The organism is Pseudomonas sp. Irchel s3b2, from assembly GCF_900187445.1.
Classification (GTDB): Bacteria; Pseudomonadota; Gammaproteobacteria; order Pseudomonadales; family Pseudomonadaceae; genus Aquipseudomonas.
Genome location: NZ_FYEB01000001.1, coordinates 1,378,083 through 1,426,895, shown reverse-complemented (window position 1 = coordinate 1,426,895; position 48,813 = coordinate 1,378,083). Strand labels below are relative to the sequence as shown.

At 57.0% G+C, this 48,813-nt stretch carries 62 protein-coding genes and 1 tRNA gene (1 of these 63 cut by a window edge); 13 read left to right on the top strand and 50 right to left on the bottom strand.

Translation table 11 applies throughout. The annotated features are described in order from the left end of the window. The first annotated feature begins 756 nt into the window (after positions 1-756). Genes CKW20_RS06805 through CKW20_RS06795 form a run of 3 tightly spaced genes read left to right on the top strand, consistent with a single transcriptional unit; the run spans position 757 to position 1,902 of the window. Positions 757-1,023, top strand: a complete 267-nt coding sequence (locus CKW20_RS06805; protein ID WP_095052224.1) for a type II toxin-antitoxin system HicA family toxin — start codon at positions 757-759, stop codon at positions 1,021-1,023. Then, positions 1,013-1,456 (top strand): type II toxin-antitoxin system HicB family antitoxin, encoded by a 444-nt coding sequence (locus CKW20_RS06800; protein WP_095052223.1) that lies wholly within the window; start codon positions 1,013-1,015, stop codon positions 1,454-1,456. The genes CKW20_RS06805 and CKW20_RS06800 overlap by 11 nt, the downstream gene beginning before the upstream one ends. Beyond that, complete coding sequence (locus CKW20_RS06795; protein WP_095052222.1) at positions 1,453-1,902, top strand: hypothetical protein; 450 nt, start codon at positions 1,453-1,455, stop codon at positions 1,900-1,902. The genes CKW20_RS06800 and CKW20_RS06795 overlap by 4 nt, the downstream gene beginning before the upstream one ends. A 10-nt stretch (positions 1,903-1,912) precedes the next feature. Here CKW20_RS06795 and CKW20_RS06790 read toward each other — a convergent pair whose 3' ends face one another. The 30 genes from CKW20_RS06790 to CKW20_RS06650 all read right to left on the bottom strand — a co-directional run bounded on the left by CKW20_RS06790 (position 1,913) and on the right by CKW20_RS06650 (position 25,394). Beyond that, positions 1,913-2,089, bottom strand: coding sequence for a DUF2514 family protein (locus CKW20_RS06790; RefSeq protein WP_371857404.1), 177 nt, complete (start codon positions 2,087-2,089; stop codon positions 1,913-1,915). A gap of 13 nt (positions 2,090-2,102) precedes the next feature. Beyond that, the gene (locus tag CKW20_RS06785; RefSeq protein WP_095052221.1) at positions 2,103-3,149 is read right to left on the bottom strand and encodes a contractile injection system protein, VgrG/Pvc8 family; all 1,047 of its coding nucleotides are present in this window, start codon (positions 3,147-3,149) and stop codon (positions 2,103-2,105) included. An 8-nt stretch (positions 3,150-3,157) separates the two neighbouring features. After that, positions 3,158-3,364 carry a tail protein X gene (locus tag CKW20_RS06780; protein ID WP_095052220.1) on the bottom strand — a complete coding sequence of 69 codons (207 nt, stop codon included), beginning with the start codon at positions 3,362-3,364 and terminating at the stop codon, positions 3,158-3,160. Next, positions 3,361-3,789, bottom strand: a complete 429-nt coding sequence (locus CKW20_RS06775; RefSeq protein ID WP_095052219.1) for a phage tail protein — start codon at positions 3,787-3,789, stop codon at positions 3,361-3,363. Before CKW20_RS06775 ends, CKW20_RS06780 begins: the two co-directional genes overlap by 4 nt. A gap of 49 nt (positions 3,790-3,838) precedes the next feature. Further along, entirely contained in the window at positions 3,839-6,646 is a 2,808-nt protein-coding gene (locus tag CKW20_RS06770; RefSeq protein WP_095052218.1) for a phage tail tape measure protein, read from the bottom strand. 33 nt (positions 6,647-6,679) lie between these two features. Then, complete coding sequence (locus tag CKW20_RS06765; RefSeq protein ID WP_081729416.1) at positions 6,680-6,820, bottom strand: GpE family phage tail protein; 141 nt, start codon at positions 6,818-6,820, stop codon at positions 6,680-6,682. A gap of 20 nt (positions 6,821-6,840) precedes the next feature. Then, complete coding sequence (locus tag CKW20_RS06760) at positions 6,841-7,092, bottom strand: phage tail assembly protein (RefSeq protein ID WP_095052217.1); 252 nt, start codon at positions 7,090-7,092, stop codon at positions 6,841-6,843. A 39-nt stretch (positions 7,093-7,131) separates the two neighbouring features. Further along, positions 7,132-7,644, bottom strand: a complete 513-nt coding sequence (locus tag CKW20_RS06755) for a phage major tail tube protein (RefSeq protein WP_030132168.1) — start codon at positions 7,642-7,644, stop codon at positions 7,132-7,134. A gap of 11 nt (positions 7,645-7,655) precedes the next feature. Continuing rightward, positions 7,656-8,798, bottom strand: coding sequence for a phage tail sheath C-terminal domain-containing protein (locus CKW20_RS06750; RefSeq protein WP_095052216.1), 1,143 nt, complete (start codon positions 8,796-8,798; stop codon positions 7,656-7,658). A 100-nt stretch (positions 8,799-8,898) separates the two neighbouring features. Further along, positions 8,899-9,366, bottom strand: a complete 468-nt coding sequence (locus CKW20_RS06745) for a hypothetical protein (RefSeq protein WP_095052215.1) — start codon at positions 9,364-9,366, stop codon at positions 8,899-8,901. A gap of 14 nt (positions 9,367-9,380) precedes the next feature. Then, on the bottom strand, positions 9,381-10,202 hold the full coding sequence (locus CKW20_RS06740) for a hypothetical protein (protein ID WP_141228921.1): 822 nt from the start codon (positions 10,200-10,202) through the stop codon (positions 9,381-9,383). Positions 10,203-10,222: 20 nt separating this feature from the next. Next, entirely contained in the window at positions 10,223-12,436 is a 2,214-nt protein-coding gene (locus CKW20_RS06735) for a phage tail protein (protein WP_095052213.1), read from the bottom strand. Further along, positions 12,436-13,314, bottom strand: a complete 879-nt coding sequence (locus CKW20_RS06730) for a phage tail protein I (protein ID WP_095052212.1) — start codon at positions 13,312-13,314, stop codon at positions 12,436-12,438. The genes CKW20_RS06735 and CKW20_RS06730 overlap by 1 nt, the downstream gene beginning before the upstream one ends. A 3-nt stretch (positions 13,315-13,317) precedes the next feature. After that, entirely contained in the window at positions 13,318-14,148 is an 831-nt protein-coding gene (locus tag CKW20_RS06725) for a baseplate J/gp47 family protein (RefSeq protein ID WP_095052211.1), read from the bottom strand. Next, positions 14,145-14,501, bottom strand: a complete 357-nt coding sequence (locus CKW20_RS06720; protein ID WP_141228920.1) for a hypothetical protein — start codon at positions 14,499-14,501, stop codon at positions 14,145-14,147. The genes CKW20_RS06725 and CKW20_RS06720 overlap by 4 nt, the downstream gene beginning before the upstream one ends. A 7-nt stretch (positions 14,502-14,508) precedes the next feature. Next, positions 14,509-15,081, bottom strand: a complete 573-nt coding sequence (locus CKW20_RS06715; RefSeq protein ID WP_095052209.1) for a phage baseplate assembly protein V — start codon at positions 15,079-15,081, stop codon at positions 14,509-14,511. An 11-nt stretch (positions 15,082-15,092) separates the two neighbouring features. Next, positions 15,093-15,611 (bottom strand): hypothetical protein, encoded by a 519-nt coding sequence (locus CKW20_RS06710; protein ID WP_095052208.1) that lies wholly within the window; start codon positions 15,609-15,611, stop codon positions 15,093-15,095. Beyond that, entirely contained in the window at positions 15,595-16,245 is a 651-nt protein-coding gene (locus tag CKW20_RS06705; RefSeq protein WP_095052207.1) for a hypothetical protein, read from the bottom strand. Before CKW20_RS06705 ends, CKW20_RS06710 begins: the two co-directional genes overlap by 17 nt. Next, positions 16,226-16,570 carry a hypothetical protein gene (locus CKW20_RS06700; protein WP_095052206.1) on the bottom strand — a complete coding sequence of 115 codons (345 nt, stop codon included), beginning with the start codon at positions 16,568-16,570 and terminating at the stop codon, positions 16,226-16,228. Before CKW20_RS06700 ends, CKW20_RS06705 begins: the two co-directional genes overlap by 20 nt. Before the next feature lie 130 nt (positions 16,571-16,700). Continuing rightward, a complete protein-coding gene (locus tag CKW20_RS06695) occupies positions 16,701-17,621 on the bottom strand; it encodes a phage capsid protein (protein WP_095052205.1) in 921 nt (306 codons plus the stop codon). Positions 17,622-17,644: 23 nt separating this feature from the next. Further along, a complete protein-coding gene (locus tag CKW20_RS06690) occupies positions 17,645-18,007 on the bottom strand; it encodes a DUF2190 domain-containing protein (protein ID WP_095052204.1) in 363 nt (120 codons plus the stop codon). Further along, complete coding sequence (locus CKW20_RS06685) at positions 18,007-19,416, bottom strand: S49 family peptidase (protein ID WP_095052203.1); 1,410 nt, start codon at positions 19,414-19,416, stop codon at positions 18,007-18,009. Before CKW20_RS06685 ends, CKW20_RS06690 begins: the two co-directional genes overlap by 1 nt. Beyond that, a complete protein-coding gene (locus CKW20_RS06680) occupies positions 19,413-21,023 on the bottom strand; it encodes a phage portal protein (protein WP_095052202.1) in 1,611 nt (536 codons plus the stop codon). Before CKW20_RS06680 ends, CKW20_RS06685 begins: the two co-directional genes overlap by 4 nt. Continuing rightward, on the bottom strand, positions 21,020-21,235 hold the full coding sequence (locus CKW20_RS06675; RefSeq protein WP_095052201.1) for a hypothetical protein: 216 nt from the start codon (positions 21,233-21,235) through the stop codon (positions 21,020-21,022). Before CKW20_RS06675 ends, CKW20_RS06680 begins: the two co-directional genes overlap by 4 nt. Then, on the bottom strand, positions 21,232-23,289 hold the full coding sequence (locus CKW20_RS06670; protein WP_095052200.1) for a terminase gpA endonuclease subunit: 2,058 nt from the start codon (positions 23,287-23,289) through the stop codon (positions 21,232-21,234). Before CKW20_RS06670 ends, CKW20_RS06675 begins: the two co-directional genes overlap by 4 nt. Next, complete coding sequence (locus CKW20_RS06665) at positions 23,261-23,806, bottom strand: terminase small subunit (RefSeq protein ID WP_095052199.1); 546 nt, start codon at positions 23,804-23,806, stop codon at positions 23,261-23,263. The genes CKW20_RS06670 and CKW20_RS06665 overlap by 29 nt, the downstream gene beginning before the upstream one ends. 201 nt (positions 23,807-24,007) lie before the next feature. Further along, entirely contained in the window at positions 24,008-24,130 is a 123-nt protein-coding gene (locus CKW20_RS29800) for a hypothetical protein (protein WP_256584996.1), read from the bottom strand. A gap of 22 nt (positions 24,131-24,152) precedes the next feature. After that, entirely contained in the window at positions 24,153-24,602 is a 450-nt protein-coding gene (locus tag CKW20_RS06660; protein ID WP_095052198.1) for a hypothetical protein, read from the bottom strand. A gap of 76 nt (positions 24,603-24,678) precedes the next feature. Then, complete coding sequence (locus tag CKW20_RS06655; protein WP_095052197.1) at positions 24,679-25,188, bottom strand: lysozyme; 510 nt, start codon at positions 25,186-25,188, stop codon at positions 24,679-24,681. Further along, positions 25,176-25,394 carry a hypothetical protein gene (locus CKW20_RS06650; protein ID WP_095052196.1) on the bottom strand — a complete coding sequence of 73 codons (219 nt, stop codon included), beginning with the start codon at positions 25,392-25,394 and terminating at the stop codon, positions 25,176-25,178. The genes CKW20_RS06655 and CKW20_RS06650 overlap by 13 nt, the downstream gene beginning before the upstream one ends. A gap of 384 nt (positions 25,395-25,778) precedes the next feature. Here CKW20_RS06650 and CKW20_RS06645 point away from each other — a divergent pair, with 384 nt between their 5' ends. Then, entirely contained in the window at positions 25,779-27,605 is a 1,827-nt protein-coding gene (locus CKW20_RS06645) for a hypothetical protein (protein WP_141228919.1), read from the top strand. Positions 27,606-27,674: 69 nt separating this feature from the next. Here the strand turns inward: CKW20_RS06645 and CKW20_RS06640 are convergent, their stop codons facing one another. The 8 genes from CKW20_RS06640 to CKW20_RS06605 form a co-directional block, all read right to left on the bottom strand. After that, a complete protein-coding gene (locus CKW20_RS06640; protein WP_176466861.1) occupies positions 27,675-28,064 on the bottom strand; it encodes an antiterminator Q family protein in 390 nt (129 codons plus the stop codon). Positions 28,065-28,068: 4 nt separating this feature from the next. Next, positions 28,069-28,383, bottom strand: a complete 315-nt coding sequence (locus CKW20_RS06635) for a hypothetical protein (protein WP_095052193.1) — start codon at positions 28,381-28,383, stop codon at positions 28,069-28,071. Next, the gene (locus CKW20_RS06630; RefSeq protein ID WP_095052192.1) at positions 28,355-29,683 is read right to left on the bottom strand and encodes a site-specific integrase; all 1,329 of its coding nucleotides are present in this window, start codon (positions 29,681-29,683) and stop codon (positions 28,355-28,357) included. Before CKW20_RS06630 ends, CKW20_RS06635 begins: the two co-directional genes overlap by 29 nt. Then, a complete protein-coding gene (locus tag CKW20_RS06625; protein ID WP_095052191.1) occupies positions 29,680-29,889 on the bottom strand; it encodes a hypothetical protein in 210 nt (69 codons plus the stop codon). Before CKW20_RS06625 ends, CKW20_RS06630 begins: the two co-directional genes overlap by 4 nt. Further along, entirely contained in the window at positions 29,882-30,643 is a 762-nt protein-coding gene (locus CKW20_RS06620) for a replication protein P (protein ID WP_095052190.1), read from the bottom strand. The genes CKW20_RS06625 and CKW20_RS06620 overlap by 8 nt, the downstream gene beginning before the upstream one ends. Further along, complete coding sequence (locus CKW20_RS06615) at positions 30,643-31,419, bottom strand: DnaT-like ssDNA-binding domain-containing protein (protein ID WP_095052189.1); 777 nt, start codon at positions 31,417-31,419, stop codon at positions 30,643-30,645. Before CKW20_RS06615 ends, CKW20_RS06620 begins: the two co-directional genes overlap by 1 nt. Positions 31,420-31,835: 416 nt before the next feature. Beyond that, positions 31,836-32,258 (bottom strand): phage regulatory CII family protein, encoded by a 423-nt coding sequence (locus CKW20_RS06610; RefSeq protein ID WP_095052188.1) that lies wholly within the window; start codon positions 32,256-32,258, stop codon positions 31,836-31,838. A gap of 76 nt (positions 32,259-32,334) precedes the next feature. Further along, positions 32,335-32,529, bottom strand: a complete 195-nt coding sequence (locus CKW20_RS06605; RefSeq protein WP_095052187.1) for a Cro/CI family transcriptional regulator — start codon at positions 32,527-32,529, stop codon at positions 32,335-32,337. Positions 32,530-32,639: 110 nt separating this feature from the next. Here CKW20_RS06605 and CKW20_RS06600 point away from each other — a divergent pair, with 110 nt between their 5' ends. Together CKW20_RS06600 and CKW20_RS06595 are read left to right on the top strand one after the other, a co-directional pair. After that, positions 32,640-33,512 carry a S24 family peptidase gene (locus tag CKW20_RS06600; RefSeq protein WP_095052186.1) on the top strand — a complete coding sequence of 291 codons (873 nt, stop codon included), beginning with the start codon at positions 32,640-32,642 and terminating at the stop codon, positions 33,510-33,512. 64 nt (positions 33,513-33,576) lie between these two features. Next, the gene (locus tag CKW20_RS06595; protein WP_256584995.1) at positions 33,577-34,632 is read left to right on the top strand and encodes a hypothetical protein; all 1,056 of its coding nucleotides are present in this window, start codon (positions 33,577-33,579) and stop codon (positions 34,630-34,632) included. Between the two features lie 50 nt (positions 34,633-34,682). Here CKW20_RS06595 and CKW20_RS06590 read toward each other — a convergent pair whose 3' ends face one another. After that, the gene (locus CKW20_RS06590) at positions 34,683-34,991 is read right to left on the bottom strand and encodes a DUF1654 domain-containing protein (RefSeq protein WP_095052184.1); all 309 of its coding nucleotides are present in this window, start codon (positions 34,989-34,991) and stop codon (positions 34,683-34,685) included. A 412-nt stretch (positions 34,992-35,403) separates the two neighbouring features. On the opposite strand from CKW20_RS06590, the gene CKW20_RS06585 reads away from it, so the two are divergent. Together CKW20_RS06585 and CKW20_RS06580 are read left to right on the top strand one after the other, a co-directional pair. Next, positions 35,404-35,766 (top strand): hypothetical protein, encoded by a 363-nt coding sequence (locus CKW20_RS06585; RefSeq protein WP_095052183.1) that lies wholly within the window; start codon positions 35,404-35,406, stop codon positions 35,764-35,766. Positions 35,767-35,847: 81 nt separating this feature from the next. Next, a complete protein-coding gene (locus CKW20_RS06580) occupies positions 35,848-36,225 on the top strand; it encodes a hypothetical protein (RefSeq protein ID WP_256584994.1) in 378 nt (125 codons plus the stop codon). Here the strand turns inward: CKW20_RS06580 and CKW20_RS28950 are convergent. Next, positions 36,162-36,434 (bottom strand): hypothetical protein, encoded by a 273-nt coding sequence (locus CKW20_RS28950; RefSeq protein WP_141228918.1) that lies wholly within the window; start codon positions 36,432-36,434, stop codon positions 36,162-36,164. The two genes, CKW20_RS06580 and CKW20_RS28950, sit on opposite strands and share 64 nt — an antisense overlap. Positions 36,435-36,552: 118 nt before the next feature. On the opposite strand from CKW20_RS28950, the gene CKW20_RS06575 reads away from it, so the two are divergent. Next, positions 36,553-38,562 carry a hypothetical protein gene (locus tag CKW20_RS06575; protein WP_095052182.1) on the top strand — a complete coding sequence of 670 codons (2,010 nt, stop codon included), beginning with the start codon at positions 36,553-36,555 and terminating at the stop codon, positions 38,560-38,562. A gap of 121 nt (positions 38,563-38,683) precedes the next feature. Here the strand turns inward: CKW20_RS06575 and CKW20_RS06570 are convergent, their stop codons facing one another. Continuing rightward, on the bottom strand, positions 38,684-38,869 hold the full coding sequence (locus CKW20_RS06570; RefSeq protein ID WP_095052181.1) for a hypothetical protein: 186 nt from the start codon (positions 38,867-38,869) through the stop codon (positions 38,684-38,686). On the opposite strand from CKW20_RS06570, the gene CKW20_RS06565 reads away from it, so the two are divergent. Next, a complete protein-coding gene (locus CKW20_RS06565) occupies positions 38,868-39,791 on the top strand; it encodes a DNA cytosine methyltransferase (RefSeq protein WP_371857397.1) in 924 nt (307 codons plus the stop codon). The genes CKW20_RS06570 and CKW20_RS06565 overlap by 2 nt on opposite strands. 29 nt (positions 39,792-39,820) lie before the next feature. Here CKW20_RS06565 and CKW20_RS06560 read toward each other — a convergent pair whose 3' ends face one another. Further along, complete coding sequence (locus CKW20_RS06560) at positions 39,821-40,666, bottom strand: DUF2971 domain-containing protein (RefSeq protein ID WP_176466860.1); 846 nt, start codon at positions 40,664-40,666, stop codon at positions 39,821-39,823. Positions 40,667-41,023: 357 nt separating this feature from the next. After that, on the bottom strand, positions 41,024-41,983 hold the full coding sequence (locus CKW20_RS06550; RefSeq protein WP_141228917.1) for a hypothetical protein: 960 nt from the start codon (positions 41,981-41,983) through the stop codon (positions 41,024-41,026). Between the two features lie 160 nt (positions 41,984-42,143). Between CKW20_RS06550 and CKW20_RS06545 the strand changes: the two genes are divergently transcribed. From CKW20_RS06545 to CKW20_RS06535, 3 genes are all read left to right on the top strand, one after another. Beyond that, positions 42,144-42,392 (top strand): hypothetical protein, encoded by a 249-nt coding sequence (locus tag CKW20_RS06545; protein ID WP_095052176.1) that lies wholly within the window; start codon positions 42,144-42,146, stop codon positions 42,390-42,392. Positions 42,393-42,601: 209 nt separating this feature from the next. Next, positions 42,602-42,814, top strand: a complete 213-nt coding sequence (locus CKW20_RS06540; RefSeq protein ID WP_095052175.1) for a hypothetical protein — start codon at positions 42,602-42,604, stop codon at positions 42,812-42,814. Next, positions 42,814-43,926 carry a phage integrase Arm DNA-binding domain-containing protein gene (locus tag CKW20_RS06535; RefSeq protein ID WP_095052174.1) on the top strand — a complete coding sequence of 371 codons (1,113 nt, stop codon included), beginning with the start codon at positions 42,814-42,816 and terminating at the stop codon, positions 43,924-43,926. Before CKW20_RS06540 ends, CKW20_RS06535 begins: the two co-directional genes overlap by 1 nt. A gap of 89 nt (positions 43,927-44,015) precedes the next feature. Here CKW20_RS06535 and CKW20_RS06530 read toward each other — a convergent pair. From CKW20_RS06530 to rpmI, 7 genes are all read right to left on the bottom strand, one after another. Then, positions 44,016-44,092, bottom strand: a tRNA-Pro gene (locus CKW20_RS06530). 89 nt (positions 44,093-44,181) lie between these two features. Continuing rightward, entirely contained in the window at positions 44,182-44,538 is a 357-nt protein-coding gene (locus tag CKW20_RS06525) for a MerR family transcriptional regulator (RefSeq protein WP_003179985.1), read from the bottom strand. Further along, positions 44,519-44,821 (bottom strand): integration host factor subunit alpha, encoded by a 303-nt coding sequence (gene ihfA, locus CKW20_RS06520; protein ID WP_002553164.1) that lies wholly within the window; start codon positions 44,819-44,821, stop codon positions 44,519-44,521. Before ihfA ends, CKW20_RS06525 begins: the two co-directional genes overlap by 20 nt. Before the next feature lie 3 nt (positions 44,822-44,824). Further along, positions 44,825-47,203 (bottom strand): phenylalanine--tRNA ligase subunit beta, encoded by a 2,379-nt coding sequence (gene pheT, locus CKW20_RS06515; protein ID WP_095052173.1) that lies wholly within the window; start codon positions 47,201-47,203, stop codon positions 44,825-44,827. 26 nt (positions 47,204-47,229) lie between these two features. Further along, positions 47,230-48,246 carry a phenylalanine--tRNA ligase subunit alpha gene (gene pheS, locus CKW20_RS06510; RefSeq protein ID WP_007905876.1) on the bottom strand — a complete coding sequence of 339 codons (1,017 nt, stop codon included), beginning with the start codon at positions 48,244-48,246 and terminating at the stop codon, positions 47,230-47,232. A 109-nt stretch (positions 48,247-48,355) separates the two neighbouring features. After that, complete coding sequence (gene rplT / locus CKW20_RS06505) at positions 48,356-48,712, bottom strand: 50S ribosomal protein L20 (RefSeq protein ID WP_007905879.1); 357 nt, start codon at positions 48,710-48,712, stop codon at positions 48,356-48,358. 28 nt (positions 48,713-48,740) lie between these two features. Next, positions 48,741-48,813, bottom strand: the end of a protein-coding gene (gene rpmI, locus CKW20_RS06500) for a 50S ribosomal protein L35 (RefSeq protein ID WP_002553160.1). It continues 122 nt past the right edge of the window; 73 of the gene's 195 nt are visible here — the last part of the coding sequence; its start codon lies beyond the right edge, outside the window; it ends in the stop codon at positions 48,741-48,743.

Sequence of the window (48,813 nt, the reverse complement as noted above, 5' to 3'; positions counted from 1 at the left end):
CACCCTTGCCTCTGGCTAACACTTCCCCTTGCCGGGTGTGTAGAGGACTTGCACCTCCAAGTCACCCGCTTGGCCACCACAGCCAAGCGGGTTGCGCTTGCGCGCAACGCGCCATGCCTGGCGCACCGTGAAAAAGCCCAACCTGTGGAGGTTGGGCTAAGTCATTGAATAATATGGTCGGGACGGAGTGATTCGAACACTCTACCCCTAGCACCCCATGCTGGGGCCTAAACAAACCTAACCTATTGTTTTATATAGAATAAACACCCTACTGCGCGGGGCAAAACATCCGCTTTTTTGTGCTTATGCAAACGGTAAACCGTGGGCCTGCAGCAGAGGTTTTGCGCAAGGTAGGCAAGTCGAAAGGCGGGCACGTCTTGATGGTCAATGCTGGTTTGGCCTGGACTGCTCCAGGCCTACCAAAAGGGAATTGATAATGGCTGATGACCTAACCAAGCGTGGTCCGAAAGGCAGAGCCTCGCGTGAACACATCTGAGGCTTGATCCAACCCCGAATGGAGCTGAGCGAGAAGTGCGACAAAAGCAGTCAGATCGCTGCAAAGGTAATAAAAATGCCGCGATCTACCTCTATGACCAATTGATCTATAAGGAAATCTGATAGAGAATCCTTGATAAATGGCGTTCTGCCACCAAAAACTGTGTGGATAGACAGGTATTCAGGGATGAGCAAGACTCAATTTGCCACCACAATGCAACTAGATTATAGTTGCAGATATCATAAGGATGGCTGGTGACCATGAGCCAGATCGAAAAGCTGATCGGTAAGCTCACCAAGACCCCGGCCCCAAAGGACTTTTCGTGGTCCCAGCTTCAAAGGGTAATGAAGCATTTTGGGTACAAGGAGCTTGAAGGAGATGGTTCAAGGAAAAAATTTGTGCATCTTGAAACGAAACACAAGGTTTTGTTGCACAAGAGACATCCCGACAGCACTTTAATTGGCCCTCAAATTGAGGACATTATTGAATCACTGAAATCACAGGGTTATTTGAAAAATGACAACTAAGACGCTTGAGTACAAAGGATTTCAAGGGTCGGTGGATTTTGACACACAGTCTGAAGAGATGTATGGAAAAATCCTGCACATTAACGACCTCGTCACTTATGAAGCCGACTCTTTTAAAGAGCTTCGCAAGGCATTCGAAGAGTCTGTTGAAGATTATTTGGACACATGCGCGCAACTTGGGGTAGAGCCAGAAAAGCCTTTCTCAGGCTCCTTCAATGTTAGAGTTGGCGTATACATCCATAAAGAATTGTCAAGATTCGCAGCTAGACACAGTAGTTCAATCAATGACGTTGTGAAGGATGCTATTAACTGCCATATCAATGGCAGACATAATGAAGTCCATCACCACCATTACGCCAATAGCGAATATGAATCTAACGACTTCTTCATGACCAAGGCGGCCGCACGGCCGAAGCTTACGGTGGTGAAATGAGCCTTCAAAACGTAGCTCTGAAATTCGTGACAATATCGAATGTTTCTGGGGAGTCTTATGAAAACGGAATCGATGAGGAATCTCCTGCTTTTAAAGCTCGATTCGGACTTTCACTAGACACTGCAGATTTTGGTGAAGACAATGATTACTCCTTCACCGTAACGCAGAAGTTTGAAACATTGTTTACTGAGAATTCAGAACCCTTCTTCAAAATGGAAATTGTCGGTCATTTCTTCGCAACCCAACCCGAGGGTGTAAAAGATTGGATCGACACTGAAGAAGCTGCATACATTTTAGGCTCAACTCTCTATCCATACTTGAGAAACCTATCCAAGCCTCTTCTTGAAGGACTCGGAGCAGCACAAATAGATTTCCCATGGAGCTCTCCGCCCATTACCAAAATCGCGGCAAAAAAGACCAAGAGAAAGTTAGTTAAAAAATTATGATACAGCCCGGCTAAGTGCCGGGCTTTTTATTACTAATGAATTTTATCCAGTAGCGAGTGTAACTACGTTCGCACGCTAGACCAGCTATTCGGGATCGGTCATAAGCCGCTGCCAGCTCTTGCGCTCTTTTGTCAGCCCGCCTGAACAGGTCGGAGAGCACCATGGCTGCGCGGGTAGATCCCTTGATCGCCCCGACAGTCTCACGTCGGCGTCACACATTCGGCCGACGACGATGCTACCCCGCCCGAGCCAATGACATGCGTAACCGACTCGACCTGCCACAGCCGATTTGCGCTGGTGCGATGGTTGCGCACGTCAAGTCGACCCTCGGCAACAATCTCAGGCGTCAGCGGCCGGGTGATGGACATGGTGGACTTGCCGCGTTGCAGCTTCTTCAGTTGCGCCGCCGCCGCTTCTTGGGCGCTCTTCTGATCCGTATGGGTCTTGCGGATGATGTAGCGCGGGCCCGCCTGACTATCGGCGTCCTCGGTGGCCTCACCGGCATTGTCCGGGGCATCGCCGTACACCGACACCACCCCGGCGACTACGCCCGCGACTGCCGGCACCTTGCGCTGCTCGGCTTCGTTGAACCAATACGCGACCACCGACTGATAGTCGTTGCGCTCTTGAATCGTGACCCGGCCGCTGCTGTTCTCCGGATCACTAATAACGACGGTCGGCAACGCGGCGCCGGTGACGGTCTGAGCCACACCCTTGGGCACCACTACCAGACGGCCGCCAACCGGCTTCGCCACGGCGCCCAGCTCACGAGACAGGCGCGTCAGCAGATTCATATCGGATTCGGCACGCTGGTCGATATGGTCGAAAACATGCTTCGCCAGGTCCGGCGCCACGGCCGCGATATAACCATGCTCGGCGGCCATCTTGCCGACCAGGGCGCCCAAGGTAATCCCGTCGAACGTGGCGTCACGTGGGGCCTTGATGCCGCCCAACATCTTGGCCGCTTTGCCGTGGATCACCAAGGCCTGATCGTCTAACGGCTCTTCCAGTTCGTCGACTTGATAGGCGCCTTTGAACACTAGGGCTCCCGGCTCGCCAATCCACACCTTCAGTTCCGCGCCCGTCGACGGTAGACGAATCAGGTTGTCGCGGTTATCCAGCTCAATCGCCACGGTGTCGCTGTCCTCGCCGGCGGAATCCTGCAAGGTCAGCTTGATAAAGCGCTTGCGCAGCATGGCGGTAATGTCGGCATCGTTGGCCGTGATTCGGTAGTCAGCTTTTTTCATAGTTGTCCTCAATCCCACAACGACACTTGCCCAGGCGCTTGCGCCGGGGCAAGGTCTGGCAATTCGATCAACAGCCCTTCAGGCAGCACCGCTCCCCGCCGGCAAAGCCCAGGGTTGGCCTCTAAAACCGCTTCGGCGGTCCCCGGGCCAGCGCCGTAATGCACATGGCAAATGGCGTCGAGCATGTCACCCGGGCGGGTGCGGTAAGTCCTCATGCTTCATCCTCCCCGTACTCGGAAATTGACAGCGACCCCTTGCGCACCAGGGGCGTCCCGTCCTTGAGGAAAAACTCATCCGCCACGGTCAGGCCATCGATCACCCACAGCCCCAGGTCGGCCCCCGACTGCTTTAACTGGCCCTCCACCTTGGCCGTACCACCCGACACCAGGCGCAACGGTTCGCCCGCGTCGCCCATCATGCGCAGGCGGTCGAACAGCAACACGTCCGCGCGCGACTGCGGGTAAACGGTGATGTCGAAGGTTTTGCTAGTGCTGTCGGGGCCGTGGAACTGCTTGCCTGGCTTGGCCCCATAACGATCCTTCTTCGCCCAGCGCCAGGCCATCGAGGTCGACAACCCTTGATATTCGGTCGTGGCCACACTGAAGCGAAAGTCGCCCAGCGCCATCATTACTTCAGACATACCCCTCCCCCGCGAAAGCCGCCCGGGGGCGGTTTCGCTATTTCACTAATTAGCCTTGGCCATCACCCAGGCGGCCGCGCTGCGACCGGCTGGCCTGGCGGTCGCGAGCATCCAGCTCGGCGCGCACTTTCTTCGCGACTTGCTCTTCCGACATGCCCGGGGCCGCTTGCACGACGATGCCGCCGTATTGATTGACCTGTTGCGTTGAAGGCGGCCGACCGGCCGGCGATGCCACGCCCCCCACTGGTGTCGCCAAGGGCGCCCCCGTTGCGGCTACCGCTCCCGCGCCCGGGGCAGACGGCGGTAGCGCGGCGTTCACCGCGTCGGTGGCACCGGTGATTTTCTGCGTGATGGCGACCGCGCCGTCGCCCAGAAAGCCCCCGACCTTGTCCATGATGGACGTGACCGGTGCCAGAACCTTGTCCGTCAGCCATTGGGTCGACTCCGCAAACACACTTTTGATGCGATCCCAAAGCGTACCGAAGAACGTAAACAGTGGTTCCCACGCCTCGGTTACAAGCGCCAGAGGGGAATCGGCCATCAGCGCCTTGATGAATTCACAGGCTGTCGAGAACAGCACTCTGACGCGCTCCCACAGCCCACTAAAGAACGCCACCAGCGGCTCCCATACCAGGAAGATCGACCAGACAAAGGCGAAATTCATCAACGCTTTGATGAACTCCCAAGCCGCCGAGAACACCATTTTGACGCTGGTCCATAGGCCGCTGAAAAAGGCGGTCAGCGGCGCCCATGTCTGCATCAGCAAGACCAGCGGCGAATAGGCCAACAGCGCCTTGATGACTTCACAGGCCGCCGAGAACACGACCTTGATGCGCTCCCAGAGCCCGCCAAAAAAGCCTTTAAGCGGCTCCCAATAGCGCACCACCAGGGCTACCACACCCACCAATGCCAATATGCCGGCAATCACCAGGCCGATGGGGTTGGCCGACATGGCCACGTTTAACGCCCATTGCGCTGCTGTCATCACCGCCGCGCCTACAGCGTAGGCACGACTGGCGGTGCCCAGCAGCAACACCCCTGTCGCGGCCGCGATCGATCGAATCCGCGTTACGAGTAACGCCGCTTGCGTGCGCAGGTTGGCCGCCGTGAAAAACAATAGCGAACGCCGGGCCAACATCAGCCCATCAGAGAGGAACGCGAAGCCGAAGCGAGCGGCGATCGACGCCACCTTCAGGCCCACCAGCCCGACCAGGGCGAAGCCAATCACCCGGGAAAGAAACGGAAAGCGCTCGGCCAGGCTGCCGATCAGGCTGGCCAGCTGGCCCACGGCGCCGGCGGCAAACATCATCGCCGGGGCGAATACCGCGCCCAGGGTGACACTGGCGTTTTGAATGCGCTGGCTCATCAATTTGAACGATTCGTTCGGGCCGCTGTTCATGATTTGGGCCATGCGTTCAGTAGTCGACATACCTGTTTTCAGCGCTTCGCCCATGCCGCTGATGTTCTTTTTCAGCGAGTCAATTTCGGGGTACAGCAGCTGAATCAGGGCGATAGCTTCGTCGGTGCCAAACGCCTTTTTCATCTCCTGGGTTTCCATCGCGTCCAGGGTGGCACCGTACTTCTTGCGCAGCACTTCCAGAATCGCCGGCATCGACAATAGCTTGTCGTTGGCATCCATGAACGAGACGCCCAGTTTTTCACTGGCCCCAGCAGCCGCGCCGATAAACGAACGGTACTTCGTTGCCGCTTCAGAACCGGACATCGTGAGCTGAAGCTGGCCGAGAATCGCCAACTGCTCCGCAAATGGAATGTTCGCCGACGTGGCGGTCGCGCCTAAGTTGGTCAGCGCCGCCGACATCTGCTGCCCGTCCGACTTGAACACGTTGACCGTTTCGACCAGGCCCGCCGCGAAGTACTTGCCAAACTCAATGTCGCGTTCTTCCGCGCTCATCTTGTCCCAGCCCGCTACCACCGCTTTACCGAACTCGTCGAACTGGCGGCGATACACACCGTAGCCGGTCGACATCAGCGAGGTCATTTCAGCGGTGGTCGACTTGGTCGACTTCGCCACCAACGCGGCAATTTTGGTGAAGTCGCCGATAGCCTCGGCGCCCAGGGTGTCAATCGCCGACTTGATTTCGACCGCGCCTTCGATGAACTCCTTTTGCGTGGTGCCCGACCACAGGTTCGAAAACTCTTTGGCCTTGGCAGTAATCGAATTAATGCCCGCCTCATCCAGCCCCAGGGCTAAACCGTCATTGCGCGCGGTGACGACTTCGCCATACGCATCGACCAGCTGTTTCGCGCCGGCGATGGCCACACCGACCCCGATGGCGTCACCCGTCGCCGACATTTTCATGTCGCTGTTGCGCTGCTTGATTTCACCCAGGCGCTTTTGCTTTTCGGCGACCAAGGCCAAGGCTTTCTGTTCCTTGGCCAATTGCTCGTTGTAACGGCGCGTCTGCACCTCGATACGCCGCGTGGCTTCGGAAAGCCTCCCCGTGTTCACCCCCGTTGCCGCAAGCTGCTGGCCGGTGCGCTGAAGCTCCAGGCGTTCGGACTGCTGTTGTGCCTGCAAGCGTTTGACCTGTTCGGCCGCCCGGGTAAATTCATCCGTCATCTTGCGGGTCGGGTTGGCCGTGGCATTCAGCTGCTGCCCCAGGGCCTGCGCTTTGGATTGAGCCAGGGCCAAGGCCTGCGCAGTCTGGCCGGTGCGCGCCTCGAGCGCTTTGAAGTGCTCGATGTCCTTAGAGGTATTGCCCAGGCGCGACAGCTCGGACTGGGTCGCCTTGATTTTTTCGCCCATCCGCGACGTGGTATCGGTCACCTTCAGAATGGGCCCGGTGATTTTGTCCACCAAGCCCATGATCAGGTTTAGCCGCATAGAATTCGACATAGCCCACCCCAAAAAAAGGCCGGGCGGCCCCTCTCAGGACTGCCCGGCCCGGCCCTGCTCGTACCGAGCAAGCGCGATCTTGTGCCAACGCATCAGCTCTTCAAGCCGCATGCGCTCCGTCGTCAGCGCATCCCAGCCGGTGAAGACCAGGAAAATGTCGGCTTCCGCCTCCATTACTTCGTGCGGTACGGCGGTCAATCCGTGAAAAAAGCGACCACCTCCGTCTGCACATTCAACAGGTCTTTGGGGGCCAGCAGGTCGAACTCGTTGGCGGTGATATTGGCGATACGCGGCACCAGTACACGGTGCGCGTTCACGCCCATGCGGATTACGTCGAACATGTCCAGGCCGCGCAATTCGCCGGCGCCTGGCTCGCGAAAGGTGACCTCAGTGATTTCGGTTTCGCCGCGCTTGATTGGGCGGGTCAGGGTTACAGGCTTGCTCATGGGGATTCCTCAAAACTGGGGCAAAAAAAACGCCGGCCCTTACTGGGCCAGCGCGGCGCGAATTTCTTTGTTGCGGTCCACGCCGTTGACGCGGAATTCGTTGTTGAGCTTGTCGATGTAAATCAGCTCTTTGCCGTCCACCTCAAAGTGGAACAGCTCGACCGCGATGGCGAATTTCATGGTGGCCTCTTTTTCCGGGGCCCATTCGTTGAACTCGGCGGACTTCCAGAAGCCTTGCATCCGCACAATCACCGTCTTGATGATGCCGCCCACGTCGACCGCACCGCGCAGCGTGAACACCTCTTCACGGCTGTCACGCGCGCCCAGAAGGCCGGTAATGCGCTCGGAGTAGTCAGAGATAGTTACATCGCACTCCAGCTTTTCGAGGCGCCCCAGGTCGCGCTCGATGTCACCCGCGACGCCGGCCAGGGTCTGGTCCATCGTCTTGGTCACAACCTTGGGCAAGGTGGCGGTATTACAACGGCCGGCAAATGATTCATCCTTGAAGAACGAATTCACGTCGACCAAAACACTAGGCAGCTTGGCGCCCATGGATCACCCCCTTATTCGAAAATGGCTTCGTTGTAGCCGTTACTGATGTGCTGACGGAACGTCATGCGTTCGGCCACGTCGTAGAAGCCCAGGTCGTAATCCCAATACACCTGGCCGGTGCCGATGGCGGCTTGGTTCAACTCCTTGTCGACCCAGCATTCGCCGCCGCTGATTACGTCGCGCGACTTCAAACGGCGGATCAGTTTGTTGACCCGGTTTTTCACGCCATCGACATAACCCTGGGTGACGTTGCGGTCGAGCAATTCCTGGTGCGCGTACAGGATCGAATCGCCAACGATGTAGCGAATCCGCTGGTGCGGCATCATCACGGAATTGGCCAAGCGGTTGCCGTACAGATACCAGCCGCCTTGCTGATTGACGATCACCGCCACGTTCTTGCTGTTGTACAAGTTGGCCTTGCTGGTGGTGCTGCCGATGGCATGATCGATCACTTCGGAGGTGCCGAGGATGCCAAAGATTTTCCGGCTCGACGCACTGTTCCAATAGCCCTCTTCATTGTCGACGCGCACGATGTGCCCGGCGATGGTCGGCGACGCCTTGCGGGTCACAACCTGGCCGGTAACCTCGTCCAGCACCTTGACACCGCAGTTCACGAACAGCGTTTCTTGGTACAACGCCGCTTCGCCGATAACTGCGGAATAGCCCTTCTCGCTGCCGTCGATGATCGGGATTGCATTGAGCTTCTTCGCGACCACTTCCATTGCCGCACCCACGCCCGTCAAGTGACTGAACTCCGGGGCGATGATCAGCCGCGGGCGCACGCCGACCAGGGATTCGGCCGCCAGCAACGCCTTGAGGCCGGTGTATTTGCCGGTTTCGTTGTCGATGCTGCCTACCACTCCGGCGATTTGGGTTTCAGGGGTTTCCGTCGCGTCGACGCGCACCACCACGACCACCGCGCCGGACTGGCGGTAGATGTCGTTGAGCGCATCACGCAGGGTGCCCGTCATGCCGGCCTTGGCGATCAGCTTGTCGCTGTTGCACAGCACCGGGACATTGAGCGGAAACACCAGCGGGTCGGCATCGTCAGCGGTGGCCACCAGGCCGATGGTCGATGCCGCCAGGACTTCGATAGGACGGTCGAGGTTTTCGAGGAAGAACTGCTCGACCCCGTGCAGGTAATCAGCTGCCATTTCAATCTCCAGCAGAAAGCGAAAGCCCCCAGGCCGGGGACTTTCAGGCGTAAAAAAACCGCTTTCGCGGCTTGGGTTGTCTCAGCGGGGAGGCGCTGGCTTAGATAGCGTCCAGCTCGGCGATCACTAGTTCGCCGGCGGCGACCACCGCTTCGACGGTGGCCAGCTCAGCCAAGGTCCCTTTGCCACCGATGCGGACCGCCTCGATGCGAGCCGCCACAGCCAGCCAGGAATCACGGGCTTCAATCACCCGGGTTGCCTGCGCCTGCGGGGTAATCTGCAACGCCTCGGCTTCGGTCTTCAGCAACACATAGTCGCTTGCATCCGCTGGCGAGCCGGCCGCGATATAGCGTTCGGCTTCGTTCGCCTTAAGCAAATACATGGAATCCTGGCCATCGATCCGCGTGGCATTACGCGCGCGGGCCTGGGCCACGGCTGCGTCAATCCCTTTTTGGATCTCTTCAGCGGCAGCCCCCGCCAAGACCAACACCGGAATCCCTACCGCCAGCGCATCCTCGACAGTAAATGCCGAATAGAACTGGCCTTCATATGTGAAATTAAGCCGCATTATTAATCACCGAATTAAACAAGATTGACGTTAGTAACGACACTTCGGGTCGCGCCATTGGAGTCAAAAACAATGCCGGTAATGTAATCCCCCGACCACTTCGCGCCCGCCGGCAAGGTATTCGATTGCGCGGCAAAAATAATCGGACAACCGGCCGTCTCGACTAATGGCGTGTTCTTAACTATCGGACCTACGCGGCTGATCTTGTTCAAGTACAGCGAAACAATACCGGTTTGCCCGTTGATGGTGTGGCGAGTCAGGGCGGTGTCACCCAGCTCAATCTCACACGTGGTCACATGAACCATGCCCATCGGGCGGTCATAGCGACGGAACAAACCCGTGTAGACGTTGTTCAACGTTGACTCGGGCTTTGAATAATTGGCCGTGCGAACGCGGATACCCCCTAAAACAACGGTGGAACTGTCCATCATAAAACCGGTGGTCGAGTTTTCCGTAGCCCCAGCGCCGTCAGAGGTGTTCGCCGGCACGCAGATATTGCGCAAGGTCGGCATAACCGCCTCACCTTCGGCGACAGTAATAGTGATGTTCTTGGACGCAACGAAAATCAAACTGTCGATCACATGTTCATGACCAAACAACCGGATGTAACCACCACCGCCGTAAGGAATGGTGTTCACAGCCTTCGCCACCGTTTTAAACGGTTTGAGTTTGTCGCCCGTACCGGCGGCATCATCGCCGGTAATTGCGTTCACGTAGTAAGTCTTGCTCATCGCCGGGACCGCACTGACAGCAGCGGCCACGGCGTCTTTAATGCTTTTCTCTTTGTCCTGAAACATTGTTACAAGGCGAGTAGCCTCAGCCAGCAGTGCCGACATGCCCATAATAAATCCCCGGTTTATTTCTGTTTAAGTTGCGAAACTTCGTTTCTAAGCACACGGATCGACTCACTCATTTCCGCGATTGAGTCTTTTTGCGCGATGTGCCCACGCATCAAATTCACCATGCCGGTCGTGCAGTCGCCCGCCAAGGCATCGACGGCCGCTGCCGCCCAACCCCCTTCGTGGTACATCGGATAGACCGGGTAACGCAGGACCAAGCCGCCGGCGCCCTCGACCTTGGGCAGCACTGCGTAGATACCCGAGGCACGCACCAATCGAGGCGTTCCGGTGCTATCCAACACCCAGCGTGGACTCGCCCCGGTATCAGCCGGATCGGGGTCTAACACCGTGTCAGAGAACATCTCAGCCGGCGTGAGGTAGTGCCGAGAACTATCACTGCGCCCGGTCCAGGCGGTTTGTGCAGTCCCACCGTCGCCGACCGTGGCGGCAACCGTGGCGATGCCGTAGGGGTTCCAACCCTCCAACGGCGTGCGCAAAATCAGCTCCAACGGAATCGCGTAGCTGTTGCGGTAGGTTTGGCCATCCGCCGCAAACGAGGCCACTTCAGGGCGCGTATTGGACGCCACGAACAGCGTCGGGTCGTTGTAACTACGCAAGCCCTTGGTGCGGCCGCTGGCATTGCGTTCGTGTCCATACCGGCGGTTGTAGTAAGCCGCGTTCAGCAGCTCGGGGCTGTCCCACTTGGTCAGTTTGGTGACCACGCCGCTGTCCGTGTACTGCTCAACCAAGTTCGCCCCGGCGCCGTCCAGCCCCGGAACCTTGGCCATCATTTCGTCCAGCAGGTCGATGGTCGGGCTTTCGTTGTACGCGCCCCAGGTCGGATCAGTCGACAGCTCACGGTTGATACGAAACCGCTGCCGACGGGTTGACGCCACCTGCGGCCCTGTCAGGTTCGCGTGCCAACGCTGCAACGGCAAATCGAGCGGGGTAACGAGTTTTTCCACGGGGTAATCCCCGACGCTGCCCACGTCCGCGACCGAAATGCGATAACGCCAAGCCACGTACTGCGGCCGCCCGGTCTTGGACACTTGCCGCACTGAGCCGGGGATAAACGAACCGTTTTCATTGCGACCGCTGTAGCCGGTGGCGCCCATCAACAAAGTGCGAGACAACAGGTCGCGATAGCCGTTGATTTCCTCCAGATGGCGGAAGCTTTCAAAGGTGTCGTTCACCTCATCGGTCAACAGCTCCGGCCAGATTTCCAGCACCGAAAGGTTCCAGCGAAAATGTGGCCGGTAGTCGCGAATCGACGTGTCACGCGCAGCAAAGGCCCGGAAGTATTCGCGCATTTCTGCGACCTTCGCCGGAACGTCAGCCGCCGCATTCACCGAGGCGGGGGCCGCTGGAGGGGCAATGTCCACCATCGCTAGGTATTTACCTGGCGCAGCGCTGCGCAAGCGGTAGTCGTTATGGCGCGTCCTGACCATGTGGCCGTTGATGAAGGCCGCGATTTCACCCAGCCCGGGGGTCGCCAGCAGGTTCGGGTGGTTGTGCAGATTGATAGCCGAATAAGCGCCGTCGAACGTGCGGTTGAACGACTCGGTACCGGCAGAACCATATTGGCGACTGCCCAAAACTCCCGACTGACCAAAGGTGCGGAAAATCTCCGCTAGGTATTCCGACTGGCTGGACTCCGACACCCAATCAGTTTCGATGAAATTGGCCAGCGGGTAGGTGTGGGTTTTGCCCTCCGCGTGTTCGGCCGACATGTCCTTTTTGATGTTGGTCAATTCAACATCGACGAAGTCTTTCACCCAGGCGCGGGTCGCCTGAATGACCGACCCGTCGAGCATCAAGGTCACATTGTCGGCATTGGACGTGGTGAAGATCGTGCGGATACTGACTTCGCGACCGGCGCCGTTGTTGATCAACGGTTTGTATGACTCGGGGTATTTACCGATGGCATACAACACGCCGGTGTCGGTCCAAACACCCACCTCGCGCACCCACCACCCGCCCACCGTTTCAGGAATGACGACCTCGACCACCAGCCAGGCCGTGTTCACTTTGTCCTGATACAGATTGTTTAGGTTGCCCTCCCACACCTTGCGCTTCAGCGTAGTTTGCGTATCCACGGGGTTATAGGACGCACCGTTACCATCACCGACGCTCATTTTTACCAGCTTGATCGGTTTGCCATTGGCCTTGCATTCGGCTTCGTATTGAAAGCCGGCCTTGGTCAGAATTGTGTAGAACTCTTGCGCTGCCATCACACCTCCAGCGGGTAGATAGTTGTCAGTTCAACCCCGTCCGCGCCGACTGACTGAGTCGTCGCGGCTTGCTGTTCCAGCTCGGTCATTTGCAGGGGGTAGATCGTGGTTTGCTCGCCAGAATCGCCACCTACCGAATCCACGGCAGGGTTGGCGTGCTGCTCGAGCAACGTCGGTTGAAGCGGGTAAAGCGTGGTGGCATCACCGGCGGTCAAGGTGCCAACGGCTGCACGCACCATGCATTGCTGCTCGAAAGCCGTAACCTGCAACGGATAGAGCGTGGTGTTTTCGGTCATCGTCGCCACACCCGCCGCCGCACGTTTGGTATGCGTTTGCTCTAACTGCGTTACCTGTAACGGGTAGATCGTGGTCACTTCGCCCGCGACAGAGGCTGCGACGGCCCGGGACTGGCTTCGCCCGTCCAGCGTGATATGCACGGTGGCCAAGTGAATCGACTTGCGCTTGTTCTGCTCCAGCGCGGCCATGATCCGCGCGTCCAGCTCAGGCGTTATCGGAACGCTGTCGGTGGCCAGATCAAGCCGGAAGGTGCCACGCGGCAGCGGTGGCACCGCGTCAAACCATTCCGTGACCTTCGGCGCCAGGTCGAACTCAGAGAGCGCTTGCTCGACCGCACGCAACGTCCCTTTGATCCGGTGCAGGTCCAGGGAACTGGCCACCGCGGCCCGTTGCTTTTGCTCGGACCAGCTCGCCCGCCAATGATCGATGGACAAGTTCCAGGCCAACCAGGGCAACACCTCGACCGGGCAGGTCCAGGGATTCCACAGGGTTTCCGTGCGCACCGGAATGGCGTCGATGCGCGCCGTGCCGGCGTCAATCTTGCGTTCAAGCTCGGCCAGGTGTGGCGGTAGGATGTTCATCGGTCATCCTCCCGGCCGTAGCACCACGTCATAGCAATACGGCGCCTGCGACTTAACGCAGCGAATGTCCTGCCAGCCATTCAACACAACCTCAGTCACGCCCTCGACCGTCAGCGCCGCGTCTACCGCCGATCGCACGACTTGGCCACCCAGCTTGTGCATTTGCGCTACATACGCCTTGACGCGCTTCTCAGCGACTTCAAGCGCCATTGCCGGGTCCAACTCGGACGACACAAACACCGTCGCATTCAGGGCATAGCGCACAATCTCCGCCGAGCGCACCCGCACACGGTCACCGAAGGGCCGGAACGGCTTCAGATAGGTGTCGACCGCCTGCAACAGCCCGGGGCCAGCCTGGCCGTCACCCGTGCGCCCCAGGACAAAAAGGTCAATCTCACAGGGTTGCGGGCTATCGACCGAAACGTCTTTAACCTCCTGGCTGGCATTGCGCGCATGAAAGCGATAGGCGCCCTCGGGGCCCGCCACCGACAGTCCTTCGGGGGATTCCTGCAAGCGTGCGCGATAGTCGTCGTCCAACTCCCCAGCGCGGCGCAGGATCGGGCTGCCGTCCGGGTTGCGGTAATAGGTGACGCCGATGTGGTCGAGCTGACTGCCGAAGGCATGCGCCAATGTCAGCCCCTTGGCCTGCTCGTTCATTTCCTGGCGGATCAGCATTTCCCGATAGGCGCAGGCCAGCACAACCCGATAGGCCGGGTCGGCCGGGCTGTTGTTCTCCACTCCGGCCGAGGCGGCGATTTCAGCGACAATAACTTCATAGTCGACCGTTTTAACGACGGTCAAAGGCGGCAGCAAAGCCGGGATTACGCCTGTCATTTGAGCAAGATCCTTTCCAATTCCACCGCGCTGGCTTTTCCCTGCTCGTACAGCAGGCCGTTTAGAAACAGCTCGATATGGTTGCTGGCCACCACCTCTACCCGCATCGTCAACAGCCTGAAATCGTCCAGGCCGTTGGCCTTGTTGTTGATCGCTTCAGCGAGCCGGACAAAGGCGTCCATGTGGAATTGCGAATCGACGTTACGGTCGAGTAGTTCAAACAACCGGGAGCCGAAGTCGCGACGTCCGACCAGGCTGCCGATCGGCGTCGCTATGACATCGCTCAGGCGTTGCCACAGGTAGGGGATGCCGCCAATCAGGCGCCCCGTGACCCTGTCCATACCTTGTTTCATGCTGTTCTCACTGTTGCGGATCAGGGGTCGGGCTGTTGCCGTGTTTATGGCTGTTGTACAGAGCCCGGTCGCCGCTCATGTTGCGCACGGCATCGCCGACTTCGGCGTCGCCTTTGATGTCGCCCGTTACGCGTAACGTGCCGTCGATTTCGGTGTCGCCGGTAATCTTGACGCCACCCGGGGCGACCACTTCGGCGCGACCGCCGGCGGGCAAGTCGAGGCGATGCAAGTGCGCCTTGCGGTCGTAGGACACTGACCCGCCATCGCCGTACTGGACTAAGAACAGGTCGGGGTCGCTCGATGGCGCAACAAAGTCTTTGTGATAGCTGCCGGGCAGGATCTCGCCCAAGGCCAGGTCGCCCTCGCTGATCACCGTGGCCCCCTCTCCCACCTCAGGACACCACCAGACAATCGCCTTTCCGGTACGGATCGGCTTCCAGGGCAGCCAGCCGGTCGTCATGCCGGGCCCGTACTGGACCCGCGCGACGGCCTTGATGGGGTCGACCTCGGCGATCTTGCCGCGAACCACCATTTGGGCAACGCGGCGTTCCAGCTCTTCCAGGCGCTGCAAAACGTCCATCACGCCTCCGGCTATTCGTTGCCTTCGTGGTCTTGTCCTATGAACACCTCAAGCGCCGGACCATCGACCGGCAGTTCCCAGGCTTCGCCCACATGGGCCGTTTGCTTCCAGCTCACCAGCCAGCTCTCGAAACCCTTTTCGCCCGGGGTAAACAACCCGGGAAACGCCTCTAACTCGCCGGCGCGCTCCACGTATTCCAGCCCCCACCGTGCGCCATCGATCAGGCGCAGCAGGTGGGCCGCGAAGTTGCGCACCTCTAGCTGCACGTTTTCGGTCTGGGCGCTCAAGACACAGTGCGCGGTCCATACCAGCTCCATCGGCGTCCGGCCGCCCGTGGCGCGACCACTGGGGCGAATCTCGGCCAGCTCCAGCAGCACCGCCGGCGTCTTGATCGACTGGCTGCTCGGGTCCACGGGGTTGTACATGTCCACGGTCGTCAACCGCGCACCGAACCGCTCGCGTATGGCCGCGATAATCCGGTTATGCAATTCGGTCAAATCGACTTGGGATTCGTCAGGTTTTCCGCTCATGATTCACCGCGTAATTGATTTCTTGTTCGATCAGCTCGGCAAACCGCGCCAGGGCGCGCCGCTCGTAACGGCGGAACACTTCGCCGGCCATGTCGGCCAGTTCGATGCCGACACGCACCACCGGGAAACGTCCCCGGTTGCTGCTGTCATTGCTGCCACCAAAATCAAGAAAGCGAGCACTGCCCCCGCCGTTCTGTCGACTCATGGCCGGCAGTTGCAGACCCAGCGCTTGGGCGCGGCTTTTGCGAATCCAGACCCGCGAAACCCCGTCGTAAACGCTGCGATAGAACGCCCCGTCGAAGCGACGACCCGCGACCGTTGTGCCCTTCTTGCCCTGTCGGGGTCGACCAGCGTTCTCCGCCGGCAAAGGCAAGGTGCCAAACCAGAGAATCGTCACTTGTTCGGCGCCAGAGCCGGCCGTGGTCGTGCTCCAGCGCGCTTTTAAGCTTTTCTGCGGCACCCGCAGGGCCTGGCTGATTTCGCGCGCCATACGCGTAGACAGCCAGCGCATGGTTTTACGGCGGGCTCGCTCGCCGGCCTTCGTCACCTGCTCGGGGGTGGCCTGAATCTGCGCGGTGACGCGGGTGATTTCTTGCGCGAAGTTCAGTTGAAAGTTAACGCCACTGGCTGCCATGGCTTCCGCCCTCCCCTACAGCGGGTTCGTCCAGGCTGTCGGCCAGCCAGAGAGTCAGCCAGCCCGCACCGTCGGCATAGGGCGCGGGGCAAAAGTAAACCTTGTCCTTGATGGTCAGCCGCCACGCTTTGCTGATCCCGGCCAAGCGTTGATCGCCGGTGGTGAACACCGGTTGCCGGCGCTTGAACTTCAAGCCGCCAGAGTCGCTGGAGCCTTCTTTTCGATGCTCGAAATCGACCTCGGCATTGTCGAAAATGCCCTCAACATCGAAGCGCTCGCCCGCGTCCGTCAGCACCTGCGCCGTGGCGTCCTTACAAATCAGCATCGTTCGTTCAACAATGTTAAATCGGCTCACGACTCCCCCTTTTCGCATGCGAAAGCCGACCCTTGTGGGCAGGCTTTCGGCTGCGAAAAGCCCCGCACTTGGCGGGGCTCTCGGTACAGCCTGGCGACACTTAGATCACGTTTTGCAGAAGCAAGCCGCATTCTTTGGCAATCACCAATTCTTTGACCTGCTCACCGACGCGCAGGCGGTAACCACCCTTCAGGCCGACGCTTTCGTCGTACCAGGTCCCGGCGAAGCGATCGTCATATTGCGCAGTAGCCCCCCAGGTCAGGGTCCCAGCCGGAATCTCGACGTTGGGCGCTTGGTAGGTGAACGCGCAATGCCCGGCCCATACCCGTTTGACCTCGGCCGGCTTGCCCTTCTTGGCGATGTTCACGCGGCTTTCGCCGATGAACACGTTTTCGATTTCCAGCAGTTCCATCAGTTGGGCGATGCTCACCACGCCTTTATCGCCGCTGTTGCCGTGGGCCGCCGCGACCATGCTGCGGTTGACCCGCAACTGGGTCCACTCGGCGCGGCCGATGGTCAATGTGTTCGGGCGCATCAGCGGGCCGTCGAGCTGGGCCAGCAAGAACGGCAACAGGTCGGCGTCGCGGTTGCTGAACTTCTCTGCGGCCGCCAACGGTTTGCCATAGGCATGGTTGTCCGGGTTGAAGGTGGCCCGGGCGACGCGCACTTCGCGGTCCAACAGAATCAGGTCGGTCAGCGCTTCTGAGGCATGGTCGAGCGGGTCATAGTTGCTGTTGGCGGCCTTGTCGATGTCGCCTTGCGGGACCACGTCGTCCAAGCCGAAATCGGCAGTCGAGGCGTCTTTTTCCTCGGCCGCGAATTCGACTTCCTGAGCGGCGCCCTTACGGCTGATTTCAGTATCGATATGGGTCAGCCGCTCGGCCTTGTCATATTCGAACCACTTGAATTGCTCACCGCCAACGGACTTACGCGGCATCACCTGATCAGCGATCAGCTTGTCATTGCGGTAGGCAATGACGATCCCGGTACGGACCGGGTCAATAGGAAACGGGGCTGGCATGCTTGAATTACTCCAGGGTCAAATTAAGCGGCCGGCACAAAGCCGCGTTCGATGAACACGCGGCCGATGGTGCCGGCGTCGCCGGTTTCGTCGGCGCGGGCGATGTAGGCTTCGCCGGGTTTCGCCTTCACTGCACGGCCGGCGATATCGGCGGTCAGCAAGTCACCAAACCCAACAGCGTCGCCATACTCCAGCTCGGTCGGGCCGTTACGGATAACGTCGCAGACGGTGCCGGCCACCGCGCCCAGGCTGCCGGTCACGCCCATCAACGGCGCTTCGCTCGGGCCCGCGGCTTGTTTGAACTCGCCTTCGACATCGTCATAGGCGGCGATGCGGTGCGGCTCGACATCCGCGCCGGCGCGACGGCTTTCAATGTATTGGCGCATCAGGCTTTGCTCCCTTGGATCATCCGCACAGCGGCGGACACAGAAATTTTGTTGCCCTTGGCGGCTTCAGCCGCAACCAGGGCGGTGGCTTCAGCAGCCAGCGCTTTCGGGTCGGTGGTGGTCTTGCCGGTTTGCGACTCGGCGCCGCCCTTGACCTTGTTGGCCTCGGTATTGGCCGCGTCCTGCAAGTAGTCGGCACCGCCTTTTTTCTCGGCGGCGATAATCTGCGCGGCGGCTTCCGGGCCGCTGGTGGTACCGTCCAGGGCCAGGGTCTGAATCAGCTTTTCATGCCCGGGCAAGCTGTTGGCAAACACCGCCGTGACGCGTGCGGTTTCAGCAGTACGGCCGGCGATTTCCCCTTCGGCTTTGCCCGCCGCGTGACCCGTCACACGGGCCGCTTGGACGGCGGTGGCCATGTCGGCGGCGCCGGTGGCGGCAATGGCGGCGAAAGCGTCCGGGTGTTGGGCCTTCAGGGCGTCAGCAACGGCGGCCGCCGTCGCCCCTTCTGCGATAGTCAGAGGCATGTGGTTTGCTCCTACGTTGGTCTTGGCGGCGGTTGACGCCTTGAGTGGTTGAATCGGGCGCGACGACTGCCGGCCGCTTAGCTCGGCGATCAAGCCTTCCAAGCTGCCGAGGCGGTGCGCCATGCCCTGCTTTACTGCCTTGGCACCGATGAAGGTGCCGCCCCGGCCAAAGTCGGCCAGGACCTTGTCGCGGCCGACACCCATGTTTCGGGTCACCGCGTCGATGAACACTGTTTCGAGGTCGTCGACGATGGTCTGCACGGCGGCCTGGCCGTCCTCGCTGGTCGGGTCAAGGCGCTTGTTCGGCGCATTGCTCGACACGACTTCGATGCGTTGTTCGCCCTCGACCGGCGGCAGGATGCGAAACCCCGCTACCGTGCCCACCGAACCCAGTTCGGCGGTCGCGTCGATCACCACTTCGGCACAGGCCGAAGCCATCCAGTACGCCGCCGAACAGGCTTGGCCGCCGACATAGGCGACGATCTTTTTCCGGCCACGTGCCTGATAGATCATTTCGGCCATTTCATTCAGGCCGTTGACCTGGCCACCGGGCGAGTCGAACCAAAGCACCACGGCGCGGGCCTTGGGGTCTTCAATCGAAGCCGACAGCGACTTGGCCAGCGCCTCGGTCGATGTACCGCCGCAGATGTCGTGCATCCAGCTGGCATAACGCGACACCACCCCGCGCACCTTGATCAATGCCACCCCGTCGCGCAGCTCGACGGCGGGGGCCGATTTCATCCCCTCGCCGTCTTGCGTGGCCAGTGCGTCCAGGCTGCCGGCCTTCAGCTCTCGGCGGGCGATGGCTTCCATGTCGGCCAGCATGGTCGGCGGCAGCGCCCAGGCTTGTGAGGCCAGAAACTGCAAGGCCATCAGCTTTTTCATGCGTCCTCCCCTGGCAGCAAAAGGCCCCGTTGGCGGTTGCCTTCGGGGCCTTGTTCGACGTTGTCGTCATTGGGCGGCGCACTCGGCGCCGCCGGTTTGTACTTCCGGCGCTCCTCGATCACGCGCCGGTTGTTGATTTGCTCCCAGCCCTGGCCCAGCAAGTGACGGCTTTCCCGTTCGTGCGTGCTGATGCCGATCTTTAGCCGCTTCTCGGCCGCGTTGACCGCCTTCAGTTCGTCCAGCTCGCCCAGGTTCGGCCCGTGCCACAGCGCTTGGCAGTAGGCCCGGCGGACCAGCGGGTCCTGAAAGAACCCCGGCAAGCGCAGACGCCCCCGCGCCACCGCTTCCGCGATCACGGTTTCGTAATACGGCTGGCACACGTCGACGACGAAGTTGGCCCGGTCGACCATGATGTAATGGGCGAACTGCAACAGTGCCGCCCGGCTGGCCGAGTAACTGGCGGTAAAATGTTTGATCAACACTTCAAACGGCACGCCAATGGCGCCGCCGATCATGCGCCAGAGCGCCGTCACGAACGGGTCAAAGGCCGCATTCGGTCGCCCCGGGTTGGCCGTTTCAATGCTCTCGCCTTCGTCCAGCTCATACACCAGGCCATCACCCAGGCGCAGGTCGCGGGCTTCGTCGCTGTCGTCGTCATCGTCATCCGCTGCGCCTGTCCTGCCCCCTCCCGGCCCATAAGCATCCCCACCACCATCGCGGTCGGACTTGATGAACACGGTGAATTTCGAGCTAATCACCGACGCCATCAGTTCGGCATCGATGTAGCGCCCGGCCTGCTTAATCACCTCGATCACCGGCGCCAAATCAGGAATGCCCCGCGTTTGACTGGCCCGCATGTTGTGGTTGGAGTGAATCAGCACGTTGCGCCGGCTCTGCTCACCGAACAGCGGCACCCGCTGCCAGGACGCTTTCGAGCGCAAAAAGCGCTTGGCCGGGTTGGTTTGCAGCACATGCACGGCCACGGCGGCGCCGTGTTCGTCCAGCTCGAAACCGCCCGACAGGGTTTCGCTGTCGGGTTTGTTGTTCGGGTTGCACACGCGGTCGGACTCGACCGACTGAAAGTGCGTCGCGTACGGTGACCCTTCACGCTCGAAATGTGGCAGCAACAGAAACGCGTCGCCATTCACCCGGGCGCTATGGAACAGCTCGGCTTGCTTTTGAAAGAAGGTCTTGCGCCGCGCGGCGTCTGCCTCCAGGCAATCGGCCGCCAGGTTGAACTCACGCAACATTTGCGCCTGTAACGTCTCCGCCTGCTGGGAACTCAGCCCCAGGAACTCGGCGTCGATACTCGGCTCAGGCCGTAGCCCGGTGCCGATCACATAGACCGTCTTGGTTTTCATGGCGCCGTGGGCAATCGGGTTATTGCGCTCCAAGTCGCGCGACCGCGACCGCAGGGTCGCCAGTTCGGGGTTAACGTCGCCGTCGGCGTCTTTTTTCGAGGTAAACCACGATTTCAGCGCCGGACGACTTTTCGACGCCCCGGCGAATGAATCCAGGGCGTCGAGACTCATCCGGTCCCGCGCGCGCTCCAATCCCGCCGAGGCGGAAAAGAAACCGACCACGCGGTCGAAGACGTTTCGACTCATATCGGAATCCCTTGTCGAGCCACCGGCCCGCCGCGCAGGCTGCGCCGCAGGCGATCGCGTTGTGCATACAGGGTTTTAAGGTCCGCCATCTGCACCTTTCGCGTCCCGGCGGCCGTCGTCACCTCGACGTTTTGACCACCCTGCAGCACATCAAGAATGGCCTTGTCGATGGCGACGATTTCCGCCCGAACTGCCCCACGGTTTCGGCTCATAGTTGGCACTCACTCACAGCCCCCCGGCGGCGTTTTTTCCGCTTCGGCGCCGGCGCTGCCGGTTCCGGTGAGGGTTTGGGTTTCTGTTTTACCCGCGCGCCATCGGGCAACGCAGGCATGTCCGTTAGATCAGGCGCGGTTTCATCCGGCAGGTCTAGCATTTCGTCCCCCTGGCGCGGCAGGCGATGCACCTGCTCAAGATGGGCGGCTGTCGCCGCCAACACTTCAGCGTCGAAATAGTGGTTGTCGGTACGCAGCTTGTGCCAGAACACGCGCCCCGCCTGGGTCACCAGGCGCGCCTCGGCGACCACCTGCTGGCAGTAATCGTCGGTCGCGTCTTGCGCGATGTACCAAGCGCCGGCATGTTCCACCGGCCATTCGATACGGGCATGCACCCAGCTTTTGAAGTGGTCGGTGTGGATGTGCATCAGCTTCAGCGGTTGGCGTTCGTGGCCCTTCTGGTCCACATCAGCGAACTTGTACGGCTTGTCCTGTTGCTGCCGGCCCTTTGTCGGCACCGCGCGGCCGTAGTAGCGCCGGCAGAACTGATAGACCATATGCACTGGTGCGGCCTTACCGCCGGGCTTATAGCCCGAATCGACCAGCATCCGCGCAATCGGCCGGCCGTCGTAGGTCGTTTCCAGCAGCGTGGCCAGGTCCTGCCACACCTGTTCTTGTTCGGTGTCGCCCCATATCTCGCCGTGCTCAATCAGCCACGACGAAAAGTTGTAGCCGAAGCCGCGCACCACATAGACCAGGCGATCGCCTTGCACGTCGACGCCGGCCAAGATCAGTTGCACACCGCGCGGCACCTCGCCAAAGGCATAGGGCCGGCGTAGCGCGGCAACCGACTGCCAGGCCGGCGCCTCGCCCTTGACCATGAACAGCTCGCCGAATGCGGTGTTAATCGCGGCCTGCATCCGGCCGGGCTCGCCCGACAACATGGCCACCACGAACTTGCGCGCGCGCTGGCCAAAGGTCTGCCAGGGCGAGCACAACCCGGACACCCAAAACGACGCCGAAGTGTCTGCCTCCAGCGGCGCCAGGTAGGTACCGAATTCGACCGTTACCGTCACGCCGCCCTGCTCGATCTGCGCACCCGCCGTGTTGAAGCCGACCAGGCGCTGGCCCGGGGCGACAAACACACCACGGTCATTCATCCACTCTTTCGATTCCTCGGCGATCATCGCCGAGCAATGCGGGCAGAACAGCCGGGCGTCGTCCAGGGCCTGCTTGGGCGTCGCCCCGTCGGGGATGTACAAGGTCGAAAAACGCGGAATGAAGTACCGACCACAACCCTTGTGCGGGCACGGCCAGGCCCATTCGTGCCGCGTGCCTTCCTGCCACAGCTTCCACACCGGCGAATGGACATCGTCCGACGGCCGCCAGCGCTCCAGGCCATCGTCGTCGGTTTCGGTTTCCACGCTGCCAACGGTCGGTGTCGAAACGACCGTCACATTGCCGTCGATGAAGTTGGAAATACGCGCTTCGGCCAGACTGATCGGGTCGCCTTCGCCGCCGACGTTATTGCCCATACGGTCGCGTTCGTCGACGAACACGTCACGCGATGGATGCGACGCCAGCTCGGTCGCCGAGCCAGCCCAGCCGAAGCCGATGCGCTGACCGTTGATGAACTTTTCGTTAATCGTGTCTTGCTTGCCCTTGGCCAGCGCCTCAAACAGCGACGGCACCGATTTCAGCAGCTTGGAAAAGCGATCCTTGCTCACCGACTCGACGTTCTTGCGAGTCGGGCCGATGTACAACACCGGACCCGGATCGTCGTCCATCCGCCAGCCAACCGCGTTCAACAGCACGCCGTCAGTCTTCGACATCTGCGCGCCCATCACGCCGGTCACCATCTTGAACAGCGGGTCGCGGATGGCTTCGGTGATGCCCTTGACCCAAGGTGCGCGATCGCTGTTCCACGGCCCCGGCTCAGGACTGCCCGGCGGCAGAACACGCTTCTGATTGGCCCACAGCCAGGCCGCGCGCAGCGGCGCTGGCCGAAACACCTTGGCCCCCCGCTTAAGAATTCTCTTCAGACGGTGCGGCATGGATGTCTAGCGCCTCCAGCATGTCGGCCGCGACCGACATGGCCCGGGTCAGTTCGTCGTCGAATATCTGCAAGCCCGCCGCTTCATTACGCGCGGTGAATACTTTGGGAATCACCTTGCGGCCCACCGGGCGCAGGATCATCGCCATCTGTGTCAGTGCGCTGGCCAGGGTCTGCTCGACCAGGTCGATGTCGATCAAGGTCTTTTTCTTTTCGCCCAGCTCCAATGCGCGCAACTCGGCTTCGGCTTCCCGCGTCTTGCGGTCGGCGCGCAGCTTCATCAGTTCTTCTTGTTCCTTGCTGGTGGTTTGACCGTCAAGCGTGCTGCCGTCGCCCAGTTGCCTTGCCACCTCCCGCGCAATTTCCCAAGCGGTTGCCTTGGCCATGTCGATGCGCAAGGGGTCGCCCTTCTTGCCACTTCCCTCATGCGGCAACCCCTCGCCAAGCCAGCGCGTAACCGTCCGTTCGGACATGCCCCGGGCATCGGCGTATTCGCGTTTATTCAAAATCAGCGGCATAGGTCGACCAATGCGAAGAGGTGGCCGAGCACTTGGCCTATTTGTCCACCTTGCCCTTCTCGTTCGGCGCACACGTTGCCAGTAAATTCAAGGGCTGCACGTGACCACATGTTCAAAAATTGAACGATAAAGGTGGACAAAGGGCGCGCTTTTCCGAAAACCGAAAAATTCGCGAGCCGCGCGGGCCTGACGACCGTAGGTTCAAATTTTGGAGCCAGAGGGACCCAGATCCATCGGCGTACCATCATGGTGCGCTGCCGGTGCCTGTTGCTGCATGCACGCCAGCACCTGGGCGGCGCAGGTCTTCAACGCGTCTTCAGTCACCAAAACGGCATCCTTCCATTGCTCATTGACCAGCACCGCCGGGCGTGCCGGCAGGCGACAGGCCACCAGCGGGCAGGGTTGCACCTGGCTTGTATTGGGTTGGGTCGGTGGTTTCTGGACGGGCGAACTGCACCCCGTAAGCAGCAGGCACAACACCGGCCAGGTAATCGGCGATAGCTTGGTCATTCTCTTTAAGCTCCTGTAGCGCGTTACGCGTAACGTCACCGTCCCTAGCAATGGTTTGCGCCAATGATCGGAACAAGCGGTCAGCGGCCTGCGCTTGCTTCAGTTGGGTACGTTGGTCATCGATCACCCCCGCCTGTTCGGCGGTGCGCTGCCGCTCGGTTGTCAGCTGTTCACTGACATTGCTGCTGGCCTGTTCGGCCAACGCGCGGGCCGAATCGACGGCCTCGATGCGCCAGAGCGCCAAGGCCGCAACCAGCAACGCGATACCCCAGGGAATCAGCCTCATGCCATCACCACTTGAGTCGGGCCGACCGCCACAGCGGCAGCCAGCAGGAACACGGCCACACTCACCAGCGCACCGGTCACAGATCCCACGCACATAAGGTTTCCTCCAGGGAGCGGCGATGAATGATGCCGTCGCACTTGTTGCTCTTCAGCGCGCAATCCTTACCGGCCACGTATCGCCACCGCTTGAGTTGATCGCACGCTTGCACGTACTGCCCTTGGCGCAGCAGGTTGGCCGCTGTTGAGCCGCAGAACTTCGGCCCGCCGACGTTGTAGGCAAACAAGCCCCACCCTGCTTTCATCGATTCGGGCATGGGATCGGGGGTGGTGACGCACCGCGCAACGTCCCTCAGCCCGATGTCGATGGCCTCACGGTTGCGGCGCGTGCAGCCCTCGACTGTTTCAACGTCGCCCAGCTTCACGCCCTTGGTCACCCCTCCGCAGATGGTCGGCACGCCACCAATATCGAGATAGGCATGGAGAGGGTTGCCCTCAACAATGGGGACCGCCACGTCCATTAACTGATAGGCCGAACCACCGGCGGCCAACACCGCCAGAATCGTGGCCGGCAGCTTTATTTTCGCCATGCCGTCACCGCTGACGTAACCGAGCTAACCAGCGTGGTGCGCCAGGACGGGAACGCCTTATCGAGCAACAGCAACAGGGTATAGAGCAGTGTCATCCAGCCAATCAGGTGGCTAATTTCAAAGCCGAAAAGCGTGGTGCTGCTGAAATACGCCACCGGCGGCGCGGCTTTCGCGACCGTCACCGCAAGGCCAGATTCTGTGTTCACTTTTCTGTCCCCATAAAAAAGCCCCCGACCGTTGAGGGCCGAGGGCTGGAAGGTTGCTATCCCCCCGCTTCGGGGGCGTGGAATAAAAAGCCCGCTGCAGAGGCGGACAAATGTGCAATCCAAATACGAAAAAGCCCCGCACAGTGGCGGGGCTTGTAAATCGGCACAAAAAAAACCAGCTAAAATTGCCAGGTTCTCAAAAGGCGTCGCGCTGCGTTCACAGCAATACACGCTGCTATGAAAACAGACTTATTCCGCGCGGAAAAGTGTTTTGTATGCCACCTAAAGACGGTAAATTCTCAGCAGCGATGTCATCTCGAATCGGACCCCTCCCAGAAATAAGCTTTAACGCATCCCATACACCAAAAGCATGGACGTGATCGAATGACAGGTCATACAGATTCAAAAGGTAACGAGCTCTCTTCTGACGAGTCTTCGCACTTGAGAGAATATTTAGAGCATTACAAAACCCTTTCAAAACCAGGCTACGGCGTTCTGGTTACCGGTGATTGGGGGTCAGGCAAAACACATCAGGTAACAGAAATATTAGCTAAAGATGAAATTTACTACATAAGCTTATTTGGAGCACAAACCACTGAAGAGATATATTCTGCTGTGTATGCAAAAATGCATCCAGGGATGTATTTTACGAAAGAAATCGCGAAATCTGCTAATGGCGCCGGAGCTGGACCAATCAACGTTGGAGGCTTACTTTCAGGAGTGGCCAATGCACTCATTCGCGAGCAAGTGAATAACGACAAAATAATAGTTTTCGATGACTTAGAGCGAAGCAGAATCAACACGAATGACTTACTAGGTGTCTTTAACAAATATATCGAACACCACAATTGCAGGGTCATCGTTCTTGCGCACGACAAAAAAATAACCGACACATTCAAAGGAACAAAAGAAAAGGTTTTCGGCCAGACAATTGCAATTACACCCCAGACATCAAAAGCCTTCGACAGCTTCACTAGCGAAATTAAAGACCATAGCATCCTAGACTTAGTCAACAAACATAAATCTGCCATACTTGAAACATTCAGTCAGTCTGAAACTTACTCGCTTCGAATATTGAAACACTCCATTGATGACTTTGCCAGACTACTCGGAACTCTTTCATCGACTCACAAATCTAACGAAGCCGCCATACTGGAGATTACCCGACTATTTTTCGCATTAAGCTTAGAAGTACGGGCCGGACGTCTAGATGAGTCCTGTCTTAAAGACAGAAGTGACAAGATCATCAGGTACCAAATGAAAATGGCCAGAAAGGAACAGCCTGCTGAGATACCTGAAATTTACAACTCATTTATCCGATATAAAAACATAGATATTGGCAACAGAATTCTTAGCGATGGCGTCCTAATAAACACGCTCTTTAAAGGAAGCTACTCGGAAGTTGAAATACATGCCTCCTTAAATGAAAGCCTCTACTTCACCAGCCCCGCGGACCTTCCTGCATGGCTAGTATTCATGAAGTTCGACGAACTCAACGATAAAGAATCAAATGACGCTGCGGAAAAACTGAAAAACCAGTTTGCTGCCAGAGAAATAGTCGAACCAGGTGAAATACTTCACCTATTCTCTCTTCGTTTCCTACTGTCAGACATGGAACTGATCTCCAGCGACTTTTCCCAGACAGAAGCGGACTGCAAACAGTATATGGAGGATCTGCTTAACCTAGATAAAGTGAAATCCCATACAGGTTATCAACAAATGTGGGGAGACAATTCCATCAACAGCTACGGGGGTTATGGATACTGGGTGGAAGAGAGCTACAAAGATCATTTTTCTCGAGTAGTTAACCACTTCAAAGATATCCAGACTCAGGCAGTAAAGAAACGCTACCCCGAGTTCGCAAAAACACTTCTTAGTTTAGTATCCTCAGACGGCAATCAATTTGCAGAAAAAATTAGTCACACCAATAGTGGACAGAATGATTTTGCGGCCATTGACGTTCTAGCCAGCATACCACCTAGCGACTTTGTACAAGAATGGATGGGATCTCCAGCAACGAACTGGAGACATATAAGCAGAGGATTAGAACAAAGGTATTCTACCGGCAAGCTTTCAACCTCTCTCAAAAGCGAAAAACCCTGGTTGAAAGAAGTCATTAACCTAATTGAACGCGAAAAAATCAAATCAAGGGGCATTAGACAAAAAAGGATCGAGCGCGTTTTGCAAATGAGTTTAAGAAACTTGGCCTGACAACCATGGCATATTGTTCTCTAGGCAAAGGCGGCCCAACAAGCAACAGCCTTTGCTTCGGAGAAAAAATTATGCCGCGCTGCGAATATCACTTACAGCGCAATCAATCCACGCAGCGCCTGCCCTGGCCAATTCCCGCGCCTTTCCTTCACTAATGCCATAGTGTTTTCCGACCCTCGCCATCGACCATTTTGCACCGTAGTACAGCCAAAGAACGTCGCCCATTTGCTGATCCCGGTGCGCAAGTCTGGCCACAGCACTGTCGATGGCGATAGCCCAGTCATCAGTAATGCAGTAGTTCTTGCTTGCTTCCGGCTGTGCCGCCGCTTGGCGCATCAACGCTAAAGTCGGTGACGTGTAACCGGCCCCCCCCATTCCATCCATCCGCCACCAGCCCCATTGTTCAAGTAGGTATTCGGTATCTCCCAGTGGTCGGCCTGCCGGCTTACGAATCATCATGCTCTCAATCCCCTGTGTAATTTGTGCCGCCCGCCCCCAGGCGGTTCAATTTTTCGTACTGACTCTGCCGTCCGACCATTTGGCTCTTCAGGGCCGCAATTTCACGCTGAGCCTGCTGCAGCTTGAAACTCAACTGTGTAACTAACTCATCCGTAGAAACGACCAATTTGCTTCCCGCAATAACCCAACCTGAACCATTGCAATCGGCGCAAGCCAGTTCATAAAACACCCCCTTCATCACCGCTTTGCCCTTGCAAATCGGGCAAGGCTCCAACTCAATCTGCTTCTTCCTAAAGCCAGGGCCCGGCTCTTTCTTCATGTTTTGAAACCTCGCCTATGGTTGATTCTTGAGTGGCCTCGCAGGCCTTGTGTTCTGTGGCTTCCAGCGCTTTACCGGAATCTCCGAATCTAACGCCGGTCAACATATGAATCTGGTTAAAGCCCTTCGTATCTAGATGCGCGTGCCACTGCTCCAGCGCATCGCGCTTACGACTCATGACGTCCGACTGGATGTACACCTTCACGTTGTGGCCCATCGCGTGATTGATCAGCAGCTCGCCAATCAGGTGGTCGACGCCAAGGTCTGCCCAACCGGTGCGGGCGACTTTGCGCAAGTCATGGCTGGTCCACTCGCCCTGCCCCAACCGCCCGAACACGGCACTCGCCTGCCCTTCGCTGATTGCCTTTCCGTTACGGGACGGAAACAGGAACTGACCGTCATACCCTTTGGCCCGCTGGATCTCGCGATAGCTGATGAGCACCTTGCGCACCTGGTCGGTCAGCGGCAGGTGATGCTCGACGCCGGTCTTGGTGTGCTCGGCCGGAATGAACCACTCACGCTCAGCCAGGCTGATGTGCGACCAGCGTGCCTGCCGGGTTTCTCCGATGCGGGTGCCATGGCAGAGCATCATCAGAGCCAGTAGGCCGTCCGAAGGATTGCTCGCCATGGCACCGAGCAAGCGAGTCATCAGGTCTTGGAGCTGGGTACCACGCAATCGAGAAGGCTTGATCCCGACCTTGGCTTTGGAGAAGTCGTTGAACTTCATGCTCGCCATTGGGTTGGACGAAATCAGGCCCAACTTGAGCGACTGACGGAAAGCCAGGGCCAGCAGCTGGAACACCGAACGCACATAGTCGATGGAAATGCTTTCCTGCAACGGCCACATCAGCTGGCTGTCGAGAGCGGCCTTGTCGATGTTGTTCAGCGGCAGATCACCTAGGCGCGGCATCAGGTGGCACTTGATCATCGAGGCGCCTGTCTTCTTGCGCTTCTCGGACAGGTTGCGGTCACGGGACATGCGCTCGGCGTACCAGGCCAGCAGCTCGCCAGTGGTGCTCCATTTGGAAAGGTTCGCTCCTTCATCAGCAGCGACCCGCAGACGGACTGCCGGCAGCGCCGCGACCACCTGCTTTGTACTTAGGTCGGGAAAGTTGCCGATCTTGTTCCAGGTGCGCTTGCTAAGCAGGTACCAGGAGCCGCGAGTGCGATTCTTCGCGAAACGAAAGTGCAACGCCGGGTGACTCGCATCTCGCAGATCGCGGATGTGCAGCTTCTTGGCACTGCGCTCAATTTCGGCATCCGAAAGTTTCACGGTCAGGGTTTTCACTTGGGCGGTCATTGCGGGCTACCTGCGGGCGCCAGAAGATCGACGACTTGAAAGGTGTTCGGCCACATCAATGCGCCATAACGCTCGGCCATCGCCTGATCAACGAACAACGCCAATGCGTGATCGGGAGTGCTCCCCAGATCCCACTTGAAAGAGCAGCAGAACACGGCGAAGCGGTAGTTCTTTGGGTCAGGAACAGCCAGCAGGCGATCAGGCATTGGAGTGGCCTTCGATGTTTGTTTTTTCTCGAATACCGAACCGAGACAGCAACTGAGCGCGGGCGGTCTGGCCGTCGACTGGAATGGATTGGCGAGCCATGGTTGCCAGTAACCGCGCATCACCGTATTCCTGGGCCTGCTGCACTTCGGGCTTCTGCGAGTCGTGCCCGATGCCGACGGCGATATCCTCAAGCGGCTTGCCCTGGACCAGCATCCGGATGGTGATGTCGTACGCCCGATCGAAGACCTTGCTAGCCTTCTCCGACACCAAGCTGTTCAGGTTGTGCATCTCGCACTGGAGCGCCGCATGACGCACCGCGGGGTGCGACCACACACGGGAAGAGGCGCGGCTCGGGTCCAAATTGACCAGCGCTTCACGGAAAGCCTTATCGTGCGAAGGGACGCCCAACATCTCAGGCGTTGGCTGGCACCACTTCACGAACTTACCAACGCTCGGCGCGAAATCGCCGCCGTACTGACGGCAGTTCTGCAGCCCGTACCGGATCTGCTCCAGGGTATTGATTCCAGCGACGATGAACGCCTTGATCCAGCTACGTTTGGCAGCTCGCAAGGCATCATCGTCGGGCCAAGCTTGCTTCCAAGCAGGAAAGATCGCCTGTAGTTCCTTGAACAGCGCGTTCACCACATTGGTGGTGCCAGGCGGTAGTTGCTTTGGTTGAACCAGAGCAACCGGCGGCAGGTTTCCCATCTTGCTGAGCAGCTGAGTAGCACTACGCGGAGCTTTCACCTCCATCACAAATCCCCCAGATCATCAGCCCAGCTAGAGTCATCGAAATCAGGCGGCGTAGATTGGCCACCGGCACGCTTCACCTGCTCACGTTTGATCCACTTGACCAGACGAAAGCACCAGCCGGACGAGCTATCGACGGTCGCAGGCTTGGCAACGAAGAATCCCTTGAAATCAGCGAACAACTCATCAGTCACTGATTCAGCAGGCAGCCCAGCGATCATGAGTTGATCAGCCAATGCCTTTTCACTCGGTGCCCAGGCGGCGAACATGGCGAAGCGTTGTCGATCATCCAGCACATCGATGGCGGCCTGATCCTGCTCGGCAATCACATCGGAAATCTCGCGCTGCAGCTGCTGTTCGGTTCCTTGATGGTTAATTGATGTATTGGGTGCAGCCGCTGCACCCCGTTCTGTTCTAGGCTGCACCCCGTTCTGTTGTGAGTTGCACCCCGTTGCGTCATTTGCACCCCGATTTGTACGGGGTGCAGGATTTGCACCCCGCGATAGTTGGAGGTCGTAAACGACTGGACGGCGGTCATGACGATCGATGTGCACGGCGGCAATGGCTTGATTGCCCTTCTGGATCAGTCCGAACTTTTCCAGATCATCCAGCTTGTAGCGAACGGTACGCTCAGACAGGCCGGTGTCCTGTGCCAGGGTCAAGGCAGATGGAAAGGCGCCAGCGCCGTTCGAGCCGGCGTAGTTGGCCAGACACAACAGCACATGCCGCGCGCTGGAGTCTTTCAGGGATTCGGTAGGCAGAGAGAGCGCCCAAGACATTGCTTGAACACTCACAGCGAGGCTCCGATATTGAGTTCGGCAAATTCACTTGAGGACATGGTGTGACGCGACACCTTTTGCGGCCGCCCCAAAAGTGTCGCGACATGGCGGGTATTGCCGAGAGTAGCGATCGTGTTCATACTGGCCCCTAAAATGTTTTATCGTTGTTGAAAGAGCCGGGTTGCAGCCCGGCTTTTTTGTGCCTGTGATTCAGGCATTACTTTTCAGCAGACGCGACCAATCCCGCCGACTGAGCTACCGCTCTCAGCGTTCCATGCCCAAAAATGTCCTGATGTCTTGCCGTCCATTTCCTTTCCCTAATAGTCTTCCTGGTGCGAGCGACCTAACTGTCTGCTACGCCTTTCAGTGCTCACCGGCCCCCGTCGGTGTGTTTTCGCTTCAGTAGCGCACCTACGTCAGGCAACCTTTACCGACTGCTCCATCACATCCAAGCTGCGCCGGACATGTCCTAGCTCTTTGCGGATAGCTGCTTTCTCGAGTGGGGAAACGTGGTTGTCATCCAGCGCTTCATGCACCGCGATCGTCAGATCCGCGACCTCTTTACCTACGTTGATCAGTGAAGCGGTGAGTGCCCGTGGCTCAGGTGCGACTTTGGCAACCAGCTCAAAACCGAACTTCTCGGCCAGAGTCATAAGCGGACGCATGTCGCCGGTGTGCAGCAAGATGCCGAAAAGATGCTCAATGGTCAGGTGATGCGCATCGTTGTCAGGGTTGGCACGCTGCAGCAGACTCACATGCGGAACGCCCATCTGACCGGCAAGCACCTTCGCTTCGTTGTCCAGGACCGCGCTTTGGCAAGCCCGCAGAAATTCGTCCATTCGTAAATCCTCGTTTTTGTTTCAGTGGCTGCGCGCCATCACGCATCGCAAAATGTTTCCAGTCACGGCAAATGAGCTACGCAGCCGTGCATTGAGACGGAAACGGGCGGATTTCCTGCGCGGTAAAGGTTCCATCCGCGTGCTCAGTTACTTGGATGTCCCGCTCCGCTTTCAAAGCTTTAGAGATCGCCGGAGAGCTGACGCCAAGAGCCTTGGCGACGGCGATCTGCCCCATCCTCTCGACCAACAATGGCAATGGCGTCTTCTTCATTCCTGTGCTCGACCAAGCTTGATATGTGGAATCAATATTAACCGCCGGTTAGTTTTCAAGCAATACCGCCGGTTAGCGCAAATAACTTAACCAACGGTTAAATTTCACGGATGAGCAAAAAGAAAGAGTTATCCCCCGAGCTGAAAGCTGAGTGCGACGCTGCCAAGGCGATCTTCGTGTCGAAAAAAAACGCGCTCGGCCTTACACAAGCGAGCCTTGCTGAGGCTGCGGACATTTCGGCGGCTGCCGTCGCGATGTACCTGAACGGCACAAATCCGCTGAATGCGAAATTCGCCGCAGTACTCTCGCGCCTGCTTGGCGTGCCGATTGAGAAATTCAGTAAACGACTCGCCAAAGAGATCAGCGGTCTGACATCAGCCGCAGATCAGGCTACCGAGTTCGGATCGAGTGCTTCGGCCGCCAACCTAGTTAGGCAGATGCTAACGAAGCAAGGGAAAAGTCTTTCTGAGGACGCAAGAAGACGCCTACTCGCTGCGGCCGAATCAGACGATGGCGGTGGAGTGATCGAGGTTGACTATTACCGGCCAGGCGCCGTCGGCGACGAGGTATGGATCGCGCATTACGACGTCCGTGCTGCTATGGGTGGCGGGCAAATACCGCACGACTATCCAGAATTGCTCCAGGACGTGAGAGTAAGCCCTCAACATCTGCGCGAGATGGGCGTCGAGTTCAAGGAGCACTTCCATCTCAAAATGGTTACCGGCTGGGGTCAGTCGATGGCGCCAACGATCAAGCATCGCGACCCGCTGCTTGTCGACATCAGTATTCGCGAATTCGTAGGAGATGGGATTTACATGTTCTCTTGGGAAGGCCACCTCTACATCAAGCGGCTCCAATGGGTTGGCGATGATCAGATCAAAATGATTTCTGATAATTCGAAGCACCCACCGCAAACGATCAGAGCTGATGAAACCTACATCCAGGCGCGCGTGCTGCTGGTGTGGAATGCGCATCTGGTTTAGCCCTTGCCTTATGGTCGGTGCCTGTTATTAGCCAAATCGAGAGCCGTCCATTCCGGCCGGATAAATGCTGAAATTATTCTGCTGGGGAGCAGCACCCCGCACCTTTAAAATTCGCAGGAAGCAGATCGCCATGAGGGACGTTGTATTTGTTGATGGGCCGGAATCTTTCCTAAGCGCCCTAGATCAGATTGGTGATTTTGGCGGAGGGCTTCCCGTCTTTAGGGGCTGGCCCATTTTCGACGTTAAGGTGGAAGGCGATCGATATAAGGGTACGTTGACGCCGAAACTGATGCTGGGCCTTATCGAGTTCCAAGAGCAGTTGCTGCGAGCCTATACGGAAATTAGGTACGGCTCATCATCCCTTGCTAAGCTGACGGCAGCCGAAAAGGCTGAGCTCGAGCTTATTTTCCACATCACCGAAGGAAGCACTGATGGCCAGGGCCCGCTTGATAATGCTCTCAACAAAATCATATCGGCCCTTCCCATGAATAAAATGAGCGGCGGACAAGTCACTGCGCTGCTGATTGTTGCAGTGCTGTGTTTTGCTGGTTATATGGTTTTTTCCGGCTGGAACCATTCCGACCTGGAAAAGGCAAAGCTGGCAAGCGCAGACAAGACCTCTCAAACCCAAGCCGCGCTGGTTTCCAAACTGGCTGACGCCCTCGCCTCAAGCAGGCTCCCGCCAGAAGCGGTAGCTATAAAGGACCGAGCCGCTGAGGGTTATCGAGCTATCGTTATAGGGGCACCGGATGCCTCATCCATAGATATTCAAGGCGAGCACTTTAATGCTGACGAGCTCGATAAGATCCGAGCTCAGGAACCGCCTATAAAGACGCGCCAGGAGCGACGGGAGGATGTATACATCGAGATGATTAAGCGTCACCCCGAGTATTTGTCGTTGACGCTTAGGCTTCCGGGTCAGGACTATACATTTCCAGGCAGGGTGGATCTCTCAAAGTTCGACCAGCAGAAAATAAATCAACTTTTCGATTCGCTGCGCGACTCTAGCCCCCTACGTATTTTCCATTACTCGGCTGAGCAAAAAGAGAAAATTGTCCGCACTGACGTCCTAGCAGTGGATGACATCACGGTCGCACGGAATGCCTGGCCTTCCCAGTAATAATATTTCGATCAGATAAGCCCGCCACTCAGCGGGCTTTTTCATGTTCGTCAGAAAGGTGCCGCCTCTTCTACGGACTCGCATACCTCTACCGGCCGATCCTCGTCAGTGCTCGCCTCCCACTTTAGCGTCACCGACTCGTCGTCGTTGAATATCATGTCGATGCCGTCTGTCTCAGATAACAGCCCCATCACCTCCTCCCACTCCCGTTCGCCGTCTGTGTCCAGGCGATGGATTGTCACCCAGCGCTGAATCTGCGCAACAGGGTGATTGATCATATTCGACACTCGAAGGTTAAGCCGCTCGATACCTGTCAGCTCAACCCGCTGGTGCTCTTTTTGTTGCTGCATCACGCCCATGCATTACTCCTTGAGTGCTGTACATCCATACAGCCATCGGAAAAGAATACCGCACCCTTCAGTAAAATAAATTAACCGCCGGTATTGACCTTAAAGAAACCGGCGGTTAATTTACAGCACAAGCCACGCAGACATGGGCCTAGTAGCGAAAGCCGCGTCGTTCTTTAACAGCCAGCGCAACAAACAACAGACCGCATTGCCTCTACCGGCGACCGGCGAGCAGACAGGCCCGAAAGCCTGCCAACGACAGGAACACCCTGTACGGCTGCTCGATGGTGAAGCGCCAGAACCGTGTGAACGACCCGGCAAGCAATGCGCCCCGCCCCTCCGGCGGTAATAGGGCGTAAAGCATCACTGCTGCACCTTGGCGACAGGGTGCATCGGGATGTAATCCCTACCCATAGGAATCGCCATGAACCAAACCATCAGACAGAGCCAAGCAATTCTCCATGGGTTGCGGCTTAGAACTTCGCTGGCCACCGCGGAGATGTACCAGCGAATCGGTCGAGATGAGCCCGTCCGCGCTCCACGCTTCAACGTCATACCCCGGGGCAGCAATACGTTCGAAGTGATCGAGCGTTCCTCCGGCACGACAAAGGGCGAACGGTTCGGCCATGACAGCGCCTGCCAGCTCGCCCAACAGCTCGAGGACAACGCCGATTTCTTCGCTGTGCGCTGCAAGTCGATGAAGAAGTTTTCCCGCACGCTTCTGCGCTGGACTGCCGGCGCGGCGCTGATGCTGATCGTGTTTGCCTACTACGGAGCTGGTCATTGAGGCGCATCAACAACCAGGTGCGACAGCGCAGACGACAAGCTTGGCTGGATATACCAACCCACGGAATCGAAGAGGCAGGGCATGGCCAAGAGCAACGCGGATATTCAGCGGGACAAGCGCGCCAAGGAGAAAGCCCTGCTGGAGCGGATCGGCGCCGAGAAGCGCATGCTGATTGTGTCGAAAGCACTCGCTGATGCACTCCAGGTGCTAGGCGAGCGTCACGACTTCGAGGAATGGCAGGAGACGGCATCCACCTTCTTGATCAACCTAGCTGCCGCACCCACCGAGGAGTCCGCCCGCTTCGCCTGCATGTCGCGACCGGAAATCGTTGTTAAGGAAAAGTGGTCGCGACAGCTTGATGAATTCGCCAAGAGTGGTGCTGAAGTCAGATCAGACTATATGGGCATTAGTCCATCTGACTGCTCTGGATATTCGTCAAAATCAATCGGCCCCGTGTAAATGAATAGTTCTTTACCAAGGCCAGAAACTTTGTCGCGTACGTGCTGAGGTGTTTCCACCGCAAAATAGACAATCAGCCCCCCACCATTTGATTGCTCTTCTACGTCGGTGACAAATTCGGCAACCTCATCCGGTGAAAGACCGATTGCATTACCCAAAATCTTGTTCTGGCGCTGCTCCTGCATTTCTTCCAAAAGTCTCTTGCTCATGACGGTTTCCTTCCATGGGTTGGAGCCAGAAGTGTAGTCCAGCCTGATATTCCCTCAACACCACTTGTCGCATCCGGTCACGGAGAGTGGGCTTTTATCAACTCAAAGGAACTAGTCAATGAAATATTATGTAAGTGCCGCCGGCAACGACAGCAATACAGGTACGCGCCCTAGCGCTCCATGGAAGACGCTGAACATGGTCAACGCTCAACGTTTCCTGCCTGGGGATTCGGTGTTGTTTCGGCGTGGAGATACTTTTTACGGCAGGATTGTACCGTTTGGAAACCGCTCACAAAACGTGCAGCCTGTGTCCTATGGCGACTACGGTAGCGGCGAGATGCCGATAATCAGTCGGTATAAAGTAATCCCCCCTACGTCTTGGGTTGCTCAACCCAATGGTGTATGGCGAGTTGATTTGAATGACTTGACCAAGTTCACTGGTGATCAGGAGATAGGGGTGCAAGGTGCCAACGTAGGCTTCCTTAAACAGAGCGGAGAAATTCACCCTAACAAAAAGTGGAGCGTGGCTACGCTCACTGACCAATGGGATTTCTACAGCGACAATGCACAGTATTTGTACGTCAAGCTGGTAAACATCCCAGGTGAAATCTTAGCTCCAGTCGGTCAACGAATTATTGACTCGGTGTCGACCAGTGCGACCGGCTACCGCATCTCTGGCTTGCACCTCAAAGGTTGCTCTGGGCATGCCATCAATGGGGTTTTGCAAGACACTACGATTACTGGCTGCATGCTGGGCGAGTTGGGTGGAGGTGAACTGATTGGCTTCGCTACACCTAATACTCGATACGGTAACGGCGTGGAGATGTGGAATGGTTCGTTCCGCTCTCAGGCCACCGGTAACGTCATCTATGACGTGTATGACGTGGGTTGCACCATGCAAGGCAACCTAGTAACTGCTGCTTCCGGCTGGAATGATTGCTGGTTCACCAAAAATCTGATTATGCGTTGCAACCAGTCGTTTGAAGTCTGGGCCACGGGTGTAGATAACTCTACCCCTACTGAACCGGGTTCAGGGTTCCACCGTACGGGGTTCATGGACAACATCTGTATGGATGCCGGACGGTCCTGGGGCAGCGAAGTACGTCCTGACCAAACCACCAAGGTAGACTTGTTGCTCTACGCCATTACTGTCCCGGACGTAGACATTACTGTGTCTGGTAACAAGTTCTACCGCGCCAAAGGTTCATGGATTTACCGTGCAGGTGGCATCGTCACATTACCGACTGGTTACGTTCTTAAGGACAATCAGATTTTTTTGGAAAGCGGCGTCAAACTGTTTAGCACATTGAGCTACACGTGGTCCGAATGGGATGCCTTTGCTTCCTACATTGGCACCGGTGGCGGCACTGTTTGTTCAATGGTCACCACAGCAGATACAAGTCTGACACAACTGCAAGCCCTGCTTGTACAAAAGCCAGTATGCGATCTGTTCAGTGCTGCAACGACGGCTTTGAACGACATCTCCAGCCTGCGCTCAGACTCGCTATGTAGTGGTTTCGAAAGCCAGGCCTCAACATTAGTCGGCGATTATTTCGCTGAGATACTGATCTTGACCAGCTTGGATTCCCAAGGGCGTATTGACGGTTCATTCCTTTATCATATCGGCGGGGACTCAACGACCGATCGACGTGGCATGGGTATGGTTTCCATTCAGCTCAACCCAATCGCCAGTGGCTCTTACTTCAACATGGATGTGGTGGAGTTGCTGCCTTTTCGTACTGGACCTGAGTTCACCGATTTTAAAGCGGTGCTGATTGAGGATGCCTTGTCCACGGGCGGTAAAGTCCAAGTCAAAATCTATTTCAACGTTGGCAAAGACAACCACCAAAAACTCAAGGTCATGCCAACCAGTATGATGATCTCTGGCAGCCTCAATGCGTCTTACCAGTTCCGTAACGCTTCTCAGCTGATAACCGCATTACCTGCAGGTACGGTTATTACGGCGACCGGTAACTCTATTGCTTGGCAGAAACGACCACTGGTCAGTGCTACGGCACCGACTACTGCGCCTTCATTTGTTGGACAGTCCTACTTGGACACCGCTAACAAAAAGGCTTACATCGCTTTTGGTACAGCCAGTGTTGCCGATTGGGGCTCGCTGAACTAAATCAACTCATGAAGTGGGGGGCGGCAAACCGAACCGAATGCACCTTGCAGATGCCTAGCTACATCAATCAGGCCAGTCAACTCGTGCTCAATTTCGGCGAGTGTGGCTGCCCCTCCCTCACCTATTGCGCTGGAGATTCTGTAAGTCGGTCAATCTCTTTCTTGTAGGTCGCAAGCTCAATGATCTGCCGTAAACAAATGACGACCTCAAGTTTCTGATTGTCGTCGGGAATTCCTATTCGCTTCAGCATCGCTCGGGCGTCTTCCTCAATCGCCGCGAGTGCATCGATATCGCTTTGCAATCTCATGTCAGTCTCCCGTCAGGCTGCATCGAACATAAACCAATACCCCACTTCAACGAATCATGCCAGCCGGCGAGACCTGCTGGCGCATGGAGGATCAATGAATGAGCTGGCTCTTTTCGCAGGCTCTGGTGGCGGAATACTCGGAGGCCACCTCCTCGGGTGGCGCACCGTCTGCGCCGTTGAGCGTGATGCCTTCTCAGCACAAGTTCTGGCGCAACGACAAAACGATGGAGCCCTACCAACTTTCCCGATTTGGTCTGACGTGTGCAGTTTTGACGGAAGACCATGGCGCGGCCTTGTTGACGTGGTTTCTGGCGGATTTCCGTGCCAAGACATCTCGAGCGCCGGAGGGGGGGCAGGCATCGACGGAGCGCGGTCTGGGCTTTGGAGAGAGATGGCGCGAATCATCAGCGAGGTACGACCTGAAGAGGTCTACTTGGAAAACTCACCTCTGCTTGTGGGAAGAGGACTTGCATTGGTCCTCGGTGACCTTACCGAAATGGGGTATGACACGCAGTGGTGCATTGTTTCAGCATCCGACGTTGGAGCGCCCCATCAGCGCGAGCGCATTTGGCTTGTTGCCCACGCCAATGGCTTCCGACAGTCGCCGAGGGGATTGCCCATCGGAGCGTCAGAGACGATCGCCGAACTTGGTGTCCGCATACAGAACCTGGCCGACCCCAGTGGCGAGCATGGCGAAAGGATCATCACCGGCAGCACTGACGCGCAAGTCTGGAGCAGACCGGTCGAACGATCGACTGGACCACGCAGTTATGGCTTCCGATGGTGGCCAGCTGAACCCGGAATGGGTCGAGTGGCTAATGGGGTGGCCAATCGGGTGGACCGAATTAAAGCCCTTGGCAATGGACAAGTTCCGCGAGTGGCGGCAACAGCATTCACCCTGCTCTCGATCGACAACGTCTGACGCACTTTAGAGCTAGCTGAATTTAATCTCTACTTAAAATCAACGATATGGATATTGAAATTACCATCGCCTCTTACAGCTTTTTTTATAGGAACCACCAACGCTTTTGCGTGAAGAATATCCTGTACTAGCTGCTGGTGGTCGCGCGTCATTTTTTCGCCAAATATCACTGATTTTATCGCGCTCCCTGGGTAAAACATTAAAGTGCCTGATTGCCCCGTCCTAGGAGCGAAGTCAATGAGACGCAATTCTTCTTCGTAACTCCACTGTACGGGCTTGGTCGCAAGCATTTTTTGATATATCTCTCCAAGACGATATGAAGCATCTTTAACTCCTGCCTCGTAAAGAGAGAGCTCATAATTTCGACCCTCACCTCTATATTTAGCGAGTGCCTGAGTTTCAAAGAAAGCATCGTTATGATAGCCCCATTGATCGTGCAAAACCGCCATTACAGATGCATCAATTATAGCTGGCTCATTCTCATAGAGGACTTCATATATCTTGGCATCCTGATCTGGGGGAATTAGCTTTTGCGAGTCAAATTCAAGACAAAAACCTCTCAGACCGTCAGCATAGTGCGCCCACATGAGGAGGTTATCTTGTCTTTTACTGAAGCAGCCGATTCTAGCATTGTCAATGTAGTATTCAATATTCGGCTCACTGGACTCTAAGCCTTCTACATAGTCGTCATAGTTTTCTCTGACCACTTCATCGTCAGCTCGCTCAAAACCCCAAGCATTGAGAATATTAATTAAGCGAGGAGACTCAACTTCTAGCGATGGAAATCCCGAAAGAATCTCACACCTACACTCGAAAGGATCGTTAAAAGAAGAGTGATGATTCAAAAATAAATTACTTTCTGCCAAGTTTCTCAACGAGTACTCGTTAACGCGAAAATATTTGAACAACTTCGGATCCTCCTCGAATTGCATTAGAACTTCAGTGTAGCGTATGTACAAGCATAAACCTTTCACAAAGTAACCGCAGCAGTTACAGGGATACCCAAATGAAAACTATGATCTGGCGCTTGCTCGCAAAGCTGCTTGCACGCTCAGTCATTACCGACTGGCTCATCGCTCGCGCCCAACGCCCCCCATACCTACACATAATGTCTACCGACGATTCCACGATGCACATGGGGCGCTGGTGGCAGTCCACCCCATTCTCGAGAACGACGCACAAACAATAAAAGCAGCGGTTTGAACGGGCCAAACAGCCGGATTAAACAGAGCTTATCGGTAACGACCAAGTTCTTTTTCCGGAGCCCATATTCTCCCGTTCCAAGAGATGGGCGCAATTCTAGGACCTGATTGCACACCATAAGGGCTTATGCGCATCTGATGACGGGCATTAATAACTCTTGAATATCTCCTTAGCGTCCGATTAAACTCCTTTTTCAGCCAAATATATTTTTTTAAAACATGTTCATCACCACCATCAAAATTCAAGCTCAGTGAATACCTTTCCTTCCAGTAGCAAAACTGATCAAGCCGCCTTAACTCCTCTCCAAACCCACAAACTCGAACATCAAATTTGTTCAAGAAATATAAAATTGAGGCTTTCACTCTAAGCAATGTATCAATCCAGCTTGAATCAAATCCGGACTCATACCCTAGCGGATAATTAAGAAGATATTTCTTGCCATCATCATCAGCTCTAATTGCATGGCCATTGAGAGGAAAAACACCTATATGCTCAGATAGCACCTCGCACACTACATCATCAACCAACACCCTGGGGGTACTAGCACCGTCCTCTAGCTCCAATGCTCTTTGATAAGCTGTCCCAAATAGTATTGGGCCATGATGATAAATTTTTCCGTAGGTTATGCCCCCCCTCATATAAATACCTGCGCAGGCGCCTTGAATAGAAAGCTTGGTCACCTTATTACAAATGGCTTTGAAGCCATCGAAACTGCCTTCAGCTGAAATGATAATGCAATCTGAAATATAGTTTAATCTTGGATCGCCCAGCTCCTTTTCTAAAAGACCATCAGATGTCAGCTCATAAATATTAAGATCATGATGACCATTTGACTCTTTCGATTCCTCGTGCAAAAAATCCAGAGCCCATGTCACCCGTTCATAATCTTGGCCATCCTCGCTTTCAGCCTCTATCTTCTTTACCAACTCCTTAAAGCCTAAAATATCCAAGAAGGCCACAAATCGCGTTTCAATTCCTTTCTTTATCACTTCCAGAAACCCTACTTCACTATTAATATTTTTCGTAGCGCTATTTGCCTGACAACTAGCTGCCCCGGAAATAGCAACCGGCCACTACACACAAGTTTAACCCAACTGTACTCCTCTCACCTCTATTGAATAGCCGCGATACGGCGGCAAGGACGAAGTCATGCCTGAAGAAATTGCCGCGACCTTGCGAGTGCAGATCATCCAGTACATGCGAAAGAACGAGAAAAGTGTTCGTGGATGGTTTCCCACCTGGTGGTTCAAGTTTCACGTCTCTGGCGCCCTCGACATTCCCGAGATTCGCCGGGAACTGGAGAGGATGAAACGTGATGGATTGGTCAAGGCCGATCACAGCCAGAGCAACAACACCAAATGGAGGCTGACTGAAAAGCCCAGCGAGGTGGCGCAATGATTTTCGCCCCGCTCTACATGCTCTGGCTCATCTACAACGGGCCACGCCGCTAAGGGGTCACCCCACCAGTCACCTCAGGGGAGAGTGTGTGTAACGCAACTGGCGAGGTGAACCAATAAACCGTAGCTCACCTTCATAGCGTGCCTCACGCCCTTCAACAGAATTCCATTTACCCACCCTCTGCCGCCGCAAACGGCATGGAGCATCCAATGAAAAAAGAACTGATCAAGATCAGCGAGTTTCAGCGCCGGCGCTGGGGCGAAAACGGCACTCCGCAATGCCCCCAAGCGATTCGCAACCACATCCGCAATGGCATTGTCCCCGGCGTGCAGATAGGGAAACTCTGGTACGTTGACTGGACCGCATTCACCCGCTCGGACGGTAACGACCTGGTAGCGATGGTATTGAAAGGAGCTGCATGATGTCGCCACGGCCGCGCAATACTGCGAACAAGAGCCTTCCGCAGAATCTCTACTTCGACGCGCGGCGCTCGACTTATCGCTACCGCCGGCCAACCGACGGGAAGTGGTTCCAGTTTGGTACAGACCGCATTAAGGCCATCGATGCTGCAAAGCAGTTGAACCTGGAGTTTATGCGCGGTGCCGATCTGGTCGGTGCTGTGTTGAACAACTCTGCCGAATCGTTCGCCGGGTTCCTCGATACCTACGAGCGCGACGTCCTGCCGCCGCGGGAGCTGGCCAAGGGCACGCTCAACCTGTACGCGGTGCACTTCCGGCGCTTTCGCAAGCAGTTCGAAGGCAAGGCCGTCGACCAGATCACGATCCGCATGGTCGCGGAGATGCTGGACCCACTCACCCCCCGGACAGCGAATCAGTGCCGCGCACTGCTGATCGACATTTTCAACCATGCTGCCGCGAAGGGCCTGTGCCCGGACAACCCGGCGGCCAGCACGATCAATCGCATAGAGAAGAAACAGCGGAAACGCCATACCGTCGAAGGTTTGAAAGCCATCCGGGAGAAAGCGCCAGCCTGGCTACAGAATGCAATTGACCTCGCGCTGATCACTGCCCAGCGTCGGACGGACATCCTGGACATGCGGTTCGACGGTGTTCGGGAGGGTTTCCTGTACTTGGTGCAGAAGAAGACGGCCAAGGCCAGTGACGCGGCGTGGATACGCTTTCGAGTGACGCCCGAGCTACAGGCTGTAATCAGCCGATGCCGTGACGACATAGCCTCGCCATACCTGGTGCATCGCAAGCCCGATCGCCGGAAACAGAAACAGGCGCAGCACAAGGACCACTGGACGAAGATTGAAGAGCGGTATTTGACGCGAGCATTCAAGGACGCCAGGGAGGCGGCAAACTGCTACCCGGGATGGAAGGAAGAAGAGATGCCGGGCTTCCACGAAGTGCGGGCACTGTCGCTGCACCTATATAAGAAAGCCGGAAAGGACGGGCAGAGAATCGCAGGCCATGCGAGCGAAGGCATGACTAAAAACTACCAGCGGGACCACGAGGAAATTATCTGGTCCGAGGCGGTTCCGGACCTGAATATCAACGAAATCACCGGGTAGTTTTGCGCCAGTTTTGCGCGGGTTTTGCGCAGACACAAAAAAGCCGATCTAACTGATCGGCTCAAGTGTCTGATTTTATTCAGACAATATGGTCGGGACGGAGTGATTCGAACACTCGACCCCTAGCACCCCATGCTAGTGCGCTACCGGACTGCGCTACGCCCCGACTAGGCGTTGAATCTGTTCCTCATCTCGAGGAACGCTCAAGAATATATCGCAAGCTTTTGAAAACTGGAAGTATTTAAAAGCAGGAATTTATTTCTTAAGCACCACCAGAACATCTTCAAGCTCGGCGATCATCTGGCGGATCATTTGTTTGTATTGGGTGGTGTCGTCTTTGGCTTCATCGCCGGACAAACGCAAGCGTGCGCCGCCGATGGTAAACCCCTGATCGTAAAGAAGCGCGCGGATCTGCCGGATCATCAGCACGTCCTGGCGCTGATAATACCGGCGGTTTCCGCGGCGTTTGACGGGGTTGAGTTGAGGAAACTCCTGCTCCCAGTAGCGCAGCACGTGCGGTTTTACCGCACATAGCTCGCTGACTTCACCAATGGTGAAGTAGCGTTTGCCTGGGATGACGGGTAGCTCGTCGTTATGACTTGGTTCCAGCATAAGCCTCAACTCGGGCCTTCAACTTCTGCCCTGGACGAAAGGTGACCACACGGCGAGCCGTGATCGGGATTTCTTCTCCCGTTTTCGGATTGCGGCCAGGCCGCTGGCGTTTGTCCCGAAGGTCGAAATTGCCGAAACCGGACAATTTGACTTGTTCGTTGTCTTCAAGAGCGTGCCTGATTTCTTCAAAAAACAGTTCGACCAATTCCTTGGCTTCCCGCTTGTTCAGGCCCAGCTCTTCATACAGACGTTCCGCCATCTCAGCTTTCGTCAAAGCCCCCATACGTCACTTCCTTAACGTGGCGTTCAACCTTTGTTCGAGCGAGGTGAGGATGTTTTGCGTCGTGGTATTCACCTCATCGTCATTAAGAGTGCGCGATGGATGCTGCCAGGTCAAGCCGACGGCGAGGCTTTTTCTATCAGGATCAATGCCTTTACCCTGATACACGTCAAAGAGCCTGAGGTCTGTCAGCCATTCACCTGCATTTTCACGGATTACGTCCAGTACGGCTGTGGCCGCAACGTCTTTATCCGCCAGCAGTGCAAGGTCACGACGCACTTCAGGAAAGCGCGATAACTCCTGGAATTTAGGCATTTTGCCCGAAGCTACTTCGGCCAGAACCAGCTCGAAAACAAAGACCGGACGGTCGAGACCGAGGGTTTTAGACAACTCCGGGTGAATCGCGCCAACGAAACCTACCAAACGACCTTCACGTTCGATGCGCGCGGTTTGCCCCGGGTGCAATGCTGGGTGTTTGCCCGGCACAAACGTGAACGAATCCAGCGCGCCGGCGAAGCCCAGTACCGCTTCCACATCAGCTTTGACATCGAAGAAATCCACGACATCGCGACCTTGCGCCCAGCCTTCCGGCAGACGGCTGCCACACACAACACCCGCCAGCATCGGCTCTTGCTTCAGGCCTTCCAGCTGACCGACGAAGCGCAGGCCGCTTTCGAACAGGCGGACGCGATCCTGCTGACGGTTCAGGTTGTGCTGAAGCGCCTTGACCAGACCCGGCCACAGGGACGAACGCATGGCGGCCATGTCGTTGGAAATCGGGTTGGCCAGCAGCAGCGGCTCAACACCTGGATTAAACAACTCAAATTGTTTCGGATCGATGAAGCTGTAAGTGATCGCTTCCTGATAACCACGAGCCACCAGCAGACGGCGCAGCTCAGGCAGATCGCTACGCGCTTCGGCCTTGGCTTGCGGCGCCAGACGGGCTTGCGGATAGCGAACCGGCAGACGGTTATAACCGTACAGACGGGCCAGTTCTTCGATCAGGTCGACTTCCAGGCTGATATCGAAACGGAAGCTTGGCACTTCAACGCGCCACTGCCCTGCCCCATCGGCAGAAATGGTCAGGCCCAAGGCGCTGAGCAGACGCTCGATTTCGGCCGAATCCATCTCCATGCCCAGCATTTGGGTGATGCGTTGGGCACGCAAAGTAATCGGCGCGATCGACGGCAGATGCTGCTCGCTGACGGTCTCGATGATCGGACCCGCTTCGCCACCGGTGATTTCCAGCAGCAGGCCAGTGGCGCGCTCCATGGCTTCGCGGGCCAGTTGCCAATCCACGCCACGCTCGTAGCGGTGCGAGGCATCGGTGTGCAGGCCGTAGGAACGAGCCTTGCCAGCGACAGCAATCTGGTCGAAGAACGCGCTTTCCAGGAATACATCACGCGTGGTCGCGGACACACCGCTGTGCTCGCCCCCCATGACGCCAGCAATGGCCAACGCGCGAGCGTGGTCGGCGATCACCAGCGTATCGCTACGCAGGCTGACTTCCTGACCATCGAGCAGCACCAGCTTCTCGCCCTCTTCGGCCATGCGCACGCGGATGCCGCCATTGATTTCGGCGAGATCGAACGCGTGCAGCGGCTGACCCAGTTCCAGCATCACGTAGTTGGTGATGTCGACAGCAGCGTCGATGCTGCGCACGTCGGCACGACGCAAACGCTCGACCATCCACAGCGGCGTAGGCTTGGACAAATCGACGTTACGGATCACACGACCCAGGTAACGCGGGCATGCGGCCGGTGCCAGTACTTCAACCGAACGCACTTCATCGTGCACAGCCGGAACGCTAGCAACAACCGGGCGAGTGACTTTGGCGGCGTACAGCGCGCCCACTTCACGAGCCAGACCGGCCAGCGACAGGCAGTCGCCGCGGTTCGGGGTCAGGTCGACCTCGATGCTGGCGTCGTCAAGGCTCAGGTACTCACGAATGTCCTGACCGACCGGCGCATCGGCCGGCAACTCCATCAGGCCATCGTTGCCTTCGCCGATTTGCAGCTCGGCCTGGGAGCACAGCATGCCGCTGGATTCAACGCCACGCAGCTTGGCTTTCTTGATTTTGAAATCGCCCGGCAGTTCGGCACCGATCATGGCGAACGGGATCTTCAGGCCCGGGCGCACGTTTGGCGCGCCGCATACGACCTGGAAAGTTTCCGAACCACTGCTGACCTGGCAAACGCGCAGCTTGTCAGCGTCCGGGTGCTGCTCGGTGCTGAGCACCTCGCCCACCACCACGCCACTGAATTCACCGGCGGCCGGCGTAACGCTATCGACCTCAAGACCGGCCATCGACAGACGAGCAACCAGCTCGTCGCGATTTACCTGCGGGCTTACCCAGCCACGCAGCCATTGTTCACTGAATTTCATCCTGCTCTCCTAAGAATTCGTTACGACTAGCGAAATTGCGCGAGGAACCGCAAGTCGTTGTCGAAGAACAGACGCAAGTCGTTCACGCCGTAACGCAGCATGGCCAGACGCTCAACGCCCATGCCGAAGGCAAAGCCCGAAAACTCTTCCGGGTCGATCCCGGACATACGCAGCACGTTCGGGTGAACCATGCCGCAGCCCATGACTTCCAGCCAGCCGGTCTGCTTGCAGACGCGACAGCCTTTACCGCTGCACATCACGCATTCCATGTCGACTTCAGCGGATGGCTCAGTGAACGGGAAGTACGAAGGACGGAAACGCACGGCCAGTTCTTTCTCGAAGAACACGCGCAGGAACTCTTCGATGGTGCCTTTCAGGTCGGCGAAATTGATATCGCGGTCGACCAGCAGGCCTTCGACCTGGTGAAACATCGGGGAGTGAGTGATATCGGAGTCGCTACGGTACACACGGCCTGGGCAGACGATGCGGATCGGCGGCTGTTTCGATTCCATGGTGCGGACCTGTACCGGAGAGGTATGGGTGCGCAGCAACATGTTGGCATTGAAATAGAAGGTGTCATGCATCGACCGGGCCGGGTGATGGCCTGGGATGTTGAGCGCTTCGAAGTTGTGATAGTCGTCTTCGACCTCAGGGCCTTCGGCGATGCCGTAGCCGATGTGGGTGAAGAACTGTTCGATACGTTCCAGAGTACGAGTAACCGGATGCAGACCACCCGAGGTCTGGCCACGGCCAGGCAGGGTCACGTCAATGGACTCGGCAGACAGCTTGGCGGCCAGGTCGGCCTCTTCAAACAGTGCCTTGCGGGCATTGAGAACCTCTGTGACACGCTCCTTGGCAACGTTGATCAGCGCGCCGACTTGCGGGCGCTCTTCTGCCGGCAAATTCCCCAGGGTCTTCATCACCTGAGTCAATTCGCCCTTTTTGCCAAGGTAGTGAACCCGGATTTGCTCCAGGGCATTGATATCTTCAGCGCTTTGCACAGCCTCTAGTGCTTGAGAGACGAGCGCATCCAGGTTTTCCATGTACAGACTCCAGATACAAAATAGGGGAAGAGCTTGAAGGCTCTTCCCCTATTTATGACGTTTAACACCTGGCCCCACAGAGGTGAGGCCGGGTGACTGTCGGGGGTACTTAAGCCAAGGTGGCTTTAGCTTTCTCGACAATCGCAGCAAACGCCGCTTTTTCGTTCACTGCCAGATCAGCCAGAACCTTACGGTCGATCTCGATGGACGCTTTTTTCAGGCCGGCGATGAAACGGCTGTAGGACAGACCGTTGATACGTGCACCAGCGTTGATACGAGCGATCCACAGAGCGCGGAACTGACGTTTTTTCTGACGACGGTCACGGTAGGCGTATTGGCCTGCCTTGATTACCGCTTGCTTGGCAACACGGAATACGCGCGAGCGAGCGCCGTAGTAGCCTTTAGCAAGTTTCAGAATTTTTTTGTGACGTTTACGGGCAATGACGCCACGCTTTACACGAGCCATGAGTTACTTCCTCTATTCTTGACTAAAATTAACGAAGGCGCAGCATGCGCTCGACTTTTGCCACGTCAGACGGATGCAGCAAGCTGCTACCGCGCAGTTGA

What these genes read in the sequence shown, in the direction of transcription:
- CKW20_RS06805 (WP_095052224.1), top strand. Translation starts at nt 757, where the DNA reads ATGAGCCAGATCGAAAAGCTGATCGGTAAGCTCACCAAGACCCCGGCC.
- CKW20_RS06800 (WP_095052223.1), top strand. Translation starts at nt 1,013, where the DNA reads ATGACAACTAAGACGCTTGAGTACAAAGGATTTCAAGGGTCGGTGGAT.
- CKW20_RS06795 (WP_095052222.1), top strand. Translation starts at nt 1,453, where the DNA reads ATGAGCCTTCAAAACGTAGCTCTGAAATTCGTGACAATATCGAATGTT.
- CKW20_RS06785 (WP_095052221.1), bottom strand. Translation starts at nt 3,149, where the DNA reads ATGAAAAAAGCTGACTACCGAATCACGGCCAACGATGCCGACATTACC.
- CKW20_RS06780 (WP_095052220.1), bottom strand. Translation starts at nt 3,364, where the DNA reads ATGAGGACTTACCGCACCCGCCCGGGTGACATGCTCGACGCCATTTGC.
- CKW20_RS06775 (WP_095052219.1), bottom strand. Translation starts at nt 3,789, where the DNA reads ATGTCTGAAGTAATGATGGCGCTGGGCGACTTTCGCTTCAGTGTGGCC.
- CKW20_RS06770 (WP_095052218.1), bottom strand. Translation starts at nt 6,646, where the DNA reads ATGTCGAATTCTATGCGGCTAAACCTGATCATGGGCTTGGTGGACAAA.
- CKW20_RS06765 (WP_081729416.1), bottom strand. Translation starts at nt 6,820, where the DNA reads ATGGAGGCGGAAGCCGACATTTTCCTGGTCTTCACCGGCTGGGATGCG.
- CKW20_RS06760 (WP_095052217.1), bottom strand. Translation starts at nt 7,092, where the DNA reads ATGAGCAAGCCTGTAACCCTGACCCGCCCAATCAAGCGCGGCGAAACC.
- CKW20_RS06755 (WP_030132168.1), bottom strand. Translation starts at nt 7,644, where the DNA reads ATGGGCGCCAAGCTGCCTAGTGTTTTGGTCGACGTGAATTCGTTCTTC.
- CKW20_RS06750 (WP_095052216.1), bottom strand. Translation starts at nt 8,798, where the DNA reads ATGGCAGCTGATTACCTGCACGGGGTCGAGCAGTTCTTCCTCGAAAAC.
- CKW20_RS06745 (WP_095052215.1), bottom strand. Translation starts at nt 9,366, where the DNA reads ATGCGGCTTAATTTCACATATGAAGGCCAGTTCTATTCGGCATTTACT.
- CKW20_RS06740 (WP_141228921.1), bottom strand. Translation starts at nt 10,202, where the DNA reads ATGTCGGCACTGCTGGCTGAGGCTACTCGCCTTGTAACAATGTTTCAG.
- CKW20_RS06735 (WP_095052213.1), bottom strand. Translation starts at nt 12,436, where the DNA reads ATGGCAGCGCAAGAGTTCTACACAATTCTGACCAAGGCCGGCTTTCAA.
- CKW20_RS06730 (WP_095052212.1), bottom strand. Translation starts at nt 13,314, where the DNA reads ATGAACATCCTACCGCCACACCTGGCCGAGCTTGAACGCAAGATTGAC.
- CKW20_RS06725 (WP_095052211.1), bottom strand. Translation starts at nt 14,148, where the DNA reads ATGACAGGCGTAATCCCGGCTTTGCTGCCGCCTTTGACCGTCGTTAAA.
- CKW20_RS06720 (WP_141228920.1), bottom strand. Translation starts at nt 14,501, where the DNA reads ATGAAACAAGGTATGGACAGGGTCACGGGGCGCCTGATTGGCGGCATC.
- CKW20_RS06715 (WP_095052209.1), bottom strand. Translation starts at nt 15,081, where the DNA reads ATGGACGTTTTGCAGCGCCTGGAAGAGCTGGAACGCCGCGTTGCCCAA.
- CKW20_RS06710 (WP_095052208.1), bottom strand. Translation starts at nt 15,611, where the DNA reads ATGAGCGGAAAACCTGACGAATCCCAAGTCGATTTGACCGAATTGCAT.
- CKW20_RS06705 (WP_095052207.1), bottom strand. Translation starts at nt 16,245, where the DNA reads ATGGCAGCCAGTGGCGTTAACTTTCAACTGAACTTCGCGCAAGAAATC.
- CKW20_RS06700 (WP_095052206.1), bottom strand. Translation starts at nt 16,570, where the DNA reads ATGCTGATTTGTAAGGACGCCACGGCGCAGGTGCTGACGGACGCGGGC.
- CKW20_RS06695 (WP_095052205.1), bottom strand. Translation starts at nt 17,621, where the DNA reads ATGCCAGCCCCGTTTCCTATTGACCCGGTCCGTACCGGGATCGTCATT.
- CKW20_RS06690 (WP_095052204.1), bottom strand. Translation starts at nt 18,007, where the DNA reads ATGCGCCAATACATTGAAAGCCGTCGCGCCGGCGCGGATGTCGAGCCG.
- CKW20_RS06685 (WP_095052203.1), bottom strand. Translation starts at nt 19,416, where the DNA reads ATGAAAAAGCTGATGGCCTTGCAGTTTCTGGCCTCACAAGCCTGGGCG.
- CKW20_RS06680 (WP_095052202.1), bottom strand. Translation starts at nt 21,023, where the DNA reads ATGAGTCGAAACGTCTTCGACCGCGTGGTCGGTTTCTTTTCCGCCTCG.
- CKW20_RS06675 (WP_095052201.1), bottom strand. Translation starts at nt 21,235, where the DNA reads ATGAGCCGAAACCGTGGGGCAGTTCGGGCGGAAATCGTCGCCATCGAC.
- CKW20_RS06670 (WP_095052200.1), bottom strand. Translation starts at nt 23,289, where the DNA reads ATGCCGCACCGTCTGAAGAGAATTCTTAAGCGGGGGGCCAAGGTGTTT.
- CKW20_RS06665 (WP_095052199.1), bottom strand. Translation starts at nt 23,806, where the DNA reads ATGCCGCTGATTTTGAATAAACGCGAATACGCCGATGCCCGGGGCATG.
- CKW20_RS06660 (WP_095052198.1), bottom strand. Translation starts at nt 24,602, where the DNA reads ATGAGGCTGATTCCCTGGGGTATCGCGTTGCTGGTTGCGGCCTTGGCG.
- CKW20_RS06655 (WP_095052197.1), bottom strand. Translation starts at nt 25,188, where the DNA reads ATGGCGAAAATAAAGCTGCCGGCCACGATTCTGGCGGTGTTGGCCGCC.
- CKW20_RS06645 (WP_141228919.1), top strand. Translation starts at nt 25,779, where the DNA reads ATGACAGGTCATACAGATTCAAAAGGTAACGAGCTCTCTTCTGACGAG.
- CKW20_RS06640 (WP_176466861.1), bottom strand. Translation starts at nt 28,064, where the DNA reads ATGATGATTCGTAAGCCGGCAGGCCGACCACTGGGAGATACCGAATAC.
- CKW20_RS06635 (WP_095052193.1), bottom strand. Translation starts at nt 28,383, where the DNA reads ATGAAGAAAGAGCCGGGCCCTGGCTTTAGGAAGAAGCAGATTGAGTTG.
- CKW20_RS06630 (WP_095052192.1), bottom strand. Translation starts at nt 29,683, where the DNA reads ATGACCGCCCAAGTGAAAACCCTGACCGTGAAACTTTCGGATGCCGAA.
- CKW20_RS06625 (WP_095052191.1), bottom strand. Translation starts at nt 29,889, where the DNA reads ATGCCTGATCGCCTGCTGGCTGTTCCTGACCCAAAGAACTACCGCTTC.
- CKW20_RS06620 (WP_095052190.1), bottom strand. Translation starts at nt 30,643, where the DNA reads ATGGAGGTGAAAGCTCCGCGTAGTGCTACTCAGCTGCTCAGCAAGATG.
- CKW20_RS06615 (WP_095052189.1), bottom strand. Translation starts at nt 31,419, where the DNA reads ATGTCTTGGGCGCTCTCTCTGCCTACCGAATCCCTGAAAGACTCCAGC.
- CKW20_RS06610 (WP_095052188.1), bottom strand. Translation starts at nt 32,258, where the DNA reads ATGGACGAATTTCTGCGGGCTTGCCAAAGCGCGGTCCTGGACAACGAA.
- CKW20_RS06605 (WP_095052187.1), bottom strand. Translation starts at nt 32,529, where the DNA reads ATGAAGAAGACGCCATTGCCATTGTTGGTCGAGAGGATGGGGCAGATC.
- CKW20_RS06600 (WP_095052186.1), top strand. Translation starts at nt 32,640, where the DNA reads ATGAGCAAAAAGAAAGAGTTATCCCCCGAGCTGAAAGCTGAGTGCGAC.
- CKW20_RS06595 (WP_256584995.1), top strand. Translation starts at nt 33,577, where the DNA reads ATGCTGAAATTATTCTGCTGGGGAGCAGCACCCCGCACCTTTAAAATT.
- CKW20_RS06590 (WP_095052184.1), bottom strand. Translation starts at nt 34,991, where the DNA reads ATGGGCGTGATGCAGCAACAAAAAGAGCACCAGCGGGTTGAGCTGACA.
- CKW20_RS06585 (WP_095052183.1), top strand. Translation starts at nt 35,404, where the DNA reads ATGAACCAAACCATCAGACAGAGCCAAGCAATTCTCCATGGGTTGCGG.
- CKW20_RS06580 (WP_256584994.1), top strand. Translation starts at nt 35,848, where the DNA reads ATGGCCAAGAGCAACGCGGATATTCAGCGGGACAAGCGCGCCAAGGAG.
- CKW20_RS28950 (WP_141228918.1), bottom strand. Translation starts at nt 36,434, where the DNA reads ATGAGCAAGAGACTTTTGGAAGAAATGCAGGAGCAGCGCCAGAACAAG.
- CKW20_RS06575 (WP_095052182.1), top strand. Translation starts at nt 36,553, where the DNA reads ATGAAATATTATGTAAGTGCCGCCGGCAACGACAGCAATACAGGTACG.
- CKW20_RS06565 (WP_371857397.1), top strand. Translation starts at nt 38,868, where the DNA reads ATGTCAGTCTCCCGTCAGGCTGCATCGAACATAAACCAATACCCCACT.
- CKW20_RS06570 (WP_095052181.1), bottom strand. Translation starts at nt 38,869, where the DNA reads ATGAGATTGCAAAGCGATATCGATGCACTCGCGGCGATTGAGGAAGAC.
- CKW20_RS06545 (WP_095052176.1), top strand. Translation starts at nt 42,144, where the DNA reads ATGCCTGAAGAAATTGCCGCGACCTTGCGAGTGCAGATCATCCAGTAC.
- CKW20_RS06540 (WP_095052175.1), top strand. Translation starts at nt 42,602, where the DNA reads ATGAAAAAAGAACTGATCAAGATCAGCGAGTTTCAGCGCCGGCGCTGG.
- CKW20_RS06535 (WP_095052174.1), top strand. Translation starts at nt 42,814, where the DNA reads ATGTCGCCACGGCCGCGCAATACTGCGAACAAGAGCCTTCCGCAGAAT.
- CKW20_RS06525 (WP_003179985.1), bottom strand. Translation starts at nt 44,538, where the DNA reads ATGCTGGAACCAAGTCATAACGACGAGCTACCCGTCATCCCAGGCAAA.
- ihfA (WP_002553164.1), bottom strand. Translation starts at nt 44,821, where the DNA reads ATGGGGGCTTTGACGAAAGCTGAGATGGCGGAACGTCTGTATGAAGAG.
- pheT (WP_095052173.1), bottom strand. Translation starts at nt 47,203, where the DNA reads ATGAAATTCAGTGAACAATGGCTGCGTGGCTGGGTAAGCCCGCAGGTA.
- pheS (WP_007905876.1), bottom strand. Translation starts at nt 48,246, where the DNA reads ATGGAAAACCTGGATGCGCTCGTCTCTCAAGCACTAGAGGCTGTGCAA.
- rplT (WP_007905879.1), bottom strand. Translation starts at nt 48,712, where the DNA reads ATGGCTCGTGTAAAGCGTGGCGTCATTGCCCGTAAACGTCACAAAAAA.